This window comes from Paenibacillus sp. VT-400 (assembly GCF_001029205.1).
Taxonomy (GTDB): Bacteria; Bacillota; Bacilli; order Paenibacillales; family Paenibacillaceae; genus Paenibacillus; species Paenibacillus amylolyticus.
On sequence record NZ_LELF01000059.1, the window covers coordinates 230,686 to 288,356 of the forward strand.

General features: G+C 45.6%; 50 protein-coding genes, 1 pseudogene and 1 riboswitch (1 of these 52 running past the window's edge). Of the genes and pseudogenes, 16 read left to right on the forward strand and 35 right to left on the reverse strand.

Going from position 1 to position 57,671, the window contains the following annotated elements; all coding sequences use genetic code 11:
* Positions 1 to 17 precede the first annotated feature (17 nt).
* A complete protein-coding gene (locus tag EL84_RS07855; RefSeq protein ID WP_047841280.1) occupies positions 18 to 1,532 on the reverse strand; it encodes a response regulator transcription factor in 1,515 nt (504 codons plus the stop codon).
* Between the two features lies 1 nt (position 1,533).
* Complete coding sequence (locus tag EL84_RS07860) at positions 1,534 to 3,363, reverse strand: sensor histidine kinase (protein ID WP_047841281.1); 1,830 nt, start codon at positions 3,361 to 3,363, stop codon at positions 1,534 to 1,536.
* A gap of 440 nt (positions 3,364 to 3,803) precedes the next feature.
* Here EL84_RS07860 and EL84_RS07865 point away from each other — a divergent pair, with 440 nt between their 5' ends.
* Positions 3,804 to 6,626 (forward strand): endo-beta-N-acetylglucosaminidase, encoded by a 2,823-nt coding sequence (locus tag EL84_RS07865; RefSeq protein WP_047841282.1) that lies wholly within the window; start codon positions 3,804 to 3,806, stop codon positions 6,624 to 6,626.
* Between the two features lie 141 nt (positions 6,627 to 6,767).
* On the opposite strand, the gene EL84_RS32725 is transcribed toward EL84_RS07865, so the two are convergent.
* Both EL84_RS32725 and EL84_RS07875 read right to left on the reverse strand, forming a co-directional pair.
* Positions 6,768 to 7,403 carry a class I adenylate-forming enzyme family protein gene (locus EL84_RS32725; RefSeq protein WP_053061419.1) on the reverse strand — a complete coding sequence of 212 codons (636 nt, stop codon included), beginning with the start codon at positions 7,401 to 7,403 and terminating at the stop codon, positions 6,768 to 6,770.
* The gene (locus EL84_RS07875) at positions 7,394 to 8,344 is read right to left on the reverse strand and encodes an AMP-binding protein (protein ID WP_047841283.1); all 951 of its coding nucleotides are present in this window, start codon (positions 8,342 to 8,344) and stop codon (positions 7,394 to 7,396) included. Before EL84_RS07875 ends, EL84_RS32725 begins: the two co-directional genes overlap by 10 nt.
* A gap of 651 nt (positions 8,345 to 8,995) precedes the next feature.
* Here EL84_RS07875 and EL84_RS07885 point away from each other — a divergent pair.
* Positions 8,996 to 10,642, forward strand: coding sequence for an RNA polymerase sigma factor (locus EL84_RS07885; RefSeq protein ID WP_047841285.1), 1,647 nt, complete (start codon positions 8,996 to 8,998; stop codon positions 10,640 to 10,642).
* A 490-nt stretch (positions 10,643 to 11,132) separates the two neighbouring features.
* Here EL84_RS07885 and EL84_RS07890 read toward each other — a convergent pair.
* Together EL84_RS07890 and EL84_RS07895 are read right to left on the reverse strand one after the other, a co-directional pair.
* A pseudogene (locus EL84_RS07890) lies at positions 11,133 to 11,798 on the reverse strand (Type 1 glutamine amidotransferase-like domain-containing protein).
* Between the two features lie 174 nt (positions 11,799 to 11,972).
* On the reverse strand, positions 11,973 to 13,196 hold the full coding sequence (locus EL84_RS07895) for an RNA polymerase sigma factor (protein ID WP_047841286.1): 1,224 nt from the start codon (positions 13,194 to 13,196) through the stop codon (positions 11,973 to 11,975).
* Between the two features lie 254 nt (positions 13,197 to 13,450).
* Here EL84_RS07895 and EL84_RS07900 point away from each other — a divergent pair, with 254 nt between their 5' ends.
* Positions 13,451 to 14,269 carry a hypothetical protein gene (locus tag EL84_RS07900; RefSeq protein WP_047841287.1) on the forward strand — a complete coding sequence of 273 codons (819 nt, stop codon included), beginning with the start codon at positions 13,451 to 13,453 and terminating at the stop codon, positions 14,267 to 14,269.
* A gap of 109 nt (positions 14,270 to 14,378) precedes the next feature.
* Here EL84_RS07900 and EL84_RS07905 read toward each other — a convergent pair whose 3' ends face one another.
* Both EL84_RS07905 and EL84_RS07910 read right to left on the reverse strand, forming a co-directional pair.
* Complete coding sequence (locus tag EL84_RS07905) at positions 14,379 to 15,914, reverse strand: helicase DnaB (protein ID WP_036605770.1); 1,536 nt, start codon at positions 15,912 to 15,914, stop codon at positions 14,379 to 14,381.
* A 384-nt stretch (positions 15,915 to 16,298) separates the two neighbouring features.
* The gene (locus EL84_RS07910) at positions 16,299 to 16,592 is read right to left on the reverse strand and encodes a YuiB family protein (RefSeq protein WP_036673352.1); all 294 of its coding nucleotides are present in this window, start codon (positions 16,590 to 16,592) and stop codon (positions 16,299 to 16,301) included.
* A 451-nt stretch (positions 16,593 to 17,043) separates the two neighbouring features.
* On the opposite strand from EL84_RS07910, the gene hemQ reads away from it, so the two are divergent.
* Complete coding sequence (hemQ, locus tag EL84_RS07915; RefSeq protein WP_036605768.1) at positions 17,044 to 17,790, forward strand: hydrogen peroxide-dependent heme synthase; 747 nt, start codon at positions 17,044 to 17,046, stop codon at positions 17,788 to 17,790.
* Positions 17,791 to 18,093: 303 nt separating this feature from the next.
* Here hemQ and EL84_RS07920 read toward each other — a convergent pair whose 3' ends face one another.
* The gene (locus EL84_RS07920; RefSeq protein WP_036605767.1) at positions 18,094 to 18,348 is read right to left on the reverse strand and encodes a hypothetical protein; all 255 of its coding nucleotides are present in this window, start codon (positions 18,346 to 18,348) and stop codon (positions 18,094 to 18,096) included.
* Positions 18,345 to 19,538: an NAD(P)/FAD-dependent oxidoreductase gene (locus tag EL84_RS07925; protein WP_036605766.1), complete on the reverse strand. Its 1,194-nt coding sequence runs from the start codon at positions 19,536 to 19,538 to the stop codon at positions 18,345 to 18,347. Before EL84_RS07925 ends, EL84_RS07920 begins: the two co-directional genes overlap by 4 nt.
* Before the next feature lie 654 nt (positions 19,539 to 20,192).
* On the opposite strand from EL84_RS07925, the gene EL84_RS07935 reads away from it, so the two are divergent.
* Complete coding sequence (locus EL84_RS07935; protein ID WP_207765610.1) at positions 20,193 to 21,167, forward strand: NAD(P)/FAD-dependent oxidoreductase; 975 nt, start codon at positions 20,193 to 20,195, stop codon at positions 21,165 to 21,167.
* Positions 21,168 to 21,243: 76 nt separating this feature from the next.
* Positions 21,244 to 21,495, forward strand: coding sequence for a hypothetical protein (locus tag EL84_RS31695; protein ID WP_074096361.1), 252 nt, complete (start codon positions 21,244 to 21,246; stop codon positions 21,493 to 21,495).
* A 21-nt stretch (positions 21,496 to 21,516) separates the two neighbouring features.
* On the opposite strand, the gene EL84_RS07940 is transcribed toward EL84_RS31695, so the two are convergent.
* Together EL84_RS07940 and EL84_RS07945 are read right to left on the reverse strand one after the other, a co-directional pair.
* Entirely contained in the window at positions 21,517 to 21,660 is a 144-nt protein-coding gene (locus EL84_RS07940; RefSeq protein WP_017692430.1) for a sporulation histidine kinase inhibitor Sda, read from the reverse strand.
* Positions 21,661 to 22,015: 355 nt separating this feature from the next.
* Positions 22,016 to 22,675 carry a YheC/YheD family protein gene (locus tag EL84_RS07945; protein ID WP_036605763.1) on the reverse strand — a complete coding sequence of 220 codons (660 nt, stop codon included), beginning with the start codon at positions 22,673 to 22,675 and terminating at the stop codon, positions 22,016 to 22,018.
* A gap of 237 nt (positions 22,676 to 22,912) precedes the next feature.
* Here EL84_RS07945 and EL84_RS07950 point away from each other — a divergent pair, with 237 nt between their 5' ends.
* Complete coding sequence (locus tag EL84_RS07950; protein WP_017692428.1) at positions 22,913 to 23,167, forward strand: hypothetical protein; 255 nt, start codon at positions 22,913 to 22,915, stop codon at positions 23,165 to 23,167.
* A gap of 25 nt (positions 23,168 to 23,192) precedes the next feature.
* A complete protein-coding gene (locus EL84_RS07955; RefSeq protein ID WP_047841288.1) occupies positions 23,193 to 24,722 on the forward strand; it encodes a Ppx/GppA phosphatase family protein in 1,530 nt (509 codons plus the stop codon).
* Here the strand turns inward: EL84_RS07955 and ppk1 are convergent.
* Positions 24,682 to 26,763 carry a polyphosphate kinase 1 gene (ppk1, locus tag EL84_RS07960; protein WP_036605760.1) on the reverse strand — a complete coding sequence of 694 codons (2,082 nt, stop codon included), beginning with the start codon at positions 26,761 to 26,763 and terminating at the stop codon, positions 24,682 to 24,684. The genes EL84_RS07955 and ppk1 overlap by 41 nt on opposite strands.
* A gap of 248 nt (positions 26,764 to 27,011) precedes the next feature.
* Here ppk1 and EL84_RS07965 point away from each other — a divergent pair, with 248 nt between their 5' ends.
* From EL84_RS07965 to EL84_RS07975, 3 genes are all read left to right on the forward strand, one after another.
* The gene (locus tag EL84_RS07965; RefSeq protein ID WP_017692425.1) at positions 27,012 to 27,239 is read left to right on the forward strand and encodes a hypothetical protein; all 228 of its coding nucleotides are present in this window, start codon (positions 27,012 to 27,014) and stop codon (positions 27,237 to 27,239) included.
* A 347-nt stretch (positions 27,240 to 27,586) separates the two neighbouring features.
* Positions 27,587 to 28,636: a glycosyl hydrolase 53 family protein gene (locus EL84_RS07970; protein ID WP_152682977.1), complete on the forward strand. Its 1,050-nt coding sequence runs from the start codon at positions 27,587 to 27,589 to the stop codon at positions 28,634 to 28,636.
* A gap of 516 nt (positions 28,637 to 29,152) precedes the next feature.
* Complete coding sequence (locus EL84_RS07975; protein WP_047841289.1) at positions 29,153 to 29,608, forward strand: hypothetical protein; 456 nt, start codon at positions 29,153 to 29,155, stop codon at positions 29,606 to 29,608.
* A 544-nt stretch (positions 29,609 to 30,152) separates the two neighbouring features.
* Here EL84_RS07975 and rarD read toward each other — a convergent pair.
* From rarD to EL84_RS08005, 5 genes are all read right to left on the reverse strand, one after another.
* Positions 30,153 to 31,031 (reverse strand): EamA family transporter RarD, encoded by an 879-nt coding sequence (gene rarD, locus EL84_RS07985; protein ID WP_047841291.1) that lies wholly within the window; start codon positions 31,029 to 31,031, stop codon positions 30,153 to 30,155.
* A gap of 151 nt (positions 31,032 to 31,182) precedes the next feature.
* Complete coding sequence (locus EL84_RS07990; protein ID WP_047841292.1) at positions 31,183 to 31,761, reverse strand: hypothetical protein; 579 nt, start codon at positions 31,759 to 31,761, stop codon at positions 31,183 to 31,185.
* A gap of 344 nt (positions 31,762 to 32,105) precedes the next feature.
* Positions 32,106 to 32,471, reverse strand: a complete 366-nt coding sequence (locus EL84_RS07995) for a hypothetical protein (RefSeq protein WP_152682978.1) — start codon at positions 32,469 to 32,471, stop codon at positions 32,106 to 32,108.
* A 285-nt stretch (positions 32,472 to 32,756) separates the two neighbouring features.
* Complete coding sequence (locus EL84_RS08000; RefSeq protein ID WP_047841293.1) at positions 32,757 to 33,398, reverse strand: NAD(P)-dependent oxidoreductase; 642 nt, start codon at positions 33,396 to 33,398, stop codon at positions 32,757 to 32,759.
* A gap of 222 nt (positions 33,399 to 33,620) precedes the next feature.
* Positions 33,621 to 33,977, reverse strand: coding sequence for a HesB/IscA family protein (locus EL84_RS08005; protein WP_036605753.1), 357 nt, complete (start codon positions 33,975 to 33,977; stop codon positions 33,621 to 33,623).
* Between the two features lie 630 nt (positions 33,978 to 34,607).
* Between EL84_RS08005 and mqnE the strand changes: the two genes are divergently transcribed.
* Both mqnE and EL84_RS08015 read left to right on the forward strand, forming a co-directional pair.
* Entirely contained in the window at positions 34,608 to 35,714 is a 1,107-nt protein-coding gene (gene mqnE / locus EL84_RS08010; protein WP_047841294.1) for an aminofutalosine synthase MqnE, read from the forward strand.
* A 233-nt stretch (positions 35,715 to 35,947) separates the two neighbouring features.
* Positions 35,948 to 37,009, forward strand: a complete 1,062-nt coding sequence (locus EL84_RS08015; RefSeq protein ID WP_047841295.1) for an NAD(P)/FAD-dependent oxidoreductase — start codon at positions 35,948 to 35,950, stop codon at positions 37,007 to 37,009.
* Here EL84_RS08015 and EL84_RS08020 read toward each other — a convergent pair.
* Positions 37,006 to 37,260 carry a YuzB family protein gene (locus tag EL84_RS08020; protein ID WP_036605750.1) on the reverse strand — a complete coding sequence of 85 codons (255 nt, stop codon included), beginning with the start codon at positions 37,258 to 37,260 and terminating at the stop codon, positions 37,006 to 37,008. The two genes, EL84_RS08015 and EL84_RS08020, sit on opposite strands and share 4 nt — an antisense overlap.
* 78 nt (positions 37,261 to 37,338) lie before the next feature.
* Here EL84_RS08020 and EL84_RS08025 point away from each other — a divergent pair, with 78 nt between their 5' ends.
* Positions 37,339 to 37,584: a NifU family protein gene (locus tag EL84_RS08025; RefSeq protein ID WP_017692412.1), complete on the forward strand. Its 246-nt coding sequence runs from the start codon at positions 37,339 to 37,341 to the stop codon at positions 37,582 to 37,584.
* A gap of 138 nt (positions 37,585 to 37,722) precedes the next feature.
* On the opposite strand, the gene EL84_RS08030 is transcribed toward EL84_RS08025, so the two are convergent.
* The gene (locus tag EL84_RS08030) at positions 37,723 to 38,502 is read right to left on the reverse strand and encodes an SDR family oxidoreductase (protein WP_047841296.1); all 780 of its coding nucleotides are present in this window, start codon (positions 38,500 to 38,502) and stop codon (positions 37,723 to 37,725) included.
* Between the two features lie 109 nt (positions 38,503 to 38,611).
* Here EL84_RS08030 and EL84_RS08035 point away from each other — a divergent pair, with 109 nt between their 5' ends.
* Entirely contained in the window at positions 38,612 to 39,520 is a 909-nt protein-coding gene (locus EL84_RS08035; RefSeq protein ID WP_053061421.1) for a DUF2167 domain-containing protein, read from the forward strand.
* 123 nt (positions 39,521 to 39,643) lie between these two features.
* Here EL84_RS08035 and EL84_RS08040 read toward each other — a convergent pair whose 3' ends face one another.
* The 6 genes from EL84_RS08040 to EL84_RS08065 all read right to left on the reverse strand — a co-directional run bounded on the left by EL84_RS08040 (position 39,644) and on the right by EL84_RS08065 (position 45,332).
* A complete protein-coding gene (locus EL84_RS08040) occupies positions 39,644 to 40,483 on the reverse strand; it encodes a MetQ/NlpA family ABC transporter substrate-binding protein (RefSeq protein ID WP_047841297.1) in 840 nt (279 codons plus the stop codon).
* 75 nt (positions 40,484 to 40,558) lie between these two features.
* Positions 40,559 to 41,218, reverse strand: a complete 660-nt coding sequence (locus EL84_RS08045) for a methionine ABC transporter permease (protein WP_047841298.1) — start codon at positions 41,216 to 41,218, stop codon at positions 40,559 to 40,561.
* Positions 41,219 to 42,253, reverse strand: coding sequence for a methionine ABC transporter ATP-binding protein (locus tag EL84_RS08050; protein ID WP_047841299.1), 1,035 nt, complete (start codon positions 42,251 to 42,253; stop codon positions 41,219 to 41,221).
* A gap of 126 nt (positions 42,254 to 42,379) precedes the next feature.
* Positions 42,380 to 42,521: riboswitch (SAM riboswitch) on the reverse strand.
* A gap of 129 nt (positions 42,522 to 42,650) precedes the next feature.
* The gene (locus EL84_RS08055) at positions 42,651 to 43,367 is read right to left on the reverse strand and encodes a Cthe_2314 family HEPN domain-containing protein (protein WP_047841300.1); all 717 of its coding nucleotides are present in this window, start codon (positions 43,365 to 43,367) and stop codon (positions 42,651 to 42,653) included.
* A gap of 201 nt (positions 43,368 to 43,568) precedes the next feature.
* Positions 43,569 to 44,507 (reverse strand): COX15/CtaA family protein, encoded by a 939-nt coding sequence (locus tag EL84_RS08060; RefSeq protein ID WP_036605745.1) that lies wholly within the window; start codon positions 44,505 to 44,507, stop codon positions 43,569 to 43,571.
* 480 nt (positions 44,508 to 44,987) lie between these two features.
* Positions 44,988 to 45,332 (reverse strand): thioredoxin family protein, encoded by a 345-nt coding sequence (locus tag EL84_RS08065; RefSeq protein ID WP_017692403.1) that lies wholly within the window; start codon positions 45,330 to 45,332, stop codon positions 44,988 to 44,990.
* 140 nt (positions 45,333 to 45,472) lie between these two features.
* Here EL84_RS08065 and EL84_RS08070 point away from each other — a divergent pair, with 140 nt between their 5' ends.
* Positions 45,473 to 46,759, forward strand: a complete 1,287-nt coding sequence (locus EL84_RS08070; RefSeq protein ID WP_047841301.1) for a DUF2515 family protein — start codon at positions 45,473 to 45,475, stop codon at positions 46,757 to 46,759.
* A 208-nt stretch (positions 46,760 to 46,967) separates the two neighbouring features.
* On the opposite strand, the gene EL84_RS08075 is transcribed toward EL84_RS08070, so the two are convergent.
* The 9 genes from EL84_RS08075 to EL84_RS08115 form a co-directional block, all read right to left on the reverse strand.
* The gene (locus tag EL84_RS08075; protein WP_047841302.1) at positions 46,968 to 48,596 is read right to left on the reverse strand and encodes a polysaccharide biosynthesis protein; all 1,629 of its coding nucleotides are present in this window, start codon (positions 48,594 to 48,596) and stop codon (positions 46,968 to 46,970) included.
* A 61-nt stretch (positions 48,597 to 48,657) separates the two neighbouring features.
* Positions 48,658 to 49,098 (reverse strand): DUF456 domain-containing protein, encoded by a 441-nt coding sequence (locus EL84_RS08080; RefSeq protein WP_047841365.1) that lies wholly within the window; start codon positions 49,096 to 49,098, stop codon positions 48,658 to 48,660.
* 54 nt (positions 49,099 to 49,152) lie between these two features.
* The gene (locus EL84_RS08085; RefSeq protein ID WP_047841303.1) at positions 49,153 to 49,902 is read right to left on the reverse strand and encodes a Cof-type HAD-IIB family hydrolase; all 750 of its coding nucleotides are present in this window, start codon (positions 49,900 to 49,902) and stop codon (positions 49,153 to 49,155) included.
* A gap of 688 nt (positions 49,903 to 50,590) precedes the next feature.
* The gene (locus tag EL84_RS08090) at positions 50,591 to 51,463 is read right to left on the reverse strand and encodes a metal ABC transporter permease (protein ID WP_047841304.1); all 873 of its coding nucleotides are present in this window, start codon (positions 51,461 to 51,463) and stop codon (positions 50,591 to 50,593) included.
* Entirely contained in the window at positions 51,463 to 52,422 is a 960-nt protein-coding gene (locus EL84_RS08095) for a metal ABC transporter permease (protein ID WP_017692397.1), read from the reverse strand. Before EL84_RS08095 ends, EL84_RS08090 begins: the two co-directional genes overlap by 1 nt.
* A gap of 3 nt (positions 52,423 to 52,425) precedes the next feature.
* On the reverse strand, positions 52,426 to 53,247 hold the full coding sequence (locus tag EL84_RS08100) for a metal ABC transporter ATP-binding protein (protein WP_235431501.1): 822 nt from the start codon (positions 53,245 to 53,247) through the stop codon (positions 52,426 to 52,428).
* A 30-nt stretch (positions 53,248 to 53,277) separates the two neighbouring features.
* The gene (locus EL84_RS08105) at positions 53,278 to 54,222 is read right to left on the reverse strand and encodes a metal ABC transporter solute-binding protein, Zn/Mn family (RefSeq protein ID WP_047841305.1); all 945 of its coding nucleotides are present in this window, start codon (positions 54,220 to 54,222) and stop codon (positions 53,278 to 53,280) included.
* A gap of 236 nt (positions 54,223 to 54,458) precedes the next feature.
* A complete protein-coding gene (locus tag EL84_RS08110; protein ID WP_200904519.1) occupies positions 54,459 to 56,408 on the reverse strand; it encodes a peptidoglycan D,D-transpeptidase FtsI family protein in 1,950 nt (649 codons plus the stop codon).
* A gap of 392 nt (positions 56,409 to 56,800) precedes the next feature.
* Positions 56,801 to 57,671 carry the 3' end of a peptidoglycan D,D-transpeptidase FtsI family protein gene (locus tag EL84_RS08115; protein WP_047841307.1) on the reverse strand. It continues 1,166 nt past the right edge of the window, so the window shows 871 of its 2,037 coding nt (coding positions 1,167-2,037); its start codon lies off the right edge, out of view — the gene reads right to left on this strand; the stop codon is at positions 56,801 to 56,803.

Genomic DNA, 57,671 nt, shown 5'->3' on the forward strand with positions numbered 1-57,671 from the left:
ATCTACCCGTCACCGAATTAACCAAACACCTTGAAATCAGTCGGTGAAATCCCTACATATTTGCGGAACTGTTTATAGAAATACCCCGTCTCCCAATACCCTACATTTCGGGCGATCTCATGTACCTTCAGATTGGAATTGCGTAGTTGCTCCTTCGCACGTTCAATCCGGTATTTGTTGATATATTCGGCAAACGTCTCCCCGGTCTCCTTATGGAACAATTGTCCCAAATACACCGGATGCAGATGATAGTGGGCACCCAATAGCTTCAAGGAGAGCTCTTCTGCGTAGTGTTTGTCGATATGCTGAAGCACTTGGTTTACAATTGGATTTTTCAGATCCTGCAATAGGGATTGGATCGTCTGCGACCCAACCTGCTGAAGCGCCCGCACGAGTTCATCAAAAGTACCACTGTCCAGTACAAGTTGAAGCCCTTGTTGGTATATGGCAGACTCATCCGAGTGTTTGATGCTCTCCAGTTCCATCTTGAAGCGAATCACAACTTCCAGTGCGGTATTCTGTAACTCCCCAGGTGTAAGCCCATCGCGATGCTGTTCAAAATCCATGCGAATCCGGTCGGCAAGTTGTTCTGTATTGCGGGATAGAATGAGTTTGGCATACTCCCTCCATTCAATGAAAAAAGTCGCCGTTGAATTTCCGCACCTTTCCAGCATGGCATGATCGATGACTTTAAGGTCGGGATAAATCATCACATACTGGAGTGCTTTTTTGGCCTCGGCATAACTGGTCGGCGCATGGTATAACCCTTTCATCAATCTGCCTGCTCCAATGCGTGCCGCCGGATGGGTTACGGTTATCTCATCAGATAATGCCTGCAGACCATCCATCAACTTCTGTTCCTCGTCACTCGTACCCTGAATGTTAGCAATAATGACGATGTCTCCATCGATATCATGAAATACGTTCAGATGGCGTCTGTCTCTCAGCATCTCTTCTACACGTTCAAACATGCCGGGTACTTGCCCTTTGTCACGCAGAATGGCCACAGCAACGTCCGGTGCATCCAGCGAAAGGTTCATGAACTGGGCACGTTCTTCAAATTCAGTAGCTGCAATCTGTCCCGTAAGCCATCGATGAAGAATGTTATCTTTCAGAATCTGGATGCCATACGCATCATCGGCTTGAGGTGATACCGTATGATCCAGCTTGGACGCCGTGTTGCTCAGCGTGGATTCCAGTTCCTCTACATTAATCGGTTTGAGCAGATAGTTTTCGATCCCCAATTGCATGCCTTCCTTCAGATATTCGAACTCATTGAAACCACTGAGGATAATGACCTTAAGCTCAGGTTGCACTCGCCTTGCTTCCCGAATCAGATCGAGACCATTCATGAGTGGCATGGATATATCCGTAATCAGAATGTCCACAGGCTGAGAAGAGAGCGCCTGTAACGCTGCTTGCCCATTACCTGCATGGCTCACAATTTCCATACCAAATGAAGACCAATCCACAATATCGTATAAACCTTCAATGATGAATGGCTCATCGTCCACAATAAACACCTTGTACATATTACACACCTGTCCCTTCTGAATGTGGATAACGCACCCTGATTCGTGTTCCTTCTCCTAGGGTGCTCTCTATGGTGATACCGAACTCTGGCCCATACAGGAAGCGCAATCGACTATGGACACTGCGCAGCCCAAACATCTGACCAGACTCTTCAGGACGTTCCAGTTCTTCAAGGATTTCCGTCAGGCGTGCCGGATCAATGCCTTTGCCATTATCTTTGACTTCCACTTGCACCACATCATCTGTCTCTTCCACAACAATCGATAATCGGTTATCCGAACGTTCTGTCTGAATGCCGTGTACGACATAATTCTCAATGATGGGTTGCAGCGAAAGTTTGACCACAGGGTGTTGATAATATGCAGCATCGATCTGGATCGTATATATGAAAATATCCTTGTAGCGGATTCGGAATAACTCCAGATACAGACGACAAGCTTCCATCTCATCCTTCAGCGTATAATTTTTCTTTTGCTGTACCAAGCTCTTGAACAATACGGATAAACTATAGATCATCTCGCCAACATCTCTCGCCCCTTGGGATATCGCCCTCATCCGAATCACTTCAAGCGTATTGTAGAGAAAATGAGGGTTGATACGCGCCTGTAATGCGACCAGCTCGGTCTCCTTCTGTTTGATCTCGGCTTTGTAGACCCGTTCAATGTACAGATTCAGCTCGTCCAACATATCGTTGAAGCTATGTGAGATCTGCCCCAGTTCATCATCACGCGGATCGTCAATGCGAGCCGTGAAGTTGCCGTATTTCACTTTTTGGGTGAAGCGAATAATTCGACGGGTTCGTTTGGCAAAGTTAATAATGAAAAATGCCGGAACCAGCACGGCAAACAAAATACATACGATACTGATCGAGATAATGGTATTGCGAATCCCCGCATAGGTTTCAGCCATCTCTTCTACCGGAACGGTGCCAATGACCACATAACCCTGATCCGCGGAGACAAACTTGTTCACGTACATGTTCTGCTCCTTTTTCATTGAATCCATATCCGTCTGATCAAACAGGGAATCGGCTACATTCACGTAGGGATACTTCTTCCCGTAATAATGATTGTTGGAGTCAAATAACACTGTACCTTTCGCCGATAACACCACGATTTCTCCCTTGAGATTACTCTCGTAGTTATCCAGCGCATTACCGATTCCTTCTGAGTCAAAGAAGACAAGAAATTGGCCCAGATTCCGAAGAGTCTGTGTATTGTTAATTGGTACGCGGATGGAGTAGAGCGCAGGGTCCCATTGATTAATCTCTTTGCGTATCCAGTAATTGGGTGCACTGATATTGGGCGTTTCCATCGCCATCACGTCCGGAATATAGGAATGAGCTACATTGGCGTCCAGCTTGCGGAACTGCTTGTGTTGATTAAAGGTAGACAGATCCTGCTGTTCGGCGCTATACAACATGAGTTGATTAATCTGCGAATTGCGATCCATAATATTTTGAAAATGTTTCAATACATCGGCCGAATAGTCATCCTGATTGGCGTAATATCCATTGGTCATGTGCTGAACATATTCAGCGTACGAATGATTCATCAGGTACGTAATGTTGGCGGACAGCGCCTCATTCTGATGCATGTCCCTCACCATGTTTTGTACCGATTCATACTGCTGATGAATGTACCGGTCCACATGTTCCATCGCCGCTTTCTGGATCGCCAGTTCCCGGCGAATCGTGGAGTCGGACACCGACAGGAAGATGATATAAGACAATGTAATGATCGTGACAATCGATATCATCGAGAAAATCAGGAGCATTTTCATAAACATATTATTTTTGAAGAAATTATTGTAAACGCTAACAATTTTCAAGTCGCATGTTCCCTCCGATGCTGTTTTCCTGACTATATAAGTTGAACTAAAGATTACTTACACTGACACTACGATGACAGAATAACCTTCCAATCGCTGTTATCCCCAGATTTTTTCGATTCCCTTTTCCCAAGGGAAAATCCGGTGATAGCGTATGCTTCCGATGCAGCTTTCTTTCAGAAAGCTTTTAGGCGAATGCTTCGCTTTTTCAGGTTTCTTCTGTCCTCTCCGTTATCGTGTAAATGATTAGTTCAACTTATATTGAATTATATCACCAGGCTTCTGACATTAACTTGTCACCTGCAACTTTTCTTTAGTTTATATCTGTGTTTCTTTAATTTCACCCTATTTAAAAACGCTTTCATCCACTATCGTTAACCATAAGTTTAGCTTTGTGTAAAAGAATACCTTACATTCATTCCACTTGAAGGAGGAACAGCATGACACGCAAACTCAAAGCAAAAGGCATCATTCCCAAGGTCACTGCCATGGTCCTGACTACGGCTCTGCTGGGACAAGTTGTTGCATCATCCGTTTATGCAGGAGACACGCTACCTTACACAGGCGAAAGCGCCAAAGGGATGAATCAGCCCTATCAACACGGGTACACCTCGGCCCAGATTCTGAACTGGACATCGGAAAGTGATATCCATGGTGATCTCCTTCGTGCCCATGTTCCCTTGCAGCCCCGTAATGAAGCGTTCGCTGCTACACAGGCTTATCCTGAGCTTAGTCCGGACACCCAGCTATTCACGATGAGCGGCGATTACGGCAATGCATTCTTCGATAGCACACCTTATACCAATGAATTCAGCCAGTACCTCTTCAATTATTGGCAATATACAGACTACTACAGCTATTGGCACGGCATGGCCTCTGCGGGAGTACCTGAGGAGCTGTATGACCCGAGTAAAGAGTGGACAGAGAAATACTTCGAGTTTGGCATTTTGAACATTCCAAATCCGGCCTACACCAATGCAGCCCACAAAAATGGCGTTAAGTCCATTGCCAACATCTTTTTCTCAGACAATGATCGTGGGCCACAAACCTATAAACAAATGCTGATCCAGGATGAAAACGGTAATTTCCTTGTGGCCGAGAAACTGGCCGAGATGGCAGAATACTACAACTACGATGGATATTTCTTCAATCAGGAAGAAGTTGCCCGGGGTGTAGCCCCTGAGGATATCGCATCCTACAAGAAATTCATGAAATATCTAAGAGATAAAGGCCTGTACGTTCAGTGGTATGATTCCACCATCAATACAACAGGCAAGATTCAATACCAGAACCAATTTAATGGGCTTAACAGCCCCTTTGTACAGGATTCCGTTCTCGGCAGAGTCTCGGATTCCATCTTCCTGAACTATGTGTGGAACCACAAGATGCTCCGCGATTCCCGTGATCATGCCCTTAGTCTGGGACTGGATCCATTGGAAACCGTATTTGCTGGTGTCGAAGGTGGACATGACAAATTCGGCCGCTGGAAGCAATCTTATGACCTGCGCCATAATCTGGATGAGAACGGTCAACCCATGAACAGCATTGCGACACTGGGTGCCGACTTCACCCACAACGCCCTGGATGAAGAGATGGGCGATGGCAGCACCAATCATCGAGCTGAGGATGAGTACCAGTGGATGACCTTTGTACGCGATCGTGCCTGGTGGTCTGGTCCAAATCAAGACCCGACAGATGCACGTCGTAATGCGTCTGCCGATCTGTCGGATGTGTATGCTTCCGGTGCAAATTGGGATGGAATTGCCGCTTATCTTACCGAGCGATCCGTCATCAACGGCTCCAATTTTGCGACCAACTTCAATACGGGCCACGGCCTGAAATATTATGAAGACGGTGCTGTCTCGAACGATAAAGAATGGTCAAATATCAACATTCAGGATATCCCTGTCACTTGGCAATGGTGGATGGATAGTAAAGGTGACAAGCTCAGTGTTGATTTTGACTATGGTCCCTCTTATGAGAAAGGCGCAAGGCACAACTATGACTCCATTGGCGCGTTTAATGGCGGCAGCTCTCTCGTGGTGAACGGCACACTGAACGCGGAGAACTTCCTGCGCCTGTACAAGACCGACCTGTCCGTCAACGGACAATCGAAACTGGAACTGACGTATAACAAACCGTCGACTAGTGACGCTTCCTCCCTGCATGTTGGGTTGATCTTCGAAGATGATCCATTCAACGTGGTCAATGTGGAAGTGCCTCAGTCAGGCCAGCATACTACAGGTTGGAAGACAACTTCGCTGGATTTGAGTGCATATCATGGCAAAACCATTGCCGCTATGGGATTATCCTTCGACCCGAATGGCAAGGAGATTGAGAATTACCAGATGAATATAGGCGAGATCCGTATGTCCGACGGTTCAGCGGCTGTACCGGATGCACCGACCGGATTCCATATTGCCAAAGCACTGACCAACACCGATGAACTGGTTGTTGCATGGGACATGAAGGACTATTCAGAGGTCAAACAATACAATTTATATGAAAATGGCGCCTATGTAGGCGGCGTGTATGATTCCACTTTTTATATCAAATCGCTAAAACAGCCATCTGGTGAACTGTCTATACGTGCGGTTGGTGCAGATGGTACCGAAAGTGAAGCAACCGTCCTGCCTTACGATCTGAATGCAGCCGTTCAGGATATTGATGTGAAATTCAAAAAGAATGGCGATGCTATTGTAAGCTGGAAAAACCCGAAGAAAGCGAAAGATTCAGGCAAAGATAAAGATAAGAATACGGATAAGGACAAGGATAAAAATAAAGACAAAGGAAAAGGCAACGAGTCTATTCAACTCACACTAGAAACAGAATACACAAAAGAGCCTTTCACCAAGTCGCTTCAGGTCAAAAAAGGAAAACAATCTGCCGTCCTGACCGGACTTCCGACCAATGGTGAACATTACGTGCTGAACATCGCCATTGGCGGGCAGAACCCGGTAACCCATACCGGACAGCTCGCAGATCTTCAGATTACACCATACGCCAAGGAAAAGGTCACGGTAAAAGATGGAAAGTACACATTAGCCCTCCCGGATCTGGAGGACTGGTATAAGATCTATGTATATGAAAATGGGGTACCACGCGAGTTCGGAGTCACTTACGTTTCGCAGAAATTCCCGTATATCATTCGAGGAAGAACAAAGCTGAGCGAACTGACTTTCACGCCAGTGTCCAGCAACAGCTCTTTGAAGCTGGTCATTGAGGATTATGCAGGCAATCAGGCTACTACTATTTTGAGGTAACACTGCAAAGTATTTTTTGTGTACACCAGCATAACAGTAATGAAAACAAACAGCCCTTCACTTCCAAAAGGAAGTTGAAGGGCTGTTTTTGTTGATCTAACAATAAATATTCTGCCCAACAGCTATTAAACAGCATTCCCGTTAGCATAGTCCTTCGGATGAAATTGAGGATAGATGCTTGCGCAACTGCTTTTTGTCTATTTTATCCACGGCTGTTCTCGGCAAAGTATCCACAATGAACAGTTGAGTCGGCCATTTGTACGGAGCAAGGTGTGGCTCACAAAACGCCCGCACCCGCGTCAGATCCAAACTGTCACCATCCCGTAACACTATGAAAGCGACGAGTTCCTCTCCTTCGTCAGGAAGAGAATGCCCGATTACGGCCGCCTCGCTTACCGCCTCATGGCTCACAATAACATGCTCCACTTCGGCACAAAACACATTGGAACCGCCCACAATAACCATATCCTTCAAGCGATCAAACACATAAAGATAACCTTCGACATCCAGACAACCGACATCCCCAGTTCGAATCCAGCCATCGGACATGGTCTCGGCAGTAGCCTCCAACTGGAGCCAATACCCCAGCATGGTCTGTGCACCCCGAACAACGATTTCTCCAGCCTCGCCCGTAACTGTCTCACTTCCGTCCGTATCTATTATCCGAACTTCGAAGGCCTGCTCACCTTGGGCAGCCAAGTCAGCAGGACGACCTACGGATCGAAGGCGATGAGGATCGCCCATATGCTGAGCAGGAAAAAGGCGGCTTATGGACATTCCACATTCCGCTTGTAGTAGTTGTTCACAATGATAACTTCAGGAAATTGCGATACGACCTCCTGTAGTGTATCCGGGGAAATGATGGACCCTCCGCAACCAATAAGCGATAGGCTCTTCAAGTTTCTACCTCCTACGGATGCCTCGCGGGTAAGATCACGAAGCAGTTGGCCTACTGTGCTGAGTTGTGTAATCTGATCACGTTCAATAGCTTCCATAATGCGGTGTACATCCGCTGGGTATTCGTCTAGAAATACAAGGCAGCCTCCGGCAACCATGGTCGCCCACAGCTGGAACTGACCCACCAGATGGGATAGGTTGAGCACTAACACACGACGCCTGAGATCATGACCGAAGCCTGCAGAAGGCGTAAGTTGATTCCAAGCAGCCATACCACGATGCGAATGCATGACCCCTTTTGGTCGACCAGTTGTCCCACCCGTATAAATCAGGACTGCCGTATCGTCTACACTTCGTTTGGAATGGTCTTTTGGAGAGAACGCAGGTTCCTGCTGTAAAAGAGCAGCGAGCGAACTGCTATTCGTCCCTTCTTCGTCTATCGTGAACAGTTTTGGACAATACCCAAGAAGCTTTACCGTGGCAATAGCTACTTTAGCATGTTGGTCATCATGAATAACCATATGTGGTTCTGCATCCTGAAATATGGCAGCGAGTTCAGGTACTGTTAGCATAGGAGAAGGAACGAGTGGTATAGCGCCGATCCCAACTGCTGCATAAAACGCAACAACGAGCTGGGGATCTGGATCACCTAAAAGGGCAATACGATCACCGGCCCGGAGTCCTTCAACATACAGGGTATGACTGAATCTTTCAACCAGACCGTAAAGCTCCCCATAACTCATCGTTTGCCCATGTCTCATTAACGCAGGTTCCTCAGGGTACAGACTTGCTGCAATTGGCAATCGTTCGGATAGAAGCAAGCAATTACCCCCAACATTTAAATTCCCATTTCTCCGTTAAGAAAACTATGGAATAAAAAGAGAGTAGCATATATCTGGAATAATAAGTAATCATCATCCCCTATTAAGCTCATAAATTCTCCTGATATTACAGTTCTGCCCACATATGATCCTTGCCGTTAACCTACTTGCTAGCTTAATTAGGCAGATCAAATTGGGCTCCTTTTTAAATCCGTTAGTTGTAACGTTGATTCTTTGTGCATTAAGCTAACGTTTCCCGTTATTTTAATGAACCTCAATTATGCATTTGAATAATTAATCGAGACCACTCCTGGTTAATTACGGAACGAAGGAGTACCCCAAGTACCCGAAGAAGAACTTCGGCTCGAGCTCCTAGTTTGTATCCTCCCTTAGTTGAACGGAAAAAAGTATCTTTATATACTAAAAGTGAGATCTTTACATCTAAAGTAATCTTCATCTTGTTTAACAAAAAGTTCATAACGCCTCTTTAACCATTTAAATGACCTACTCATGATGTTGATGTTTGTAATTATACATGTATGAGCGATCCGGTAGGACGTCCAAATTTTTTAAAAAATAATTCCAACCTTTATTTCGCCTGGCACACTATATAATTGTCAGGAATTACAGATGCAACTATGGAGGCAAAAGATGGATTCAATTGGTAAAAACGAAAAAGAAGCGGCGGAAGCAATTCGGAGCTATGTCAAACCGATTTTCGGTTTTGCCTTAAATCGTATCAAACAGCGGGCCGAGGCGGAGGATCTGGCTCAGGAGATTATGCTGCAGTTGTTAAAATCCTTCTCTGGGGTGCGGGACATTAGAAGCCTTGACGCTTACGTCTGGACGGTTGCCCGATACACTTGGGTGAATTGGTTGAAAAAGCGTGCGCACGTTCCCCAAGCGTTCGAAATCAACGGCATGTCCGAACTGTCTGCTGCCCCTTCCCGAGAGCCGCTTGACCGGCTGCTGGTAACCGAAGCTTACCGCGAGCTCCGTCGAGAAGTCGCGTTTCTGTCCGACATCCATCGCCGGATCGTGGTCATGCATTACTACGACGAGCTTAAAATCAGCGATATCGCGATTGCTCTGAACATTCCTGTCAACACGGTGAAGTGGCATTTGAGCGAGGCCAAAAAGAAGTTACGGAAAGGGATGAAACGTATGCGTGCAACAGGAACTTTAAGTGTCAATCCGATCAGCATGGGGGAAATGGGCCATTCCGGTTCGGCCGGCAGCCTGGGCGAAACCAACGATTTTCTTGGACGCGCCTTGGCGCAAAATATCGTTTACGCGGCTTATCATAAGGCGCGTACCGTACATCAAATCGCGGAGGAGCTTGGAATGCCGCCGTCTTTGCTGGAAGGCGAAGTCCGGCATCTGGCCGATTACAATTTTCTCATCCAAACCTCTCCCGGCAAATATCAAAGCAATACCATCGTCTGGGACCTCTTCGAGTTAGCCGTAGCTGGTCATCAATTCTGGCAAGATTGCGCCGCCGAAGTGGCCGATGTTCATTTCGACGCGTTAATGGAAGTTCGCCGGCAAGTCGAGGATAGCGGAGTGTACGTTCCGGACGGCGACTATAACTTCCTGCTCTGGACCTTGCTGCCCAAGAACGTCGAGGAGCAATCTTGGCGGAGCATGCCGGCGGGCGACAACTTCGATGCGGTCGCACCAATGCGAAAGGACGGAGGTCAGTATATTGCCTATGCGGCGTTGAACACGAGCAGCAATGCCGATCCGGGTTTTGATTTGAGCAGTTACATCACCTTCGGTCCGTCGCTCCGCTACGTCGAAGACAGCCCCTTATACTTGTGGCAATTCAATACGTACTGGAGCGACCGCCAGGTGGATTGGCGTTCCCTGGAATACCGGAATGTCGAGATTTGTCATGCGTTCCAACAAGGAGAACTGCCCGACAACGAAGAGAACAGCGAGCAATATTCGTTCCTGCTGGAGAAGGGGTACATCCGCAAAACGGAGGAGGGGTACAAGTTCAATGCGGTTTGGATCGACTCTCCGCAAACGTTGGATCGGTTGAACAAGGCAATGCCGGATTTGTCCGCTCTGTATGCGCCTGCTGTCGGCAAGCTCTACGATAAAATGCTCAAGCTGTTCCTGCAAAATCAGCCGAAGCATTTGGAGCCGCAACTTGCTTACATGGTGAGAGGCAACACCGGCGGAGGCCGGCTTGTCGCTTATATTTTGAAGCATTTGATCGATAACGGGAAGTTGAAACCGCCGTTGCCGCACCAGCAGAAGACGATTTCAACCTGGATGGGGCCGGTCAAGTAAGTCGGTTCGGAAATGTATACGAAGGATAGTCGTTCCCGGACGGTGGCCATTTTTACACAAAACTTTGTCTGTCCTGTCCAACGAAGTGATTAGGACATCGCTATTTCACACGGCCCCCTCCTGAACGTATGGAAATGATTAAAAACTACCCATGACGCATGTGCGTCATGGGTAGTTTTTAATCGCAATCGTATAACGTTTCCCGTTAGCTTAATGAGGAGCTCATCATCCTAGTATAATTTTCGTGTTCTCTACCGTCCCCAAAGGTATACCAATAAGGATAACGATCCCTGTTGTCAGTCCACTAGTTGAAATAATCAACTGATTACTTTGATACCTGCCGACTATAGGCCATAGGAATATTAAGATTGCATCTGTTTACAAACAGTATTCCAATTATAGAAGGGAGACCTGAGATGATTCGCCTGTTAGCCATGATTTTATACATCAAAAGGAATTACTTATGTAAGGTCACAGCCACTCACCCTAATTAGAGCGTCTCAACCAACTTCTGAATCTTTGAGTGGGAAATTAAATATACAGGTCCCATTATTTCTATTTTGCCGTCCTTTACACGTATAGCGCTCTCCTGTTCTGCTGCATAAATATCAATCTCTTCAGACAAGGGGAACAGGTAACCTTGAACAAACGTTGCGTAATCGCGTTGAGAATGAGATTAGTAGGCAAAATGATCAAAGCCAATACCATCATAAATAGTACTTGTTTCAACTTCATCAGTGTTATTCAAACTTAACCATTTTGCAGCCATGTTTAACGCACCGGCGCTGGCACCCATTATAACCGCATTGCTATTCTTAATAATATCCGATAATTCATATTCCGCCAAAAATTTGTTCTGCAGAACAGGATATCCACCGCATAAAAAAATGACAGAAGCGTTCTGAATGAATCGCTGAGCATCTTCTTTCTGCATACGGTAATCAATGAAATGATATTCATCAAAAATAATATTAGCCTGATTCAACCATGTCCATTCAGAAATATCATCAAAGTTAACTTGCTCATCTTTATAACCAGACGGATTAGCACTAATCATAACAAGCGATTTTCTGTCTTGTATATCCTCCTGCAAATAATGGACCAGCTTCTCAGGAAAAAAATGATTAAACCAACTGAAATAGTAGTGAGTTTTCAAACTTAATTACCTCCATATGTATTATTTACATTCATCCATAGGATTCATAGACAACCTCTTTTTATATGCATTATACAAAATAACCCAATTTATTGATAGTACCTTTACCATAACTCTAACCACGTTAAAAAAAGCCCGGTTCTTCCCCCCGGGCAACATACATTTTTGTATGGGTTACTTACTTATAAATTCTACCATCTTCTGATGTAATTCTTTCTCGGAACATTGAAAGATACCATTAAAATCCTGGGGGTTACGGATCAATTTGTTTAACTGGTCTATTCCATATTGTTGAACAACAAACTCCACAAATAGGAACGAAAACTGAAAACCCTTCATCGTTTCGAAATCCCAGGTATCATTATCTAATTGTTCGAACGTTGGGATCTCTAGATTGTGGATAGCCTCTTCTGTTGTACCTTCAATATAGTCCTGAGTCATCAGCTTGGCTTCATATCCACCAATTCCTTGCCTTATCCATTTCGGAGCCTTCGGATTGATTTCACTTATTAGCCACATGGTGAACAAGTGAACCGTACCTTTAAGAATCGATTGATAGGTATGCTCCGGTCCTGGATTTAATGGAGATACAATTTTAAGAATACTCCCTTCATAGGTACCCATGAACCAATTCGGAGCATCTGCTTCTCCGACCGCTTGGTGAAACGATGGCATATCAGGATATACTTCAATCGTTACTTTTCGCGATGGATGATAATTGTACTTTAACGAGATTCGTTCAATATGATCACTTAGTTCATTGAACAAATCATGGTGTACTTTATTAGGCGTATTGTTCAATCCCTCGTTTTCACCCTTATTAACAATTGAAATCACATCTTGAATAGACATGATCGTAACGCCTCCCCATTCTTTCAGTTCCTTTTTAAGTTTTTCCAAAGCTCTATAGAGCCTGTTCTTTACTGCACTCTCACGCATCCCTACAATCTTAGAAATTTCAAGCAATGTGCAGTCCACAAAAAAGCGTAATGCAATGATTTCCTGGTCGGTTTCATTTAACTTTTTCAGCGCAACTCCGATATCAATTCGAAAATCAACATACTTCGTAAATTCAAGGGAGATCGACTGTGATTCATATCCCGTAAAATCAAACGGCGTTTCTTTTTTTCGCGATAATCTTCGATATTCGTTTTTCACTGTATTCTGAGCAATCTTGAATATCCATGTAAATAAATTTGATTTCCCTTGGAATCGGTGAAGATTCTCGACTGCTTTTAAAAACACCTGTTGAGTCAAATCATCTGCAACCATCGGGTTCAATTTCAGGGAAAAGTAGTTGCAAATTCTTTGACGATACAGCTCATAAGTGTTCTCAAAGTTAGTGATACTTTCCTGTTTATCCGGATAAACAGGTTTTGTGTCATGAGCTCCTGACATGGTAAGAACCTCCTCTTGATTTACAATGAATTAGACACCAGAGAGAGTCAGAAGGCCACATAAATATAAAATAAATATGTATTCAATCTTTCAGGTTTGTTACTTACAGGACTAATCACCCTTTTTGAAATCTCACTTCATAATTCTCTATGATTTTATATCTTTACAAATGAGTAATCATAAGAAAAGAATGGAATATATCTGGAGGGAATCACATTATGTAACCGCCTTCCCAAAATGAAGGAGAGATAATAATGAAATACACTAATGTTTTATTATCAAGCGTCATTGTTTTAGGTAGCTTAGGCACGTTATCAACTGCATCATCTTCACTTCATACTTCAGATAAAATAGCACATATTGTTGCTAACTCAACATCTGTGAACTCTTCGACATACCAGAGTATATCTAAGTTTGAAAAAACAAAAGGCTCAAACAAAATTGTCTGGAGAGGCGACGACATCACGATAACCGCGAACACCTTAAAGCAAGATGCTGCTGCTGATTTCGAGCAAAACATCATTGACACCATTGTAGTTACTCATGGTAAAGAAAAGCACACCCTACAAACGGGAGATTTTGAAGTTAAATTATTGGATATCACTAGTGTTGCTGTATCTCCATCGAATGAATGGATTACTATCCAAGTAGAAAAAAGTGCTGGCAGCAACCTCATTCTCATGAACCTTAAAACAGGAAAGTACACGATTATAAACGAACGTCTTGAAAAAGCAGGTAAACAAAATGTAGAAACCCTTTCATCATATAATTGGTCACCAAAAGAAGACATTATTGCATTTTCTTATGGAAGTACGGATAAAAGCACGTTAGCAATATACGACACTAAGAAAGACAGCGTTGTTTATCTCCCTCGGGCAACCAACTATATTAGCACAGGTCTAATTTTATGGCATAAGAACGGAAAAAATATTGATTATATTAGTGAGTATCCTTCAGATCAATGGATTCTTTTCAGATACGATACAGGAAGCAAAAAAGTTAAGCCTGTAAAAAAAATCACAAAAAAAGAATTTCAGCAGTGGTTTAGATTAGATAAATATTCTAAAAAATAATAAAAAAAATGATTAAACGTAAAATACGTTGCTTCAGTTCAACTTATATAGCAAAAAGGCGAGTCTCCATTAATCGGAGGACTCGTCTTTTTGGCTTTATTAAAAATATTTAAGAAGTTCCTTTTTGCTTACTCGCCTGCATCTGCTGGGCAAATCTCATCATCTCTTCGAACTCTTCCTCGGATACGGCGTCCCCATCGGTGCTTATGTCTTGTACAATCGGAATTTCGGGCTTGGCTTTGGTTCCTTTGCCGTATGTACGGGTACGGGTTCCAGCTGCACCAGCAGCCTGTTTGCCTTTGACCTTGGCCTGATCACGAATATATTGCACAGCTTTCTCATATGAGTTCACCTGCTTGAGCAGCATGTTGGAGGCAATGGCCTCAACGAAGTTACGGTTAATCCGTTGCTCGCCGCCAGATACAAGTAATGCCATCAAATAATGAATCAATACATTGATGACTTCACCCGGCAACTTGTAACTCAGATCAATTTTCTCAAATATATCGATGAGATTGTCCGGTACTGCACCTGGGAAGAACGTCTGCAACAGACGTGTGTATGGCTCATTGCGCAACATCATATTATATTGATGAATATCACACTTGGTCATAAATTGTGGAGGTACTTCGACGTAGTATTCCATCTGTACTCCATGCTCAACAGGTGGTTCACCGGAGTCTTCTTTCCGCTCTGGCTCCTCCATATGCTGTCTCAGTGCCACGACCTTGGCCGCCTGTACAGTCTGTTGCTCATGACGCTTCTTCGTCTGTCTGAACTGCATGCTCGCCTTATGCTGAAGATCATCCAGAATCAGCTGGCCCTGTGGACTGAAGATATCATCTTCGTCCAGCAGACGGCATACATCCTGCACACTGAGGTTAAACTTGTTTACTACATAATTTACAATGCCCAGTTGTTCATGATCGAACCGCAGCTGTTCTACATGACGACGATTGACCGACTCCCGTGGAAAACGCAAAATAATGTCGGCATAGTTCAAACTATTTTCTTCCGCTGCATCATTCGTGCCTGTCCGCTGGGCCGTAGTTGATACTTCCGACAAAGCCTGCTCCAACTCGTAATCAATCACATGGGTATTCAATTCAAATATATCGTAAAAGGGAACGGAAATATTCTCTTTATTGGCTGCCGGATAAGGCGCGTCCCCATTTTCCACTGCCGAGAAACCCGAACGCAGGGAAAGGACGGCGAATTTGCCTATCTTGTCACGAAGCAGCAGTGTCAAATGCTGTGTCCGGAAAAACTCTGCCGGAGAGAGCGGCGGTTGCAGCTCATATTCGTAGATGTAATCATCATTTTCCGGTATATATAGCCGTGAAGTCTGAAGTAGCCCCACTGCCTCAAGCTTGGATGTCTGCTCTAACAAATATTTGCGCCCTTTCTCACTTGGCTCCAAGCCAAGCGTCATGAACAGCCTCCGTTGCTGTTCAAGCGGCGAATAACCGACCTGTTCACCGGGAAGATGCTGAAACAACAGCCGATACAAGCCAACCGCAAAAGCACCTACCATGGGCTGATATGCTCCTGTAAGCATACGGTCATCCAGGGCGCTAAGTCCAAACTCCCTGTATACGCAGTAGCGATGATGTTCAGTATAATGGTGCAGATTCTTCATGCGCATAGCCTGATCTCCTTCTCCCCAAAAGTATGTTTATCTATTCTATCATAAATGTCTGATCCTCAAATGCTCAAAAACAGGTAAAAAGATGGCCTGTTCTCGTTCCGTTTCGTCCTAGGTCGACATCATTCACGTTTTCGCCGAATTCAGCAAATTTCTAAAATAAAATGTCGAGAGCCGCTAGAATACTATAAAAGCTCTAGCAGCAGAATACAAGTGAAGATCTGAAGAGAATGTTCTCCAGATGTATATGAAGTACAAGTGTACAATAATCCTTCTAATATAAATGAACAGCAAAAAAGCCTTCCCTTTGTACTCGTAAGCGTTTACGACAAAGACAAGACTTTCACGCGATTACAGTGGCATGTGTTACCTCTTTCCAACAATCTAAAACATTCTGTACCCACCCAAACGCAACTTCTGGATCGTCCAGCCACTGATTATCGCACCAGCCAGTCCAGCGATGCCCGTCATATAGTCTACAAGCTGGAAAGAACCCAGATGTGACATCAGAGATGACGACTGATCCCATAGAGAGTACACAACAATAGGCAGAATTACAATAATGAACAGATAGGAAGGAAACCAGGTTGTCTTCATCAGCATGTTCAGAATGAAACCGATACCAAACATCATAACGAAAAATAATACCATCAATACTAACACAGGTATAAATTGCATCGGGCGACATTCACCTCTTCTTTCACACATTCAGGTTTCACTTCTGGATAGTAGTTAGTGTACCGCAAAAAATGTGGCGAAGCAACGAACTTTCTGGACAAATTTCCCTATATTTATACTCTGTTCATTTGCCCTTCTGCTTCATGTTGGGATACAATGTAAACGATAAAGCAATCACCCGTCCCTTATAGTGCGTGTTCAAAAAGACTGGTTTTCAGTACCGAGAAGATGGAATGAAGTTAGAAATGGAGCAGCGGAGCGTAGATAGAGCTACGTGAGCAGCTACAATGTTTCCTAAGGAAACATACTTCGTAAGCCTCCCACTTATTTCGGCTGAATGCCATATTCGACGCTGAAGATGCCACCAGGCATGATTCGTAATCAAAAGCGGACTTTTTGAACACCCTCTTATAGGGATTTGGAAATATACCTTGCAGGAGGAACACAACCAATGAACGAAGCCGCATCAACACTGGAGGGCTGGTATGCCCTGCATGATTTTCGCTCGATTAACTGGGCCGCCTGGAAAGCAGCAGATGATGAAGAACGCGCTGTAGCACTGGACGAGCTTCAGGAATTCTGGAAAGAATGGAAAGAAGTCGAGGATTCATCCAAAGGAAGTACTGTTGTATATACGGTTGTAGGTCAAAAAGCAGACCTCGTCATGATGCACCTGCGTGAAACGCTGGAGGATCTGAAGGCTGTTGAGAACGCGTTTAACAAAACGATGTTTGCCCAATACACAACCAAATCGTATTCATACGTCAGTGTAGTGGAACTGAGCAACTATCTTGGCAAAGAAGGCGAAGACCCGATGCAGAATCCGGATATTATCGCCCGTCTGAAACCTGTTCTGCCACAACGACAATACATCTGCTTCTATCCAATGAACAAAAAACGTGAGCTGAATGACAACTGGTACATGCTGTCCATGGACGAGCGTCGCACCATGATGCGCAGTCACGGCATGATTGGCCGCAGCTATGCGGGTAAAGTAAAACAGATCATTACCGGCTCTGTCGGTTTCGACGATTGGGAATGGGGTGTTACGCTATTTGCGGATGACGCACTTCAGTTTAAGAAACTCGTCTATGAGATGCGTTTCGATGAAGTTAGCGCCCGTTATGGCGAATTCGGTTCGTTCTATGTGGGAAGTCTGTTGAACGAAGGAACACTGGAAGACATGCTTAAGCTGTAAAAATAGTACAAAGCACAATAAAGCACCGCGACATCTCCTGTAAAGGATACTGTCTGCGGTGCTTTATTATCTATCTATATTCTACTACCTCAAGCTTGATTTAGATCTATATTGTTTGAACTATTTATTTACACAAAAACGGAAAGGACAGAAAAAACCTGAAAAAGCGAAGCGTTCGCCTTTATCACCGGATTTTCCCTTTAACAAAAGGGAATCAAAAAAATCTGGGGATAACAGCGATTGGAAGGTTATTCTGTCATTGAAGTGTATGTGTAAACATCTTTAGTTCAACTTATATCGTCTCTAATCCTCGTCCTCATCATCTACCGCTTTCAGCGATTCGAGGAATTCGGCTGTGGCCCGATCACGGTCACGTCCCTTCTCTTTAAGCCGCTCAATCGCAGGCATAATGAGAATATCCACTTCTTTCTGCACGATGTAGGCCAGATCATACTGATCCTGTTCCTCGAGATAACCACCGACCTGCATCAGGGCGTTGTAACGATCCAGCTCTTCACGTGTTAATAGTCCCCGGACCTGAACACTGCAATGTCTCATCCAAAAAACCGCCCTTTCTTCAGTACCAGCGGAATACCACCAATGATGAACAGATAACGCAGATCTACCAGCTTCTTCAACTGAGCCGCTTTCCAGCCCTTGTATTTCTTGCCGCCCACAACGGCAATAGCTTCACCTTTACCAAGTGATGCAACCGTGCCTTTGCTCGTAAATACAAAAGGTTGTGGCTGTTTCTTGCGAATGGATGCCACGACGTTCTTAGCGCAGTTCACACCCTGCTGCATCGCAATCTGAGCTGTTGGCGGATAAGGCCGTCCTTCAGCATTGAACACAAGTGAATTATCACCAATGACATAGACATGCTCATGTCCAGGAGCACGCAGATAATCATCTACCTTCACACGTCCTCGCATCACTTCAAGACCTGCCTGTTCAAGCAGTGAGTTACCGCGAATACCGCCGGTCCATACGACTGTAGCTGCATCGAGCTTTTCACCTTCACCCACAATAACCCCGTCCGGGAGACATTGCTTGATTGGAACACCAATTTTGAAAGTAACACCCTTTTTCTTGAGCACATTCATTGCATGTTCTACCAATTCCGGGTCAAATCCAGGCAAGGCCGAAGGCGCTGCCTCTACATTATAGATGTGCACATGTTTCGGATTCACGTCGAACTCCTTGCACAGCTGTGGAATACGATCTGCAAGTTCAGCTACGAATTCAACACCACTGAAACCCGCTCCACCTACGACAAACCGAATACGATTTCGTTTGTTATCGTTTTTGTACATCGCAAATTGATATTCGATGTGTTCTCGAATCAGTCTGACCGAGTTAATGCTGCGGATTGTCATGGCGTGATCGAGCATCCCTGGAATACCGAAAGTCTCAGGCTCACCGCCTAGTCCAATAATCAGATAATCATAGGATAACGTGCCGTCCTCCAGAATAATCTTCCGATCCTGCAGACGAATCTCCTTCACGGAAGACTTGACCAGATCAATCTTGAACTCATCAATCAGCTTCGAAATGGGTACTCTTGCATGCTCAATGGTATCCGTGCCGGCTGCCGGCATATGTAGATGTGTAGTAATATAATGATAATCATGCCGATTCACCAGTGTGACGTCGGCCTCGTTATAGTTCAATTCCTTCTGCAGCCGCTGGGCTGTCAGAATCCCGCCATAGCCCGCGCCGAGGATGACGATTTTGGGAATACTGCTCATGTCTATACCCCTTCCGGTTTCACTTGCATCAGCCCGATCTTGGGTGAAATGCAAAATGCACATACTTACAAATATTGATGAGGTCTTGCCCATTATGACGACAAATGTTAACTTCGCGAATTTATTTAAACGTTTGCATCAATTTCATAACTCACTAAAAATGGATTTTATGAAACTAGATATCGACGTATCGAACCGTTTTGATCTATATCTAGACTTGATTGAAGCAACTAAAGGGTTTATGAAATTGATACGTTTGCACGCAAGTTATCGTTTCAAGTTGTGAAATTAACCACAAGATTCTACAAAACACGGGATCTGTCTTCATATTACATATTGACTCTAAATTAGACAAAAAAACACATAGTACAGGTCAAGGATATCTGTATTTCTAGTAAAGATCAAGGTTTTTTTTGTTATTTTTCATAACCTTTCATTTCCAATTTCATCCTATTCTCATCTGATCTTCATCAATTGTTCCCAGTTTCGTGACGCCGCTAACTTTGCAACCCTGAATACACCGTTTATAATAGGAAAGACAGTTCAGCACCCATGCCGGTTACGATACGTAGCCTGCACATTCTTTCTGTTAACTACCTATTAAAATATGAAAGGTGTTGTTGATTCTTGACTGCACAAAATTCCAGTCATGATATGACTGATTTACTTATTATCGGTGGAGGCCCTGCGGGTCTGTTCGCTGCGTTTTATGGTGGGATGCGTCAGGCATCCGTTACACTGGTTGAAAGTATGCCACAGCTTGGGGGACAACTTGCCGCTCTTTACCCGGAGAAATACATCTATGATGTAGCCGGATTCCCGAAAGTAACAGCTCAGGAACTGGTGAATAACCTGGTTGAGCAAATGAATCATTTTAACCCGAACATCCGGCTTGAAGAAAAGGTTGTATCGGTGGAGAAAAAGGATGAGCAACATTTCGTTGTGAAGACGGATGAGAATGAATATCATGCCAAAGCCGTCATTATTACAGCTGGTGTAGGTGCATTCGAACCACGTCGCCTGGAGCTTGAAGGTGCTGCCAAGTTCGAGAAGAGTAACCTGCACTACTTCATCAGTGATCTAAATGCCTTCGCTGGCAAAAAAGTACTGATCAGTGGCGGCGGTGACTCCGCGGTAGACTGGGCACTCATGCTGGAGCCTATCGCTGAGCAAGTAACGCTGATCCATCGCCGGGACAAGTTCCGTGCACATGAGCACAGTGTCGAAAACCTGATGAATTCCAAGGTGAATGTCGTTACACCGACCGAAATCACGGAACTTCATGGGGATGACACGATTACCAAGGTAACCCTTTCTCATGTGAAAACCAAAGAAACTCAGGAAATCGAAGTAGATGACGTGATCGTTAACTTCGGATTTGTCTCTTCTCTCGGACCGATTGCCGAGTGGGGTATCGAAATTGACAGTAACTCCATCGTTGTTGATTCCCGCATGGAAACATCTATTCCAGGAATCTTCGCTGCCGGAGATATCACAACATATCCGGGTAAACTGAAGCTGATCGCTGTCGGATTCGGCGAAGCTCCAACAGCCGTCAACAATGCGAAGGTGTACTTCGATCCGGATGCCAAGTTGTCCCCAGGACACAGCAGTAACATGAAACGCTAGTTTTGCTGAAATAACATATATTGATACAAAAAAGGGTATCTTACTCCTGAGTGAATCCATATCAGGAGGGATACCCTTGTCTTATATATGCCCGCTGTGTAACGGTCTGGTTGTACCGGAGCAGGCTTGCCCCCACTGCCTTCAGGGACTGTTAGAATGCGGCAAATTGGATGATTACACCGGACCATACAGCCCCTACGTATTCCAACCTTCCTCTGACACGGCAGACGAAGTCGAAAACGTTTGCAATCATGTGATGTACTGTCACCATTGTCAGACGAGCACGCCATGGCCAGTCTCACTATGGGACTTGTCCGGAAACCTGTAACATTGCCTGCAATGAGGATCTCTAGTGAAGAATGGCAGATACGTCGGTACCCAGTTTGCGCTTATGGATTTCTGCCAACAGCAGTGCGATGAAATCTCGTTCGAGATTCAACTCAATCGCTTTATGGTAGGAATCCAACAACATCTCATCGGATAACATAGCCATTTCCCGCCACAACCTTTCCTTTTTTTTCCTCAAAACTATCATATCAGAGATTTATATAGAGAACAAGCGTTCTTGTTATCCACAACGATATGTGGAAATCCTGTGCATAGTTTGTTGATAAATGGAAAAAATATAGAGTAGTCAACGTGTATAGTGTGGACAATATTTATGCACAGGGAGTTTGTACTACTGTCAGAACGTTTATCAGCGTATTTTTTTTGGAATAAATTCATAGTTTCAAGACTTGTTGCGAGTAAATTACCCGGTAATGTAAAATTTCAAACGGTTTTCATACCGTTTTCTTTTATATATTATCGGTTTTTCTTGAATTTTCTTGAGTTTTCCCATTCATTTTCTATTGGGGTCTGGTATTCACTTCCAGAATCCAGATCTTGCCTGAATAATCCAGTCCATAATCAAATCCAAGCTGACCTACACCAGGGAACTGACTTTCCATAATGTACGTACATGTCATTGTAAGGGAACGCATCTCCCGGCGTTTGTGCCGACCGGATATATGTGGCAGGGATAAACCAAGAGCTCGCCTTCCGGATAACATGGTGCCACCCTTGCTCAGATTCGTCACACAGAGTCCGGGACGAGCGAGTCGTCCTACTAAGGAACGGAATACCCAGCCTCGTTGGGTTTTGACAACTTTGACTCTGTAATCAACAGGTCTCCCTTGAATTGTTGCCAGATGAATGCCTTGCTGGATCAAGTACTTGCGTCTAGCCTTTACACGCACCAGAGAGCGATACATCTGGCTGAAACTGGCGAAAGAACGGGTCGTTTTCATATGGGTGTATCGATAAGCCCCACCGCTGGCCGATACCCGGATAACACCGTAACCTCCGCCTCCTACAATAGGTTTGACATACACCATTCCATAACGACTGAGCATTTGCAGCAGATTACCCGAGTTGAATGCCTTGGTCTGTGGGATATGGACAGCAGCTACCGGATATTTCATCAGAGCCGCTGTCTTCCGCCATTTGCTTGCAAGTTGTCTCGACATGGGTTGATCTCCTTCCTTGAAACAATAGTCCTTCCTTATACATACTCAACAGAAGCCTTGCTTTCTTGGATGTCTGTCCACGGCAAAGGCCCCTTTTCCATGTAACCTGTCCCAGGGTGATGGCGGAAACGGGAACACGCGCCCGGTTTACTTTTCAAACAAGTCAATCTGTCGTATGCTACTAAGGAATGGCTTGGAAGGGCTTAAATATGAGGATCTAAGGAGCGTTAAGAACAAATGGAAGCTTTTTTCAAATCACTTTATGGCGTAGCCTATTTTGCAATGTCGATCGTTCTGGTAGCTGTTACGGTACTTCTCTTTGTCACAGGTATTCGACTGTTTATGCAAAAGCGTAATCGCGGCTTTGCCGTGAGTTGTCTTATATTTGCCTGTTTCATCGTCTTTATCATTGTTGTTATGTTAACTACGCCCTTCTCTGCCACACCGCCGGGTTCACCGGAAGCCATGGCTGCCCTTCTTCACTTTGGGTAGTTGAACTCTGTAGAAGGAGATGCTTATGACACGTACTAATGAAACCTTAGGAATTATTGATATCGGCTCAAACTCCATTCGTCTAGTTATATATGAACTGGATCAGGACGAAGCCTATCGCATCATTCATGAAGACAAATACGCCGCTCGTCTGAGCAGCGTTGTTGAGTCCGATGGAACCATTCTGCGCCATTCTCTGGATAAAGCCATCACCATCTTGAGTCAATTCAAAGCGACCTGTGAAGCGTATCAGACCAAACTGATTCGCGCAGCAGCTACCGCAGCTATTCGTAATGCAAGCAATGTCCTGGAGATTATTGAATGGCTGGAGACCGAGACGGGGCTTACCATTGAATGTGTATCGGGAGATCGGGAGGCCTATTATGGGTTCCTTGGTGTCACTCAATCCATTGATCTGGCAGACGGTTACGTCGTGGATATTGGAGGCGGCAGCACAGAGATCACGGTCTTTCGGGATCGGAAAAGGTTACATAGCATCTCCCTCCCTATTGGTGCAGTGAATTCACATGCCCGTTACGGGGGCGAAGATCAGTGGACTGAGGAGAATGCAAATGCATTATGCAACGAAGTCACTGAGGCTCTCCGCGGACAGGATTGGATTCGTGAGCATCCTGGTCTGCCACTCATCGGACTTGGCGGCACAATGCGTACACTCGCCAAAGTGGAACAGAAGCGTACCCAGTATTCTTTGCCTGTCAGCCATCATTATGAGATCAGTGAGGAAGCGATGGAGAACATCGCTCGCTCCTTACCACATCTCACCTCGGCACAGCGCAAAAAGGTACCTGGGCTCGCCAAAGATCGCGCTGACATCATTGTGCCCGGCGTACTGATCCTACGAACTGTCTTCCAGATAATACAGGGAGATCGTTATGTGGTTAGTGGCGCGGGTCTACGAGACGGGTTGTTGCGTGATTACATGGCTGGAGGGCAGCCGGTCGTTCCAGACGCGCTGAAGGACAGTATCCGCAACTTTATCCATTTTGGTCCACCTATTCCAGAGAAACGTCTGCAACGGATTCATCAGGATATGGTTACCCTGTATACAGCATTACAAGGTACCCCTCCTGATCAAGCAGATGCCCGAATCCTGTATGCATCCTCCATGTTGCACATGGCAGGTAAACAGATTAACTATTTCCGTTATACACAGCACTCGGCCTATTGGATTATGAATTCAAGCATTTATGGACTTTCTCATCGGGAGACCATTCTAAGTGCCAGTGCAGCTGATTATCATCCCAAAAAAAGAACGCCCCAGCTGCTGAATAAGCACCGGGACATTCTGAAAAACTCGGATGAGCGGCATGCTCATCGTTTAGGCTCTCTGCTGCGCGTAGCTGAAGCCATCAATCGATCAGAGAGCATCGCTGCGATCAAAGCAACAAAAGAAAACGACTCGCTGCAGGTGCAATTCACCTGTACAGCTGAGCCGTTACTGGAACTTGATGGCCTGGAAGAGGCCGTCAAGGATCTGAAGGAAGCCTGGGGAGTTACGTTAACGCACTCCATTCAGCAGGCTTCCAAGGGATAATACCCATGGCCTCCGTCTGACTTCTCAGCGGGGGCTTTTCATTTTCTACAAATACATAATTGCCACCAGGCATAAGTTGTCTCGCTTTGACATTATCCATAAGGGACAGATTAAGAATATCGACCAGCATCTTTTTCAGCTCTGGATCAAATACGGGACACATCAGTTCAATTCTTCGATTCAGGTTACGTGTCATCCAGTCTGCACTGGAGATGAATACATCGGGGTTGCCGCTATTTTCAAAATAAAACAACCGTGAATGCTCCAGAAAACGATCCACAATACTAATGACCCGAATATTCTCACTGAGCCCCTCTACCCCCGGACGCAGACAACATACACCACGCACAATCAGATCGATCTGCACGCCTGCTTGAGAAGCCTCGTACAATTCATCAATCATTTCCTGATGGGATAAGGAATTGATCTTGGCAATGATTCTGGAAGGTTTGCCTTTCAGCGCGTGCTCTGTTTCTCTACGAATCAGTGCAAACAACTCATCCTTCATACCATCCGGAGCTACACGGAACGCCTGCAATGCCTTCGGACCGGAGTATCCGGTAATCTCATTGAACAATTCGGATGCATCTTCCCCAATAATTGGATTAGAGGTGAACAGTCCCACGTCCGTATAAACTTTGGCTGTACTCTCATTATAGTTACCGGTTCCTACATGAACATAACGTCTCAGCCCCTGCTGTTCCCTGCGTACAACAAGAATGATTTTGGCATGGGTCTTCAGTCCAACCAGTCCATATACCACGTGACAACCGGCTTTCTCCAGCTTACGCGCCCAAGCAATGTTACGCTCTTCATCAAACCGGGCTTTCAGTTCCACCACCACCGTGACCTGCTTACCACTCTCAGCTGCAAGTGCAAGTGCCGGAATAAGGCGTGAATCGCCATTGACTCGATATAAGGTCATCTTGATGGCCAGAACTCTTGGATCTTCCGAAGCCTCCAATATAAAATCAGTGACTGGTTCAAACGATTCGTACGGATGATGCACCAGTACATCGCGTTTGCGCAGTAGCTCAAAATGACTTTCTCTTGGCAGAAACTCAAGTGGGTAGACTGGCTTCACCGGACTGTATTTCAGATGTGAGAAACTTTCCAGACTGTCTACGAATCCCGCCAGAAAACTCAGATCAAGTGGTCCATCAATTTCATATACCGGGTCCTGAATATCAAATTCATCCTGCAATTCCAATAAGGCATCCGGACGAAAATCCTTGCACACTTCCAGTCGTACAGGAGCCCCGCGGCGTCTGCGGCGCAATTCTTTTTCAATAGCCTCAAGCAGATCTTCCGCTTCTTCTTCATTAATGAACAGATCCGCATTACGGGTCACTCGGAATTCCTGTGCAGCAAGCGAGATATATCCGCTGAAGAGCGTATGGATATGATGTTTGATAAGATCTTCAATCAGTATGAATGTTTTCTTTTTGCTATTCGCCCGAATGGGAGCCTGAACTACCCGCGGCAGATTGGAAGGTACCTGAACAATAGCCATAAACGGCTCTCCCTCTTGCTCCCCTTCCTTCTGTAACATCACGGACAGATAGACAGACTTGTTGTGTACCAGTGGGAACGGACGACTCTGGTCAATCGCCATCGGTGTGAGTACCGGAAAAATAATTTCATGAAAGTACTGGTCCATTGCGCGCTGCTGTGTCACATTAAGATCTGTATATTCCTGAATGTTCACGCCTTTCTTGGCGAGTAGACGAATGAGTTCACGATACGTTTTATACTGTTCGGCGACCATGGTCCCGGTTCGTTTGATCAATCTGCGGTACAATCCCGATGGCGTGTATCCTGTAAAATCTTTTTGCGTGAATCCGGCCTTGATCTTCTCTTTTGTCTCCGCCACCCTTACACTGACGAACTCGTCCAGATTACTAGCGACAATGCCGAGAAATCTCATGCGTTCCAGCAGAGGCGTTGTTGGATCCTGGGCCTCCTGAAGTACGCGCCGATTAAATTCAACCCAACTCAAATCACGATTAACGTAGTTGCCTGTTTTGACGTCTCTATGCATGTATGGCCTCCGAATGTGTTGCATATCTATTCTTGGTTAGAAGTTCTCATATAATTGTACTATTCGTAATCAACATCAAGCGTCAGCGCAGTGTAAACGCTACGTAAAATTTATGTAAATGATACCTCATGGCCGCAACTTTTTCCATCCCTTTACAAAGGTCAATAGACAGAGTAAAGTGAAGTACAGTGTGATTTGGTCCGGTTGCTTGTTCTCATTCCAAATATAGTTGATTAAAGGAGTATATAATGAAATCCAACAAACCTAGAACGTTACAAAAAAATATAGAGTTTTTCACGGCTGCACTATCCCAATGTATGGTAAGCGCATGGCAGGAAGACCCGGCTGGCGTCTATTGCGAGGTCGGTTGTGGCATTGTGGAGCGGATCAGTGAAGACAGTGTGCGCATCCGAAACAATGACGGAACCAAGAGCCATTATGCACGAGATATCACGATGTTCCAGACTGAAAAATAATTTTTCGTAAATACGTAAAAAAGACTAGCTTTCCTAAACAAGGTGTTGTATACTCTTGCCACAAGGAAAGGAGGTGCGTCAACATTTCTAATGTCATGTTGAACGTGTCCCTTACCCGATCCACTAGCTCAAATTAAAAGAGTCTGGTGGAGGCGCGGGATACGGATCAATGTTTCAAAAAGCGCCACGGGTAGAAAAGCCGTCTTCGGACGGCTTTTTGTTTTCTCTTTTTCTGTAGAGAGGTTGAGAAAACACCCAAAATATTGGAAATGGACCCTTTAGTAGAGCAAACCAGGATGGCTATAATTAGGATGCAACTCAACCTAAATCCGAGGAGGCATCTTGTAATGTTCAAAAATGTAAGGGGTTTCAAGACATCCATCATGTTGGCTTTTGTTTTGTTATTCACCTCCATCATGTTGCCCGCAGGTCAGCATGCCAGCGCAGCACCAAGTTTCGCCAAAGGAGCCGATATCAGTTGGGTTCCCGGAATGGAAGCCCAAGGCTACAAATGGAAAGATAAAAACGGCGTACAGCGCGACATCATTGATATTTTGAAAAAAGACTATCAAATCAATTCCGTTCGCATTCGGGTATTCGTTAATCCTTCGAATGATTATGGGAACGCTTACATGAATAAGGATCGTGCGGCTGCACTCGCACAACGTGCCAAGAATGCTGGCATGAGTGTGATGCTTACCCTGCACTACAGCGATTCCTGGGCAGACCCTGGTCAGCAAACTAAACCTGCTGCCTGGAAAAACTATACGTTCCAACAGCTCATGGATGCGGTATGGAACCACACTCGTGAAGTTATGACGGCGATGCAAAGCAAAGGCGTTACCCCGGACTGGGTACAGATCGGTAATGAAACAAGCAACGGCATGTTATGGGAAGATGGCAAAGCATCCACCAACATGAAAAACTATGCTTGGCTGGTGAACACAGGCCATAACGCAGTGAAGTCCCTGAGCAGCGGCACCAAAACCATTGTGCATCTGGCAGGTGGAGATGATAACGCCCTCTATGTATGGAATATTGGTGGTCTGATTAATAACGGAGCTAACTTTGACATGATTGCCATGTCTCTCTATCCTTCAGCTTCCGGCTGGAACACTGCTGTGACAAATACGGTAAACAACGCCAAGGATATGATCAACCGTTATGGCAAAGAGATCATCATCTCCGAAATTGGCATGGACAATAACCAGGCTGCAGCTGGCAAAAGTTTTGTTGCCGCGATGAAAAACCAAATTCGCAATCTGCCAAATGGCAAAGGTAAAGGTGTATTCTACTGGGAGCCTCAGGCTACACCAGGTTATAACAGTGGATATGGTAAGGGCGCTTGGCAGTCGAATATGATGCCAACTGTTGTCATGGAAGGATTTATTGACTAGGTACGTTGGGTAGAAGTGCGGGCTTTGGGGGTAGCGTGGTGGGCTTTCCGGGGGCGGATCGTTCTTATGATCGCTGTTATCCCCAGATTTTTATGAATTCCCCTGTTAAGGGGAAAATCCGGGGATAGCCTATGCTTCCGATGTAGCTTTCTTGCAGAAAGCTTTCAGGCGAACGCTTCGCTTCTTCAGAATCGATTCCGCCCCCTCCACTACGTTGCTGCTCCTTGAGACACTTCTAAAACCGTGTGTAGTCAAATGTAAGTAGTAAGGTAAAACAAGAGCTTGAGGCGCTGTTCCCGGGGGGATTAGCGCCTTTTGGCGATGAAGTGCATTGAGGGGGAAGCGTGGTCGGCGTTCCGGGGGCGGATCGGGCACTCCTAAAGCGTGTCGCAATCAATCGAGGAGGGCTGCATCACTCGGGCTGGAGACTGATGTTCTTTTGGCTTACATATGAATATAATAAGTTTATTGAGATAACACATAGGATCAACTTCTAATTGGAGAGGAGGCATAAGGATGAGTTTTTTAAAAGGGTTCGGTCAGTTAGCTGGGGAAGTTACCGGGAAGGTGTTGGGCGGCAGCGTGAGGGTTGTTGGTGAAATCGCGGGAAGCCCCTTTATCAAAGAAATCGGGAACGGCGTAGAGAAAGCCACAATTAATACAGGCAAAACCGTTGGACAACTGGCTAGCGGGACATATGATCTTGCCAGTGGTGCAATTCGAAAAGATGATACCGCCATAGACGCGGGGCTTGCCGATATTGGAGGTGCTGTAACCAATACTGCAAAAGGTGTAGCGATATCAGCCAAGTATGTATATAACAGCGGTAAAGATGTTGTTGTGGGCATGAAAGAGGAAGATAAGGACAGAGTGAAGCTTGGTGCCAAGAATCTTTTAGCTGCTGCTGCGGTAACAACACTCGCTGTCGGTGTCATTGATGCAGTTGATGGGGCTGAAGGTTTAGATACGTAGGGATTTGGTTTAGATCACCAATAACACAACAACTGAAGAAATACAGCCTAGCAGGGCAACAAAAATATGGAGACAACTAAATGAGATTTTTTCAAGTAAAATCCGTTGTCTTTCCTGAATTAAACACGAGTAGATGAACACCGTTATCACAACGGGCAGATATAAATGAAGATCCGGACCATCCGTGCTCGGTAATAGTTTATTAATATATCTGCCTATCGTCTCGTTGACCATCATGAACCCATATATACTACCGATTATCGCTGAAACTGCAAACTGAAATAGTATCTGAATTACAGCATTCTTTACAAAGAATGGTTTACGTTTGCGGTAACGGTTATTAACCATCATATATCTGTTGCCTCCTCGTTTTTCTATTAATCTTTTTGGTTACTATTTTTGATTACTACTCCTGTATTTTACCATAACGTTGATCAGCCTTCCTTTTTAGTTTTTATCGACCTATCGCTCCCCCACAAACAAAAAATTGCCCTCTCCACCTCATTGGCAGAAAGGGCATTTATAACGATTAAGATACCTCTGTTCAGCTTACCTTAGCGAGTCTCGTAGCACGTATCGATGCGGTAGCGTATACGATAAGCGCTGTCCAAATGAGAGCGAAACCAACAAGCAGAACTGGCGAGACCGTTTCCTTGAACACAAACACACTCAGGATCAGCATAATTGTTGGCCCAATATACTGCACAAAGCCGAGTGTGGACAACGACATTCGAGCAGCCGCCCGTGCAAAGAACAGCAGTGGCAGCGCCGTCACCACACCGGAAAGCAGCAGTTCGAAGAACAACGGTGCAGGCAACGTCCATGCCGTTGCTTTTCCTACAACGGCCAAGTAGATCCAGTAGCCGAGTGCGACGGGCAGAACTACAGCTGTCTCCGAAAATAAGCCCACTGAAGCGTCTTGCTTGATCTTCTTCTTCGCTAGACCGTACAAGCCAAATGACACGGCCAATGAGATCGCAACCCATGGGAAACGTCCGTAGTCGATAGCGATGATAAGCACCGCGACACCAGCGATGGCAATCGCGAGCCACTGTCCACGGTTTGGCTTTTCATGAAGGAAGACAACTGCCAGTAACACGTTCAGCAACGGGTTCAAATAATAGCCCAGACTTGTCTCAACGACATGACCGTTATTAACCGCCCAAATGAAGATAAGCCAGTTAATAGCAATTAGCAGCCCACTCGCGGTAAGGGACAGCAGGGTCGAACGACTGGTCAGAATGCGCTTCATGTCACTCCAACGACGTTGGACGGCAACGAAAATCCCCATAAAGACAAATGACCAGACAACCCGGTGCGATAAAATCTCGCCTGCCGGTACATTTTCAAACAACTTCCAATACAGCGGGAGAACTCCCCACATGATATACGCAATGATCGCGTTGATTAATCCACTATTCATAACTGTATCCCCTCTTATTGCTCTGATATCTCAACGGATTATACGCCTCGATCCTCATTTAAGTAAAGGGGGTAATAGGTCATACAGGAATCCATGCCTAGTTCAAATGACTTTTTGTTTGAGCAAAAGCTACACGTTTAGCGCTACCAAATTATGCTTTGCGCTTTTTCTTTCTTACTCTCATGAAGAAGATAAAGATCGCCGCAAATACGACTACACCTACGATAAACAAATCCATATCTTGCTCAAACATAAACCACATTTTGTGTTCTACGTTCACTTGTTGTTTGGGTGGATATCCTTCCCCAAATAGCTCAGTTCCTTGGTTCAAATCATTCATTTCGATGGTCAAACTGCACGGACTACTACTTAATTCGCCATCCACCTCGCTAAAGTATATTAAGTATTTGTTACCTTCCTTGAAATCAAATCCCCATGTGAAGTTAGTTGCAATAATTAGTTGAGAGTCAACTTCAGTATTCCAACTCCTCTCAACTTCCACTAAAATATATCTAATTTTCTCTTTGGTCCCCGTAATTCCCTCTTGCTTCAAGTCGACCTTTACTTGCTTTATTTCACCATAAACAGCTCCATCATATATTTCTAACTCTTCTTGGGGGCTTCCCGATTCAACACATGACAAAGCGTTAACATCTTGTGCATTTGAGATAAAGAACACGCTAGATATAAAAAATATTAACGTGAATATACGAAGCTTCAGTTTTTCCACCTTCTTCTCATAACGTTATTTCTACATCTTTATTGACCTGTTTAACAGGTAAAATGTTGCATTTTCCCTGGCCGTTAGGTGAATAAACAAAGAAGCAACCAATCGGACACAATTGTTTGCTCCATTTGTCTTTATTAAGTTATTATTCAAGACTAATCTAAAAGAAATAAAACTAAGATATTTTTCTTACAGCAAACCATAACTCAACAAAATTCAGTCCATCTTTAACTCCAGTAATTTCAAATTCCATTCCGTCGACCTGTTCATATCCTGTAGTAGGAAGCCATTCAGAAAAGAATCGTCTATGTATGGTAGCGTCACATTAGATCCTATTTGAGTTACCTTCACTCTCCTCCAACACGAAACACACCGATTACGGTTTCACCATCTTTGTCATACAGTGGAATATCACGACCTTCTGGTGATCTGCTGTTCTGCATTGCAATAGCTTCTTCAGGTGTCTTTGGTAGCTCACCTTCCATGTCTTTTTTCAGCAGATATCCTTCTTTACCATCCACACCAAAAGCCAAGATTAAATCAGGTTCCGTTTCCGGAGAAGTCGCATATACGGCAGAACCATATGTCTGTCCATTCTTATTTTTCGGATAAAGAGAAGTGATGTGAAATTGATTCATCTTATTTTTAACGTTTGTATATTGGGATAACCCTGAACCACTCGATACACTAATCATAAAAACCGCAAAGATCAATAGTATAACTCCTTTGGAATACATCTTCACAACTGTTCACTCCCTTATACTTTTGAAATCGCAGAAATTCCAATGAAGAGATGATGGTTCTCACATAATCACATTTCCTTCCCATCTTTAGAATAATATAACATAGATTCAAAGGAGTAGTTGGAAGTTGAACGATAATCATCTAACCTGTCTAACGTTATTGCAGAACATCCCTCTTCGATAACATAAAAAAACGGACACCGATCTGTGGAGATCAGCGTCCGTTTGTATGTTCCATATTATCATTTAAAAGTGTTACTTCACTTCACCAACAACGGTAAAGCGCTCGTTTTTGTGTTGTGGATTCTCGATCTCATCAACCAAAGCAATCGCATAGTCTGCATAGCTGATGTAGCTGTTTCCTTCACTGTTCACGAGAATAACATCGTTGCCCGCTTGGTATTTGCCCGTGCGTACGCCTTCCGGATTGAAGAATCCAGCTGGGCTTAGGAATGTCCATTGAATACCCGAAGATGCTTGCAGATCCTGCAAGTTTTGGCCTTGGTTCGTTGCAGTTGCTTTGTAAGCATCCGGGAATCCTGGGGATTCAAAGACACGCAATGTCTTGGACTCGTCTGTGAACAGGCTTCCTGCTCCACCCACCACGATCAGACGAGTGTTTGGTGCATCCTTCAGGATGTTGATCAACGCTTGTCCTACTTCCACATGCAGGTTTTCTTTACCCGCTGGGGCACCAAATGCATTTACAACCACATCAAACGCTTTAACATCTTCAGCTGTAAGATCGAATACATCTTTCTCCAGCGTATTCAGGCTTTTATCTTCCAATTTGGATGCATTACGAACGATTGCCGTTACTTTATGCCCTCTGTCTGCTGCTTCTTTCAAAATTACACTTCCTGCTTTGCCTGTTGCACCAATGATTGCAATGTTCATCATGATCTCTCCTTTAAATTATCGATATTGTTTATGTTTGAACTTTATATTGTAACTATAGTTGTTACAACTAAGTTTGTCAACCATGCACAATCAGTACACGCAAAAAAGCCCCTGATATCATGCCCGTGCAAAACGGATACAATTCAGAGGCTATCTATTAAAGGGTTGCAAACTGCTTATTTAAAACAAGATTGGGAAACCACTTTACAACTCCGTTTCTTAACAATCCTTATCCGGCACACCCGCATCTTCCTTCGTACGGAAAGAAGATCCACATCCACAAGTGGCTACCGCGTTAGGATTATGGATGGTGAACCCACCCGTCATACCGGACTCTTCAAAATCAATTTCGAGACCATCCAGATACTTCAGGTTTTCCTTCTCGACTACAACCTTCATACTCTGAATATCCATATACAGGTCCTCATCGGACTCTTTATCGTCAAAGCCCATGGCGTACGAAAATCCGGTGCAACCGCCCGGTGCTACGCCAAGACGCAGGAACATACCAGGTGTCTCTTGCTGTGCAAGCATCTCTTTCAATCTGTCAGCAGCCGTTTCGCTGATGTTAATCATGCCAGGTCACTCTCCTTTTTCATATAAAATCATGTTCAAAAAGGGCGCTTTTCAGTACCAAGAAGATGGGATGAAGATAGAAATGGAGTAGCGGAGCGTAGGCAAAACTACGTGAGCAACGGACATTTCGGCTGAATCCCATATTCGACGCTGAGATGCCGCTAGGCATCCTTCGTAATCAAAAGCGGACTTTTTGAACTACCTTTCATTAACTCTTCTTTAAATTATACTCCACCCCGTCAAGGGTCTCAAGTCATGTTTGCCTCTTTCCGCGTTCCCCCTCTACTCCTTTTTCTTCCCAGTGTATTGAACCCCCGCGACACGAGGTTTATAATGAATAGGTGGTCGCACTGAAATGTCGATATTTTGCCATGACTGATTCAGGTGACGATCATATATAGAGTTGTAATTTTTTTCACATTTCGAGACTGTCCGCAGTCCCCAATGCATATAGAGTCACAAGACTCACTTTAATGAAAAAATTAGCTTTACGTACGCAGCACACGCTGCACCGGGTAAATAAGAGTTAGTCCATATAAGAAGGCGGCAGTTGACCGCATCTTTGCTATGTAGTTCTGTATGCAGATCCTACACACAACTCAAATCCGGTTAAGAACAGGAGGAAACAGTATGTCTACATTGGTAACACCGTTCACAGACAAAAGAATGGCTGAAATCGTTGAGAAAGTGCAGAACGGCGTAAGGCTGAACGTAGAAGACGGCGTATATCTGTATGAAACAGATGATCTGCTGACTTTGGGCCAGCTGGCCAATGAGGCCAACTTGCGGAAAAATGGTAAGAAAGTATATTTCATCGAAAACATGAGTCTTTATTTTACAAACGTATGTGAAGCTCACTGCGCTTTTTGTAATTTCCGCAAAGATCAGGGTGAAGAAGGCTCCTACACATTATCCGGTCAGGAAATGATCGATTATGTGGAACAGCATATTCATCCAGGCGTACGTGAGTTCCATATCGTAGGCGGACATAACAACCATGTTCCTTTTCAGTATTATGTCGATTCCCTGCGTGCTTTAAACGAGAAATATCCGGATGTTACGCTTAAAGCCTACACGGCAGCCGAGATCGATTTCTTCACTCGCATCAGCGGACTCAGTATTAAGGAAGTTCTGCAGGAGCTGCAAAAAGCAGGTCTGAAAACATTGACTGGTGGCGGCGCTGAGATTCTGTCGGATGAATATCGCAAAAAAATGCGTGTAGACAAAGCGAACGTGGATCGTTATCTTGAGGTGCACCGCACTGCTCATAACCTGGGCATGCGTACCCATACAACGATGCTGTATGGATCGATTGAATCCTATGAGGACCGCGTTAACCACATGGTGCAAATCCGTGAATTGCAAGACGAGACCAACGGATTCATGGTCTTTATCCCACTTTCCATGCAGCCAAAAAGTAAAAACGCGAGTATTATGCGTCGTAACTCGGCTTATGAGGATCTCAAAACAATTGCGATCAGCCGTCTGATGCTGGATAACATCGATCATATCAAAGCATACTTCATTAACATCGGTCCACAGCTAGCTCAAGTTGCCCTTGGATTCGGTGCTTCGGATGCACACGGCACAATCGTTCGCGAACGGATTAGTCATGCGGCAGGTGCACTCACACCTGAAGGCCTTACACGTAAAGAGCTCATATGGCTCATTAAAGGTGCAGGACGTATTCCGGTAGAACGTGATACGTTCTACAATGAAATTCAAGTGTACGAATAGGATATAACTCCATTCACAACCAATATTGCACCAGCACCACTCCAGAACCAGCTTTCATTATAGGGAGACGTTTGAATTCGAGTGGTGCAAACTGCTGATTAATATCTTCAATTTTCAATGTCTACTTTTCAATTATTCAAATCATAACAAAAGGAGCAGCTATGTTATTACATAGCTGCTCCACAGTTTACAGCCCCATTTCAGTGGGACTGATGCAGAAAGGAAGCCGAGTCATGAAAAATTTCGTCATTCTTGGAGGCGGTTATGGCGGCCTCACCATCATCAAGGAACTTCTGGAGGGTAAAATTCCATCCGATACACAAATTATTTTGGTGGACCGCAGCCCCTTTCAGGGATTAAAGACAGAATATTACGCACTCGCAGCAGGAACCGTATCTGATTATGACCTGCGTATCCAATTTCCAGTGAGCGATAAAGTCACTTACCGTTATGGAGAAGTTACTTCGATTGACCTGGAACAGCGTCAGATTGAATTTGAAGGCCAAGACCCGCTCTTGTACGACAAACTTGTCATTGGACTTGGTTGTACAGACCGTTTCCACAACACACCAGGCGCCGAAGACTACAGCTGTACCATTCAGAGCTTTAGCAAAACACGCGAGACCTACCTGCGCCTCAATGAAGTCAAAGCCTATGGCAATGTGCATATCGTAGGCGGCGGATTAAGTGGTGTCGAGATAGCAGCCGAACTTCGTGAGAGCAGACCGGATCTGAACATCAGCATTTTGGATCGTGGTGAACGTGTATTATCCGCTTTCCCGCAACGTCTATCCGTGTATGTGCATGAATGGTTCAACGAACATCAGGTAGAGACACGCGGGCATATCGCCATTTCACGTGTTGAACCTAACGCCATCTATAACCGGGATGAACAGATTCTAACAGATGCTGTCGTGTGGACTGCAGGCATTCAACCAGTAAAAGTGGTACAGGATCTGGACGTAACCAAAGACCCTCAAGGACGTGTCGTCCTGAATGAATACTACCAAATCCCGGAATATACCGATGTGTATGTCGTTGGTGACTGTGCCAGTGTCCCTTATGCACCTAGCGGTCAAGCTGCGGAAGTACAGGGTGAGCAGATCGCCCATATTCAGCATGCCCTCTGGAAAGGCGAAAAGCCCAATCCACATCCACTCAAGCTTCGTGGCACACTGGGTGCACTCGGCAAGAAGTCTGGGTTTGGGCTGATGGGCAAAACGTCCATGATGGGACGTGTACCTCGTATTTTGAAAAGTGGTGTGCTCTGGATGTCCAAGCGTCATCTCGGTTAGTCGAGATCCAGCTCGTCCCAGACATCGGCTTCGGCAATTTTGGCCAGAATGGCGTTATATAGATCTTCCACTTTGTCCGTGATGACAACTTCACCATTCACCAGTGCAAATGGAGTCATAGAACATTGGCCGCAGTTGGTGAGGCAGCCGTATTCAATCACATCATAGTCTGGATTTTCTTCCAGTTGATCCATGACTTCATCTGTGCCAAAATGCATATTATTGGCACAAAATTCAATAATCGGTCTCATATAGGTTCACCTGCTTTGTTTGACCATTTTAATTTGTGGCCATTTGTAATATAATATAAGGGAAAGGAGTTGAAAAAAATGAGCGAAAACGCACAAAGCACCATGTATGATGAAGTAATTGATGTGCTTGACAAACTTCGTCCGTTTCTGCAACGCGATGGCGGTGACGTGGAACTGGTCGACGTGGAAGACGGCATTATTAAGCTGAAACTAGTCGGTGCCTGCGGCAGTTGCCCAAGCTCCACCATTACCTTAAAAGCCGGGATTGAACGTGCCCTTCTCGAAGAAGTTGAGGGTGTACAAGAAGTCGTACAAGTATTCTAATCAATCCTTCACGAAATAAACCTCAAGAGCCTTTCGCTTCGCATGAAGCGGAGGGCTCTTTTTTTGTGTGCATATGCAGAGAGTCCATTTCATCTGTCCCTTTTACCAGATTCCACGTACAATCCTTCAATTCACCTTTTAAGTATCCTCACGCTGTATGGTCGGACGAATCGGATCAAGTCCTCCAGATACATCCATAATGTTGCCTGTTATAAAATCGGAATGATCAAGGCACAGATACGTAATCACTCGTGCAATATCTTCACCGCTGCCTGGACGCCCTCTTGGTGTTTCCTCGTCGATGATGCCTGCCATTTCATCAATCGTTTTCTCTTTGTTCGCACCACGAATGTCACCTGGACATACCATGTTAACCGTAATTCCATACGGGGCTTCTTCAACCGCGAGTGTCTTTGTAAAAGATACCAGACCCACCTTGGCAGCCGCATATACGGCGCGATGAGGCCAAGATCTCGCTTCTCCAGCATGACTGAAGCCAAAATGGATAATGCGTCCCCATTGCTTGCGTCTCATCTCTGGCAATACACGCTGATCCAGTAACATCGGTCCCAACAGATTTCCCTGCACAAGCATCTGGACCTCAGCTTCAGAATATTCCGCAAATAATCGTCGTTCACGGACAAATGGACCTGCGTTATTCACCAAAATATCAATGCTGCCCAGGTTACCTTCCACCTGCTCAACCAATAAAGAGATATCTTCCACCTTGGATATATCAGCCTGGATGGCAATGCACCGCACACCCTTGGCTATAATCTGAGCCTTTAAAGCCTCAGCTTCTGTTCTGCTGTGTACATAGTTGAGGGCAATATGGCACCCTTGATCTGCCAGACTGAGGGCCGTCATTTTACCAAGACCTTTGGCACTTCCCGTTATGAGGGCAACCTTTCCCTTCACGTTCATCCCCCTCTTCAAAGAGCAGTCACTATCCAGTATAAAAGATTTGTCGTCCTCCTACAACTCGCTTATCCACAAGGGATTATCCACCTTTAATTCCAGATATATTTTGACTGAGCAAGAACCTGATGAGTACGATTGGATTACTGGACTAGCATCTGTCTCTTTGGACGGTAAGGCCACCCTGGAAGTCCCTGAAAGCCATTCCTATCTGGATAAGCCCAATACCCAACGCTCGATACTTAACAGTGATGGAAAGCCTAATGGGAACGAAATCGGAAGCCTAACCAGCAATAGTGAATTCGGCTCGTGGTATGTTGTGTTCGAGTACGTGAAGACAGGTCATATCCATGATGACGATCAAAATTTGAGTGCCGAAGAGCTGTTAAGCAGTTATATCCGAGGCACAGAAGAAGATAACAGAAAACTTGATCCTGAATATAGAACGTACATAACGGGGTGGGAAATCGAACCGGCATATGACAGTACCAAACATCAGTTGGTTTACTCCCTTGGTTTTAAGAATGCTGATCAGCAATCCATGGTCAATTACAATGTAAAACTCCTGACACGCGAAGGGTACATCACAGCCATTCTGGTTACAGATACGGCCAACTTTCAACAGAGCCGTCAGGCATTTGAGGAAACCGTACTTCATAAGCTTAGCATCAATGCAGGATACACCTACGAGGAGTACAATGCTTCGACTGACAAAACATCCACCATAGGGCTCAACAGTCTTCTGATGGGCGGGATCGGGTACACGGCTTCCCAGAAATTCAGTGCTCTTCTTTTGCTCAAAAAAGGATGGGCCTTGATCCTGGTTGTCGTCCTTGGGTTAATCGGTTGGATCAGATACAAGATCAAAAGCTCACACGGAGAAGAAGAAACACTCTCTCCCTCCGAGAGAACGTACCTGCAAGAAGCAGATGAGCAGCAGTATGCTGATCAGAATGAATTATCCTATTACCGCCAATCTGGACATCACTCCAACGCGGAGAAACAAGATAAGCCCTAACCCTTCCCTTATTGATCGCCACGTCAGCACAGATTAGGAAACATAAAATAAGCCGTATATCTCTTCTGAAGAGATATACGGCTTATTCTTAAAAGCTTCACATCATATCATACATATCATGAATTATTCAGTTGCAGGTTCAACTGCACCTTTATAACGTTCTTTGATGAATGTTTTCACTTCTTCGGAGTGCAGAGCAGCAGCCAGTTTTTGGATTGCATCTGCATCCTTGTTGTCCTCACGGGAAACGAGGATGTTTGCGTATGGGTTACCTTGCAGATCTTCGATCAGCAAAGCATCATTCTCCGGATTCAGGTTCGCTTCGAGCGCATAGTTAGCGTTGATAAATACCAGATCCGCTTCATCCAATTGACGAGGCATCATGGCTGCATCCAGCTCGATGATATCCAGGTTCTTCGGATTGGCTGTGATATCTTGAATCGTAGATGTAATATTTGTGTTGTCTTTCAGCGTAATGATACCTTCCTTCGCGAGCAACAACAGTGCACGTCCACCATTGGATGGGTCATTTGGAATTGCTACTTTTGCGCCGTCTGCCAATTCATCCAAAGACTTAATCTTTTTGGAGTATCCACCAAAAGGTTCAACATGAACAGGTGTTACAGAAACGAGGTTGAATCCACGTTCTTTATTCTCTGTGTCCAGATAAGGCTGGTGCTGGAAAAAGTTCGCATCCAATTTTTTATCAGCAAGTTGCTGATTGGGTTGTACATAGTCATTGAACGTAACGACTTGCAAACGAATACCTTGTGCTTCCAGTTCAGGCTTGATGCTTTCCAGAATCTCTGCATGTGGTGTAGGTGAAGCTCCAACTTTCAATTCAACTGTACGAGGTGCACCTGCTGAATTGTCTGCGCCGCTATCGGCGTCCTTGTTGTTTCCGCAAGCTGCGAGAACCGCAATCAACATAAGACTAAGTAGAGCAAAAGACCATTTTTTCATGTGTAAAACCCCTTCTCTAATCATTTTTGTCATGTGGCATCTGCATTATTGCATAACCATCATGTTATCTATGTGTTATTTCCTGGTGAAAAATGTAACCAAGCGATCTCCAGCCATCTGGAGAATTTGCACAAGAATGATCATCGATACTACGGATATAATCATGATTTCATTTTGATAACGATAATACCCATAGTTGATTGCCAGCGTTCCTAGACCTCCACCACCAACCATGCCCGCCATCGCCGTGTAAGAGACAAGCGTAACGATGGTAATGGTAATACCAGCAACCAAACCAGGTAACGCTTCAGGCAGTAATACCCGTCTTACAATTTGTCCGGTCGATGCACCCATTGACTGTGCCGCTTCAATGACACCCCGATCAACTTCTCGCAACGTCGTCTCCACCAATCGAGCAAAGTAAGGAGCTGCTGAAATAACTAAAGGTGGTATAACACCTAACACACCTGTAGCAGTACCGACGAGTGAACGAGTGAACGGTATAAGAGCAACAATCAATATGATAAATGGGACTGAGCGCAAAATATTCACAATCAAGGACAATATAATGTACACCGTCCGTGACTTGATCGAAGCAGATCGGGCTGTCATGAACAGCAGCACTCCGAGCGGTAAACCAAAAATTACGGTGAACAAGCCTGATACACCCAAAATTTGCAGTGTCTCAATGGAGGCTTTACCAACCTCTTCCCAGCGAACTGTTGAAAAATCCATCTAACGAAGCACCTCCACATCAAGTCCCTCTGCGGTCAATTCTGATATCGTCCGATCAATAGCATTTGAATCACCCTCGAACCGAACGGTCAGTTGCCCATAAGGAACCTGTTTGATCGTAGAGATTGTACCTTGCAGGATGGCAAAATCCACGCCTGTCTTACGTACCGTTCTAGACAAAATCGCTTCATACGTTTTGTTACCCAGAAAGGATATCTTCACAAGTTTGGAAGCAGCACCTGCCTGCAATTCAACGCCTGCATTTGCCAGAGCGGTCTCTTCCAGAGCAAGTCCAGCTTCATGGTCACGCATCATGAAGTCCCGCGTAATCGCATGCTGCGGCTTCAAGAACACGTCTGTTACAGGTCCTTGTTCCACAATGCCACCTTGATGAATGACAGCCACCTTGTCACAGATGTTCTGAATGACATGCATCTCATGTGTGATCAGCACAATCGTTAGGTTGTACTTTTCATTAATGTCGAGTAATAACTTCAGGATTGAATTTGTTGTCTGCGGATCAAGTGCCGAAGTAGCCTCATCACAGAGAAGTACATTTGGATCACTTGCAAGTGCTCTCGCAATCCCTACACGTTGTTTCTGGCCACCCGATAATTGAGCCGGATATTTGCTGCTGTGGTGCTCCAGACCAACCAGTGCAAGCATTTCCTTCACTTTTCGATCAATGGCATCCTTGGGTGTATTCACAAGCTTTAGTGGAAAAGCTACATTGTCATATACCGTTGCCGAAGATAACAGATTAAAGTGTTGAAAAATCATTCCGATCTTGCGTCTCTGTTGCTGCAATTCGGTTTTGCTCAGTTCAGTCAGGTTAATTCCGTCAACCCATACCTCACCCTCCGTAGGCCGTTCCAGCAAATTAATACAGCGAATCAATGTGCTTTTGCCCGCTCCGGAATGGCCAATCACTCCGTAGATTTCGCCCTTTTGGATGCTCAAATTCAACTCGGATAACGCTGTTGTAGATTTTGTTCCTTTGCCGTACGTTTTCGTTAAACCTTTTAATTCAATCAATCGCACTTGCCCCTTTCCAACCACCTACTTGTATCTTTACCCGATCTAAAGGAAAACTCCCCCTAAAGTACAAAAAAAGAGCCCTTTGCAGATACAAAGAGGGCTCTTCACGTGAAAGAATATACCTTCTCATCTGCCAAAATCGTGTCTTGCACCATTTTGTAGGAATTAGCACCTAACATCTATAACGAATGATACATGTATCATGTCATTACAAATCGGTTGCCGGGCTTCATCGGGCCTGTCCCTCCGCCGCTCTCGATAAGAAATATGTTGTTGTAGGATTTTATAAGTTCATGTAGTTTATGCTTTATAATGTGAACGTAACTTCCGAAATATCAGTTATATCCATGTAACATTCGATTGAAACTCAGTATATTCCAAGTATTCCGATTTGTCAAAGGGAATTATTTCTTTTCCATATTTTATTGATATAACTATAAGAGGCTGTTAACGTTTCACAGACCATATCCACGCCCTGACGCATTTCCTGCACATGCTGATTCAGATCCTCCAATTTCACTTTACCTTGCAAGGTCTGGTGTAACTGCCACAGGTCATCGTGCATTTCTGAGTTCATGTAGTGAATTTCCATATTACGTCGCTTGCGCAGCTTGCTCATCGGTTCACGATAAGAGTCCTTGATCTGTATTAATTGCAATGCAAGATCATGATGCTCCCTTGCATAGTCGAACTGCCTTAACACAGTAAAATAAGAAAAATGTGCTTTGGTATTGGAAGTATTCAGCTGGAATATTTCATTTAATACTGTGCCGACTTTATCCAGAATGGCAAAGCAGCGGATAAAGCCATCTTTGTAGAAATACACATAACGTGCATACTCGGCTTTTTCAGTCGCCGTCATATCATCCGTTGAGCCTGCAACGACCTTTTTGCGAAAATGAGCAGCAGCGAAACAGCTTTGCTCCAGTTCATCCAGTGAGGAGATGAGTCCCTGAGTCCACACATACAGTTTCCGATAGTCATGCGTGGGATCATGGTCCACATGCATTTGTCGTTGAAATAGCTCAAGCGTATGCGCCATTGCGTCCATCGCTGCCTTCAATTTACCTTCGTTTATACGTGGCTTTTCCCCCAACAACGTTCGCAGCATATCTAACCTCCTCTTTTCCAAATCAACAAGAATTCATCACCGTAAACGAAGCATCATTCATTCCGTGTAATTGCTGCTTGCCATAGGTTGCCCTGATCCCTCTGACATCAAACAAAGTCCACCTGTCCAATGATGTACATCACTGGATGGTGGACTTTCATATTTAGCCCAAGTACCTTTGAAAAAGAATGGATCTATATCTTAGAAACGATTAGCCGGGCGATGTAGCTTGTACACCAGGAAACTCATATACGTTAAGACTCCGAACAATATGGCGATATCCAGCATATGAGCAAGAGCTACGAACATGTATACTTCCGGACGGTTCATTGTCACCATCATGAAAATACCAATGACTACTTGCATCAGAATAAGAACAACGGATACCACACCCAGAGTACGCATTTCCTTGTTGTCCGGATGATTACGGTAAGCGAAGTGACCCAGGATCGCAATAACAATCACGAGCGACGCAGCTGCTGCACGGTGAGCAAAAGCAACCGCTACCCCACCCGAAAGCTCAGGAATAATCTGCCCGTTACAGAGCGGAAATCCAGAACATCCGCCGGCAGAATCCGTGTGACTCACAAATGCACCTGTGTATACCACGAGATATGTGTAAATGGTGGAGAACCAGACCAGATTTCTGAATTTTTTGCTAACCCGAGGGTATTTATTCAGGCGCTCCAATCCGCCATCTTTGGCCTCCTGCCTTATGCCCAGCGCCATCATTAGGGAACTGGCAAAAGCAATCAATGCAAAGCCAAAATGCAGTGCCATGACTGCTGAAGATTGGGAGAAGACAACGGCAAAAGCCCCCATGATTCCCTGGACGATAACAAATACCAGAGTTAAGAAAGAAAACAATTGCAGGTCACGGCGTGATTTTCCAAACCGCAGAAAAGCAACAAACGAGGCAATGGACAACAGTCCAGCCAGTGCACTTACAGCGCGATGGGAATATTCAATGAGTGAAGCCACAGTATGTGCGGGAACGAGTTTTCCGTTACATAAAGGCCATTCCGTTCCGCAGCCAAGGCCAGATTCCGTTTTGGTTACTATGCCTCCACCAAAAGTGGCCAGAAACATGACAAGACAGGTTAATACGGTTAACCATTTAAACAAAGTTAAGTGTTTCAATTTTTTCTCACCCGCTGTTGGTTTAAGATGGCGAAGAATATTCTCCGCTTGTTTCGGTACTTTGACACTTATTTCACAACTAAATCCATTATACCGGATAAAATGTTCATTGACGTCGCGCTTTGTGACAAAATGTTAACGTCTGGTGAAATAATGACCCGCAGGTCATTGGGGATATGTACAGAAACGTTTCTTACATAGACGTGTCGAACACACAAACGCCATTTCCCTATTTCAAGAGAAATGGCGTTCTTTTTATTATACCCTTTTACAACATGAACCTGTCATACTTTTATATAAGTTCATGAAACATTTACACAATAACGGAGAGGACAGAAATAACCAGAAGAAGCGGAGCGTTCGCCTTTATCCCCGGATTTCTCCCCTTTATAAAAGGGATCAAAGAAATCTGGGGATAACAGCGATCGGAAGGTTATTCTGTCATCGGAGTGCCTGTGTAAAAGTTGAGCTTGTATAACATTATTTATGGATCGTGTTGTACACCTCAACTGCGCGATCCAGGAACTGCTCAATCTCTTCTCTCGACTTGCGCAGCTTGTTCACATACCGTACGAGTTCGCGGCCATCTGTATACGCCACAAAGCTCGGAATGCCAAGAATATTCTGCTCTTCACTAACGGTTCCAACCTGATCCACGTCAACCTCAATCAAGGTCAGTTCACGTGCATATTTCTCTTCAACCTCAGGCATAAACGGATCGATGTATTTGCAGTCACCACACCAGTCTGCCTTGAATACGGCAATCGTCAAACGTGGGGATTGGATGGCTACATCAAAAGCCGGTTTGGAAGTAATCTGTTCCATTCGGTCATCTCCCTTTCTGTACCTTGTCTTACCCTAAGTGAAGCAAATTGGCGAGTGGAAGTCAAATAATCAGCGCATACTTAGAATAACCACATGGTCTGTGAAATTAAACCCAGAACATCATGAAAGGATGTCACATCATGACTTCCACCAGAACCGATTCTTCCAGCGAACAACATCACGGGTCCCTCCTGCAGATGGTCCGTTCCATTCCGGGTGCTGCCCGGGAAATCTGGCGTGGCAAACAGGCTGCATGGCAAGCTTCTGCACAGCTTCGTCACCCTTTGCGTGACATCGAGTGGGATACAGATACGGCAGCTGCCTTACAGTCTGAGGTGGAGCGTTTGTTACCTGCCAGCGGCAAGTCTTTTGCACGCACGGACCAGGTTCAAAGCGCACTCGTCTGCGAAGAAGATTGCATCATTCTGGAAGAGATTAAGACACTGACCCAGGAGCATAATCGGAGTAATATCACCCGCACGGCAGCCTATCTGGAATGTTATGAGCAATATCCCGAACTGCATTGGGCACTGCTGGCCCATATGGTCTCTCGCAACGGCGGATATCACATGACAGATCTTCAGAGTGACTTAATGCATAATCTACAGAATCAAAGCGATCGCGAGCATATGTATCGGCTGCTGGAGCGGTGCAATGCACTCATTTTCCAGGATGCCTATCCACAGCTTCTGCTGTATATGAACAGTCGCCGGATCGGACGAAGCTGTTTCCATCTCTTGTCGCACTTTCACGTATCGGCGTTTATGACGCCGTTTTGGGAACGCTTTTGGCTGGAACGATGCAGTTCACTGCTAAGTGTGGCATTAATTATTAATGAGCAGAACTATATCGAGAGCCGGGTGGTGCAGCATCCTTATTTTCAAAAAGAGGTACTCTCCAAACCCGCATTCCATCTGCATAATCTGGCCGGTCTGAATCATATCGTCTTTCCTCTTGGACGGGGAGCAGGACTCGCAGGACGTGTCATTGAACATTTTGGCAAACTGGATGAGCGAATCATGTTTGGCAAAGGGCTATATGCCCTATTGTTTGGCGTGGAGCAAGTACACACACAAGTGTTGGAGTTCGCACGTTCGGTTCCTCATCGTGGCTCGCGCGCTGAATATTGGCCTGGCTTGTTTACCAATCGTGAAGACGAGGCGGGTGATCATACATTATACGCTCAGGCGTTACTGGATGAGGAATGGCTTCCAGAAGGGCAACGATTATATAGTCCGGAGCTGCTCTCCGTATGGGGGGACACGCCTTATGAACCGATCACCAGACAGGACTGGCTTCAGACTCGGGATTGTCTCGGTTATCTGACGGCACCGCGTCGGCCATGGCTGTTTGAGATGAGTCACGAACACCGGTATGGCATGCTGAAAACGGCACTGGCTCATGATGCTAAAGCCATCACACACTAATGTTGAAGATTATATGGAACATGCTAATCCACATCATACATGCGAATACCCGAAGTACAGCTAATTTAGGCTTGCTTGCTTAATGCTCAACCCACTCGGCCTAAGCTTTGCCTGAACTAAACAAAAAGCCCTGTCCGCTTCAATAGCAGACAGAGCTTGTATCCTATTTTCACAAAATATTGGAGCTTGAATGATGCTCCTTGCATTTTTAACCTCTTTGCCCAGCTCCACGTTGAAGACGCATAAGTGGACGAAGAATTTTTTGCAGAATACGAGGGTAACTGCCCAGCTCGTCCTTGCGCAGTACACGCAGTACAACCATGAGAACCAGATACACCACCACAACAAGCACACCAACCACAAGGCAGGTAAACAGGAAAGATACACGCGCTGGCAGGAACAGTCCAAAGATCGTATTCCCAATCCAGTTCGTTGCAAATCCTACACCTGCTGCAAGCAAGACCGTAATGATAAACCCTTTCCAACGATCTCCCATGATGGAGAAATCAACGATTTTGCGAAGGACCCGCAGATTCAGGTATGTGATAACCAGGAAACAAAGGGCCGTTGCTATAATGATGCCGTAAATGCCAAAGATCGGCGCCAGAATCAGACTTGCGATCAGTTTGATCACAACACCTGCTGCCACACTGACCATCGTAATCCGCGGTTTACCTACCCCAAGCAAAATGGAGTTGGTGGTCATCATCGTAATCTGGAAAATGGTACCGAATGTTAACAAGGCAATGATCGGCGTTCCATCCAGATTGGTAAACAGCAATCCGTTGACCGAATACGCTGCCGCACAAAGTGCAATGACAATCGGCATACCTGTCAGAATCGAAATGCGCAACGCAAGTGTAACCTGACTCTTCAGATGCGCTTCATCCTTGCGGGCAAATGCTGCCGATATGACAGGCACCAATGATTGACTCAAAGCGATAGCCAGAATCGGAGGAATCCCCGCAATACTTTGGGCTTTCGCCCCCAGGATCGCAAGGACGCCTGTCGCTTCTTCGAGCCCGATCTGGCCACTAAGCAGTGGTACCACAAGGGATGAATCGATGAAGTTAATGGCTGGAACCGCAAGTGAAGACAGCACAATTGGAATAGACAGCTTGAAGATATCACTGTAGATACCTCGCATCGGTAACTGCTCTGCACGCTCGTAATTCAATTGGGCAGCACGGTCGCTACGACGCAGGTTCAAGGTGAAGTACAGCATGACACCGAAGGCACCCACACTTCCTAATACCCCACCAAATGAAGCACCCGCAGCAATCGTTTGGTCATCATAATTCCATTGCAGCATGACATAAGCCACGATAACGGCTGTACCTACACGGGCGAACTGTTCCACGATCTGTGAAATACCGCCTGCTGTCATGTTGCCGCGTCCCTGGAAATATCCTCGCATCATTGCAATGGCCGGGAAGAGCAGCAAGGCTGGAGCCAAGGCGCGAATGGCGCTGACTGACTCCGGTACTTTGGAGACATACGTGGCATAATAAGGTGCCGCGATCCACAATAAAGCAGACATGACTACCCCGGCCACAGCTGCAAAGATAAGGGCTGCACGGTAGATTTGTTGAGCTTCACCCGCGCGTCCGAGCGCATAGCGTTCCGATACCATTTTACTAAGTGTACTCGGTATGCCCGCCGTTGCTACAGTTAACAGCATTAAATATACCGTATTGGAGATGGTAAACGATGCGTTACCGATGTCGCCGAGGATATGCTCCAGCGGCACCCGTTGAACCAATCCGAGTACTCTTGCGATCAGCGCAGCGGCCGCCAGAATGAGCGTACCCCTAATGAATGTTTCTTTCTTAGACAAACGAATTCCCCTTCTTTCCTCCACACCGGACGTGCATCCCGTTGAAGCTAATCCTGAACGTTTAGGCGAATCTTACCACCCAGATAATAAAGAGAACAATCATGACGATTTGCAAAATAATTTTCATCACAGTACTCGTAAATAGCCCCACGACGGAACCAAATCCAACTTTTGACGCTTTGGAAGGTGAAGACCCTCCGATCAGTTCCCCGATAAAAGCACCGATAAATGGTCCCAGCACCAGTCCGAATGCCGGAATGACAAATGGACCAATGATAACACCAATGGTACTCAGCGTGGTTGATAACTTGGAGCCACCGAACTTCTTCACACCCCATGCGCTGACGACATAATCAGCCACAAACAACACAACAACAATCAGAATCTGAATGATCCAGAACCACACACCAAACGGATCAAAGCTGAAGAACCAGCCGTAGACCAGAAACGCGAAGAAAATCGCTACAGCACCAGGCAGTATAGGATATACCGTTCCAGCCATCCCCACTGCAAACAGCAGTACAATTAAAATCCAGGCAACGGTTGCGAGCAAAGGTTACTCCCCCTTCAAAATATGTTCACGGATCACTTCGACGATGCCGTCTTCATTGTTACTCGCTACGATCAGATCAGCCGCTTCCTTCACCTGCTCCTGCGCATTACCCATCGCTACACCAAGACCCACAGCCTCAATGACAGCTAGATCATTCAAACTGTCTCCGACAGCAACAACTTCGGACATCTCGATGCCCAGCAGCTTGCAGACTTCGGCTACACCACTGGCTTTGGATACGCCGGCAGGGTTGATCTCAATATTAACGGGTGAGGAGTTGGTCATTTGCAGACCGCCCATTTGTTGCAGTTCCATCATGATCTGGTGACGCACTTCATCCACTTCGGTATTGAAGCCGAATTTCAACCATTCCAGACCTTCAATATTGTCGGTCCAGCGGTCACGATTAAACAGTTCTTCCACGGAGTATGCCCAGTACCAGCTATTATATTTCTCACCAATCTCCTGCATTTTGCGAATCAATGCCGGGTCCATCAGATGACGCATATGCAGGTCATGCGGGGCTTTCCAGACCTCACTACCATTAACAGTAACCATCGGTGTCTCCAGCCCAAGCTGGACCGCATAAGGCATGGCGTGGAATACCGCTCTTCCCGTAGAAAGGCACACATGTACACCCCGACGAATGGCAATTTGAATCCACTTGGCGGTCTCCTGTGTAATTTCATGATTATCGTTAAGTAATGTTCCATCCATATCCAATGCAAGCAATTTGTATTTCAGTTCACTCATACAGTAGTTCCTCCTAAGTTGTCTCTCTCCAAGTTGAACTCATGGATATCCATTCAGGCACTACGCGGGCAGAAAACCTTTCGAGTCGTAGTATCTTTGTTTTAGAATTACCTTTTTCTTTAGTGTATTGAGATTATACGAGGTAATCGTTACGTGTACGGATCGTCTTCCGATCGCTGTTGTCTCCGAATTTTCTAGATTCTCTCTTCTTAAAGGTTAGAAATTCGGAGACAAAGGCGAACGCTATCGCTTCTTCAGATCGATTCCGTCCCCTTCACTACATCACCTTTGTATTTAGAGCTCATAACACCTAACATCAAGAAGGAAATTCATAAACAAATTTCCCTTCTCTAGGTTTTCTGCCCTCTCCGTTCCACAATGGTTCTCCAGTTCAACTTAAAGGTTCTCTTTATCTAATTTTAAAAATTCTTTCACAACAAGATCGCCCGGCACCCGTAACAACGGACGCTCCGGACGTCACAGCTAACGACATTTTACCACAGATCATCTGTATGCAACAAAATAACCCGTAATCGGCAGGATGACGCCAAATTATCAATTTATATTGCATATGTTATGTCCGGTTGCCCTCGTAAAAGTAATACGACCAGACACGCAAAAAACCGCCTGCGATGCAGACGGCTTCTTATAATTTTATTTATTCACCTGTTATTCACTTAAACTTCCATTACCTTGCCGCAAATTTGCGACGAGCGTAACGGAATACGATGCCATGTTTCGGTGACAGCAGCAGTGCAAGAACAAACAAAATTCCAGCAACAGCTACCATGCAGCCCGCGATGGAAGCATCCAAGGCGTATGCCATGATGTAACCTCCAACCGAAGATGCTGCTCCGATCAGAACGGCATACAGAATCATTTTGCCCAGACGATCTGTGAGCAGGTAAGCCGTTGCCGCAGGTACAATCAGCATGCCCACAACGAGAATCGAACCAACACTTTCAAATGAAGCTACGGACGTCATCGAAACGAGTCCCATGAGCAGATAGTGGAACAGCACTACTGGAATGCCGCAGGCCGCAGCCAGCGCCGGATCAAAGGCACATAGCTTAAACTGTTTGTAGAACAGCCCAATGACGACAAGGATGACTAGCAAAGTGATACCCAGCATCCAGACCGCCCTCGGACCGACATCCGTACCCCCGAGGGTCAGCGTATCCCACTGTACATAAGCGATCTCACCGAACAAGACACAGTCCAGATCCAGATCAATATGCTGGGCGTTCAGACTAATCAGAATGACCCCTACTGCGAAGAGTGCAGTAAACACAATTCCGATCGAGGCATCAGACGACAGTCCTCCCGCCTGCAAACTCTGTATGAAGAACACCGTCAGTAGTCCAAACACCGTTGCACCAAGTAGCATCCACAATGAATCTCTGGAACCGCTCCACAGGAAAGCAATCGCAATACCGGGGAGAACCGCATGGCTGATCGCATCACCGACCAGAGCCATTCGCCGCAGGATCAGAAAACAACCGAGAATGGCGCAGGCAGAAGAAACCAATACGGCCGTTAAGATAATCCAAAACGTTGCCATTACATCTCCCCCCGCTCCTGTTGATTTCGCTGTGTGGCGAGAGTCTGAAGTGTAGCTCGCTCTTCACGCATATATGCGGACTTCGCCTGAATACTACGCAACCGTCGAGCTAATAATCCACGACGCGGAGCCAGCAAGGCTGACCCGGCAAACAATACCGTAGCCGCAAGAACGGTTACAGGTCCTGTCGGCAGATTAGGTACAAGCGTACTGAAGATCGTGCCTGTTGCACCACTCAATGCACCAAATATGCCTGCCAATACCACCATCAGTGCAAGTGAGTCGGTCCAGCAACGTGCCGCTGCTGCTGGAGTTACCAGCAACGCCGCAACAAGCACCACACCAACGGCCTGAATTCCGGCAACCACCGCGATTACCGTTAAGAGCAGGATGAGCTGCTCCAACATGGCAACTGGCAGACCCATACCTCTTGCAAAGCCTGGGTCAAAACTCACCAGTTTGAATTCCTTGAACCAGGCAAGACAGGCAATCAGTAATACGAGACATACGCCACCCATGACATACACATCCGTCATGACCATGGATGCCGCCTGCCCAAACAAATATTTATCGAGTCCGCTTTGACTTCCGCTCGCCCCATGCTGGATGCGCGTCAGCATCACTACACCAACCCCGAAAAAGACGGTCAGCACAATTCCCATCGCCGCATCCTGCTTGATTCGGGAGTAGCGCGTAATCCACGAGATTCCGAAGGTAGCGACAATGCCAGCCACCAGAGCACCGAACAGGAATAATCCGACCGACTTCGTTTCCGTCAACATAAATGCAATACAGATCCCAGGCAGAGCAGCATGAGCAAGGGTGTCCCCCATCAGACTCTGTTTACGAAGAAAGGTGAAGGAGCCAATAATCCCGCTACTGAATCCTAACAACAGACAGCCAAGCAATATCCAACGTGTATTGGGGTCAGATAAGATGGCAACGATCCAGTTCCACATGCACTACACCTGGCCTTTCTCCGTCCGGCTTCCGATCATCGCAATCCGGCCTCCGTACGTCTCTTGCAGTGTATCCGGTACAAATACTTCACTTGTCGGTCCACCTGCCACCAGTCGTCCATTGAGCAGCAGCACATGGTCGAAGTATTCCTCGACTGTCGCCAGATCATGGTGAACGACCAGTACCGTTTTGCCTTGTTTCTTCAACTGTTCCAAAAGCGAAATGATCGCTTTCTCCGTGGTGGCATCGACACCTGCAAACGGCTCATCCATGAAATACAAATCTGCGTCTTGTACGAGTGCCCGCGCCAGAAAGACACGTTGCTGCTGTCCACCGGACAGCTGACTGATCTGGCGGTACATGTAATCACCCATGCCGACTTGCTCCAGGCAGTGTGCCGCCAGGTCCCGCTCCTTTTTCCCCGGACGACGGAACCATCCCAGATGACCATACCGTCCCATCATCACCACATCGAGTGCATTCGTTGGAAAATCCCAGTCCACCGATTCCCGTTGGGGCACATAACCGATGCGGCGACGTTGTTCCCTGTACGATTGTCCGAAGATCCGTACCTCACCATGCATCTTCGGTACGAGTCCCAGAACAGCTTTGATCAGGGTCGATTTCCCCGCACCATTCGGTCCGAGGATTCCGATGAGTTGTCCTTCAGGGATATCGAAGGATACGCTGCTAAGCACCGGCTTTTTGTGATACGCAACAGCCAGATCCCTCACACTAAGAGGAGCCGATGTTGGCTGCGTTCCCTGCAAGTGACTATTGTTCAGTTTCGTAGGAGTTTGTTTCAATAAAGTTGTATCTTCCATAATCCTGTACTCCTCTCTTCATGTGCTTCATTATTTCAGTGCTTCTACAATCGTCTCAACATTGTGGCGAATCATACCGATGTATGTGCCTTCTTCCGTTCCCTCAGCCCCCATGGCATCCGAGAATAGTTCTCCACCAATGCTGACCGTATGTCCTTTTTGAGCTGCTCCAGCAATGATGGCTTCCATCGCTTTTGCAGGTACACTCGATTCAACAAATACTGCTTTGATATGGTTATCTACGAGATAATCCCGCAGTTCGCTAACATCTTTTGCGCCGTATTCGGCTGCTGTACTGATGCCCTGAAGCCCCATCACTTTCATGCCATAAGCCTGACCGAAATATCCAAATGCATCATGCGCCGTAACCAATACCCGGCTTGCTTCCGGAATCTCCAGAATCTTCTCACGCACCTCGGCATCCAGTACTTCGAGCTTCGCCAGATACGCCTCTGCCTGAGCCTTGTACTCTTCAGCATGGTCCGGGTCCGCCTCCATGAGCGTATCGCGTACGGCTTCTGCCGCATGCATCCAGTGGCTGACGTTAAACCAGACGTGTGGATCATATTCGGTGCCGCCTGTATCTTTGCCTGAGTGTAACTCCTCAACTGGAATAGTCTCTGTAACAGCAGTAACCAGCTTGCTTGAGGACATTTTCTCCAAAATGTCTGTCATTTTGCCTTCAAGATGCAGTCCATTATAGAAAATGACTTTTGCTTGTTCCAGCTTGCGAATATCACCTTGGGATGCCTTGTACAAGTGGGGATCAACTCCCGGGCCCATTAGCCCGGTAACATCAACATATGCCCCGCCTACCTCACGTGCTACGTCAGCGATCATTCCCGTTGTAGCGGTTACTTGTAACTTGCCACCACTGCTTGTCTCTGCATCACTGGAACATGCCGTAAGTACAACAACCAGAACCAGAGCCGCTAGCGTGATGAACCCCCTCTGAATACTCCTCATTTTCACCATTAACAATTCAACCGTCCCCTTTCCCTCTCCTAAAATACTTGTCTACATCTAATTTTGTTGTACAAGGTATTAAGTTTTAATCAAGACTAATAATGTTTCCCTTGTGCAAATTTTATCTGAAGCCAAAAAAAAAGGCAAGGGATTATTTCCCCTGCCTGTCCAAATATTTTTAATTCACTTCATTAACTTTCTGGTCACGATGGTAAAAGAGCCAAGTTCCGCGAGGTTCTTTTGCATTACTCTTTGTCTTTCCCTTCGTCTTTCTTACCTTTCGGCGTTCCATCGAGACCATACACTTCATCATATGCATCGAAAATTTTCCGTGCTATTGGTGAAGCACTGACTGACCCGAACCCACCTTCCGGTACAACAACAGCGACAGCAAGCTTCGGATTATCTCGTGGTGCAAAGGCAATAAATACACCATTCTCTTTTTTGTTCGGTCCGGTCCCCTGCTCTGATGTTCCTGTTTTCCGAGCATAATCGTAAGGGAAACCGTCAAATGAACTTACTTTGGTAACCATTCCTTTGTGCACTTCATTCCAGTGAGCATCGGCAAAATCAACTTCATTGAGCACCGTAGGTTTGATCTCTTTCACCACATTGCCGTCCGAGTCACGGATTTCCTTCACCAGATGTGGTTCCATCCGTTTGCCCTTATTGGCAAGCATGGTCGTGTATTGGGCGAGTTGCATCGTGGTGTACTTGGCTTGTTGTCCAAAGGAGGCAAATGCCAAACGTGTTAGAGCTGATTCGTCTTCATTAGTATATTCTAGCCTACCCAGAAATTCATTAGGCAGATCTACACCAGTGGACACACCCAAGCCAAATTCCTGCATGTGTTTATGCCAGACATCGATACCTTTCTCTGAGCCATATTTACTTAACAAACGTTTCCCCACCATATCAATCATGAAGGCATTGGAGGATTTCTCAATCGCTCTTCTCGCCGTAATAGAACCATTATATGCAGAATGCGAGTTCTTCACTTGTCGTCCGTCTTTTCCCAAAACCGCATATCCCTGATCATGATAGGTCTCTCCTGCTGTAAATAATCCCTCTTTCAATCCAATCAGCACACTTAGCGGCTTGATTACTGATCCAAGAAGTATAACGGATTCCGCCCGACTAGGCTTGGCATCATTCGGTGGGAACGACTCGGTGGTTCCGTTCCGGAATACATATTTGATTTTGTCATAATCCCAATCGTTCGGATCATAATCCGGCATACTCGCCATAGCCACCACATTCCCCGTATCCACTTCCATGGCTACTGCGTATCCGGTAATTGCCTTAGGGAGTCTTCGCAATTCGTCCGTTATTGCTTCTTGTGCGGCCATCTGAATCTCCTTGTTAATGGTGGAAACCAGACTGTAGCCTTTCTCCGGTGGTGTTTGTAACATCGTCCCATCTGGGAGATTACGTGCGTCAATATCAATGGACTGATATCCGCTTCGTCCACGGAGTTCTTCCTGGTATTGAAGCTCCAGCCCATCGAAGCCAACCTTCTCTTCTTCATGGTACACAAGACCAGGATCACGCTGGGTACTTGCCCCCTCGCGGATGGCCTTATATTTGGCAATGGAATCTGGTGCCCGTTTGAACTCTCTTGTGTAACCCACAATCTGAACGGCTACACCATCCGGGTCATATTTTCTTATGTTTTCTTCCAGCACCATAACGCCTGGATAATCTGCTTTTTTCTCCATGAAAAAGGCAATTTCTTTGGTCGATAGATCCGACTTCACAAGCCTCGGCACATACCCGAACGTTTTCTGGTAATCCAGATCCAATCGTTTGATGATCTCTTCAGCATCCGGCTGCTCTTTGTCCCCTGGATTAAACTGCTTAAACACAGCCGCCAGATCATGAGCCAGTTCCTCTGCTTCCTGTCTACGTTCATCATTCCGATAATCCTCATACAACAACACATAGAGGGACTGTACAGGTTCGGAATAAGCGAGCGCGACTTCCCCTGTCGCATCATAGATGGGACCACGAACAGGTGCAAGTGGAATGTCTTTGGTATTACGACTCGTTTCCATATACGTCAGTTCAGGACCCTCCACAAATTGCACAAAGGCTAATCTGAAAATAAGGATACTGAATATGACAAATGCCGCGAAAAAAAACAGATTCAGCCTTGCGGTGGAAGGCTTGTTGACGGGTGTATCTTCCTCAGTCATGGGTTTCTTCCTCAATCGGTTAAACATGTTATAAGCCTCTCCCGTTCCTCTATAAAAATAAAATATTTAATCCGTCTTGTGAACGTGTTCAATCCGATATTTAATCCTTTCTCATACAAGTCTATCAAAGGTTAGCTGTCACGTCTTTCAATATTTGGTTACATTTTCGTAAACAGAACCGTTACACTACCCCATCTACCGATTCCAATGTAAACACTGACATATCAACATTATCCCGTTCTCCAGATCGCGTTTACCCTTCCCTTATATAAACGTGGTACAGCTCATATGGTTACATATTAATGCAACTAATTAGTTCACTCTTACGATCCATTCTCCACGTAAAACAAAAAGAGGACCCACGAAGGGTCCTCTGTAACCAATGCCTCACATCACTGTGTGCCTGATTCCGAATCTGAATCTTTATTTTTGTCCTTTTTCGGTACACCGTCGAGGCCGAACTCCTCGTCATAGGCATCGAAGATCGCACGTGCAACCGGAGCCGCACTGCTCGATCCAAAGCCCCCTTCGGGGATAACCACAGCGACAGCAAGCTTCGGATTATTACGTGGTGCATAGGCGATAAATACACCATTATCCACCAGTTTACCGCCTACTACTTGTGTCGATGTTCCTGTTTTTCTAGCAAAGTCATAAGGGAATCCACTAAATGCAGATACCTCGGTTGCCATGCCTCGTTGTACTTCATTCCAGTAGGCATCGTTAAACTCCACCGTGCTGAGTACCTTCGGTTTTACTTTCTCGACCACGTTGCCTTCAGAATCCCGGAACTCTCTAACCAGTTGTGGCTCCATCCGCTTTCCTTTGTTCGCCAGCATTGTCGTGTACTGTGCTAACTGCATGGTTGTGTATTTTCCCTGCTGTCCAAAGGAACCATACACGAGACGAGTCAGCGAGCTTTCCGTGTCGTTCATGTAATCCCGTATGCCCAGGAATTCATTCGGCAGATCAACCCCTGTAGATACCCCAAGGCCGAACTGCTTCATGTATTCATCCCATTTGTCAATTCCGGTCGCACCGTATTTTGAGTACATCTTCTTCCCAATCTCATCAATCATGAATACGTTCGAGGAATGACGAATCGCATCACGAGGATACATTGCACCATACACATGCCCTGATGAGTTCTGCACTCTGCGATTGTCCCCACCAAAGGTCGTTGAACCTCTATCCGAATAAACCGTATTGGTAGTGAAGAAACCTTCTTTCAAACCGATTAAGACACTAAGCGGTTTGATGGTG

What these genes read in the sequence shown, in the direction of transcription:
- EL84_RS07855 (WP_047841280.1), bottom strand. Translation starts at nt 1,532, where the DNA reads ATGTACAAGGTGTTTATTGTGGACGATGAGCCATTCATCATTGAAGGT.
- EL84_RS07865 (WP_047841282.1), top strand. Translation starts at nt 3,804, where the DNA reads ATGACACGCAAACTCAAAGCAAAAGGCATCATTCCCAAGGTCACTGCC.
- EL84_RS32725 (WP_053061419.1), bottom strand. Translation starts at nt 7,403, where the DNA reads ATGTCCATAAGCCGCCTTTTTCCTGCTCAGCATATGGGCGATCCTCAT.
- EL84_RS07885 (WP_047841285.1), top strand. Translation starts at nt 8,996, where the DNA reads ATGGATTCAATTGGTAAAAACGAAAAAGAAGCGGCGGAAGCAATTCGG.
- EL84_RS07895 (WP_047841286.1), bottom strand. Translation starts at nt 13,196, where the DNA reads ATGTCAGGAGCTCATGACACAAAACCTGTTTATCCGGATAAACAGGAA.
- EL84_RS07900 (WP_047841287.1), top strand. Translation starts at nt 13,451, where the DNA reads ATGAAATACACTAATGTTTTATTATCAAGCGTCATTGTTTTAGGTAGC.
- EL84_RS07905 (WP_036605770.1), bottom strand. Translation starts at nt 15,914, where the DNA reads ATGCGCATGAAGAATCTGCACCATTATACTGAACATCATCGCTACTGC.
- EL84_RS07910 (WP_036673352.1), bottom strand. Translation starts at nt 16,592, where the DNA reads ATGCAATTTATACCTGTGTTAGTATTGATGGTATTATTTTTCGTTATG.
- hemQ (WP_036605768.1), top strand. Translation starts at nt 17,044, where the DNA reads ATGAACGAAGCCGCATCAACACTGGAGGGCTGGTATGCCCTGCATGAT.
- EL84_RS07920 (WP_036605767.1), bottom strand. Translation starts at nt 18,348, where the DNA reads ATGAGACATTGCAGTGTTCAGGTCCGGGGACTATTAACACGTGAAGAG.
- EL84_RS07925 (WP_036605766.1), bottom strand. Translation starts at nt 19,538, where the DNA reads ATGAGCAGTATTCCCAAAATCGTCATCCTCGGCGCGGGCTATGGCGGG.
- EL84_RS07935 (WP_207765610.1), top strand. Translation starts at nt 20,193, where the DNA reads ATGACTGATTTACTTATTATCGGTGGAGGCCCTGCGGGTCTGTTCGCT.
- EL84_RS07940 (WP_017692430.1), bottom strand. Translation starts at nt 21,660, where the DNA reads ATGGCTATGTTATCCGATGAGATGTTGTTGGATTCCTACCATAAAGCG.
- EL84_RS07945 (WP_036605763.1), bottom strand. Translation starts at nt 22,675, where the DNA reads ATGTCGAGACAACTTGCAAGCAAATGGCGGAAGACAGCGGCTCTGATG.
- EL84_RS07950 (WP_017692428.1), top strand. Translation starts at nt 22,913, where the DNA reads ATGGAAGCTTTTTTCAAATCACTTTATGGCGTAGCCTATTTTGCAATG.
- EL84_RS07955 (WP_047841288.1), top strand. Translation starts at nt 23,193, where the DNA reads ATGACACGTACTAATGAAACCTTAGGAATTATTGATATCGGCTCAAAC.
- ppk1 (WP_036605760.1), bottom strand. Translation starts at nt 26,763, where the DNA reads ATGCATAGAGACGTCAAAACAGGCAACTACGTTAATCGTGATTTGAGT.
- EL84_RS07965 (WP_017692425.1), top strand. Translation starts at nt 27,012, where the DNA reads ATGAAATCCAACAAACCTAGAACGTTACAAAAAAATATAGAGTTTTTC.
- EL84_RS07970 (WP_152682977.1), top strand. Translation starts at nt 27,587, where the DNA reads ATGTTCAAAAATGTAAGGGGTTTCAAGACATCCATCATGTTGGCTTTT.
- EL84_RS07975 (WP_047841289.1), top strand. Translation starts at nt 29,153, where the DNA reads ATGAGTTTTTTAAAAGGGTTCGGTCAGTTAGCTGGGGAAGTTACCGGG.
- rarD (WP_047841291.1), bottom strand. Translation starts at nt 31,031, where the DNA reads ATGAATAGTGGATTAATCAACGCGATCATTGCGTATATCATGTGGGGA.
- EL84_RS08000 (WP_047841293.1), bottom strand. Translation starts at nt 33,398, where the DNA reads ATGAACATTGCAATCATTGGTGCAACAGGCAAAGCAGGAAGTGTAATT.
- EL84_RS08005 (WP_036605753.1), bottom strand. Translation starts at nt 33,977, where the DNA reads ATGATTAACATCAGCGAAACGGCTGCTGACAGATTGAAAGAGATGCTT.
- mqnE (WP_047841294.1), top strand. Translation starts at nt 34,608, where the DNA reads ATGTCTACATTGGTAACACCGTTCACAGACAAAAGAATGGCTGAAATC.
- EL84_RS08015 (WP_047841295.1), top strand. Translation starts at nt 35,948, where the DNA reads ATGAAAAATTTCGTCATTCTTGGAGGCGGTTATGGCGGCCTCACCATC.
- EL84_RS08020 (WP_036605750.1), bottom strand. Translation starts at nt 37,260, where the DNA reads ATGAGACCGATTATTGAATTTTGTGCCAATAATATGCATTTTGGCACA.
- EL84_RS08025 (WP_017692412.1), top strand. Translation starts at nt 37,339, where the DNA reads ATGAGCGAAAACGCACAAAGCACCATGTATGATGAAGTAATTGATGTG.
- EL84_RS08040 (WP_047841297.1), bottom strand. Translation starts at nt 40,483, where the DNA reads ATGAAAAAATGGTCTTTTGCTCTACTTAGTCTTATGTTGATTGCGGTT.
- EL84_RS08045 (WP_047841298.1), bottom strand. Translation starts at nt 41,218, where the DNA reads ATGGATTTTTCAACAGTTCGCTGGGAAGAGGTTGGTAAAGCCTCCATT.
- EL84_RS08055 (WP_047841300.1), bottom strand. Translation starts at nt 43,367, where the DNA reads ATGCTGCGAACGTTGTTGGGGGAAAAGCCACGTATAAACGAAGGTAAA.
- EL84_RS08065 (WP_017692403.1), bottom strand. Translation starts at nt 45,332, where the DNA reads ATGGAACAGATTACTTCCAAACCGGCTTTTGATGTAGCCATCCAATCC.
- EL84_RS08070 (WP_047841301.1), top strand. Translation starts at nt 45,473, where the DNA reads ATGACTTCCACCAGAACCGATTCTTCCAGCGAACAACATCACGGGTCC.
- EL84_RS08080 (WP_047841365.1), bottom strand. Translation starts at nt 49,098, where the DNA reads ATGGCTGGAACGGTATATCCTATACTGCCTGGTGCTGTAGCGATTTTC.
- EL84_RS08085 (WP_047841303.1), bottom strand. Translation starts at nt 49,902, where the DNA reads ATGAGTGAACTGAAATACAAATTGCTTGCATTGGATATGGATGGAACA.
- EL84_RS08090 (WP_047841304.1), bottom strand. Translation starts at nt 51,463, where the DNA reads ATGGCAACGTTTTGGATTATCTTAACGGCCGTATTGGTTTCTTCTGCC.
- EL84_RS08095 (WP_017692397.1), bottom strand. Translation starts at nt 52,422, where the DNA reads ATGTGGAACTGGATCGTTGCCATCTTATCTGACCCCAATACACGTTGG.
- EL84_RS08100 (WP_235431501.1), bottom strand. Translation starts at nt 53,247, where the DNA reads ATGGAAGATACAACTTTATTGAAACAAACTCCTACGAAACTGAACAAT.
- EL84_RS08105 (WP_047841305.1), bottom strand. Translation starts at nt 54,222, where the DNA reads ATGGTGAAAATGAGGAGTATTCAGAGGGGGTTCATCACGCTAGCGGCT.
- EL84_RS08110 (WP_200904519.1), bottom strand. Translation starts at nt 56,408, where the DNA reads ATGACTGAGGAAGATACACCCGTCAACAAGCCTTCCACCGCAAGGCTG.